52 protein-coding genes (1 of these 52 only partly in view) are annotated in these 57,671 nt (G+C 44.6%); 23 read left to right on the top strand and 29 right to left on the bottom strand.

Annotation, left to right across the window (positions count from 1 at the left end; genetic code table 11):
* From DK188_RS16890 to DK188_RS16875, 4 genes are all read right to left on the bottom strand, one after another.
* Positions 1–284, bottom strand: partial view of a DUF2147 domain-containing protein gene (locus tag DK188_RS16890; protein WP_111672018.1) — the 5' portion only. Its footprint begins 145 nt before the window's first position; the window shows 284 of its 429 coding nt (coding positions 1–284); the start codon lies at positions 282–284; the stop codon falls past the left edge of the window.
* A 397-nt stretch (positions 285–681) separates the two neighbouring features.
* Positions 682–1,455 carry a LytR/AlgR family response regulator transcription factor gene (locus DK188_RS16885; protein ID WP_111672017.1) on the bottom strand — a complete coding sequence of 258 codons (774 nt, stop codon included), beginning with the start codon at positions 1,453–1,455 and terminating at the stop codon, positions 682–684.
* Positions 1,452–2,453, bottom strand: coding sequence for a sensor histidine kinase (locus tag DK188_RS16880; RefSeq protein WP_157963264.1), 1,002 nt, complete (start codon positions 2,451–2,453; stop codon positions 1,452–1,454). Before DK188_RS16880 ends, DK188_RS16885 begins: the two co-directional genes overlap by 4 nt.
* A 208-nt stretch (positions 2,454–2,661) precedes the next feature.
* Positions 2,662–3,042 (bottom strand): PH domain-containing protein, encoded by a 381-nt coding sequence (locus DK188_RS16875; protein ID WP_111672015.1) that lies wholly within the window; start codon positions 3,040–3,042, stop codon positions 2,662–2,664.
* A 256-nt stretch (positions 3,043–3,298) separates the two neighbouring features.
* On the opposite strand from DK188_RS16875, the gene DK188_RS16870 reads away from it, so the two are divergent.
* A complete protein-coding gene (locus DK188_RS16870; protein WP_111672014.1) occupies positions 3,299–3,646 on the top strand; it encodes an MmcQ/YjbR family DNA-binding protein in 348 nt (115 codons plus the stop codon).
* 172 nt (positions 3,647–3,818) lie between these two features.
* Complete coding sequence (locus DK188_RS16865) at positions 3,819–4,778, top strand: ABC transporter ATP-binding protein (protein WP_111672013.1); 960 nt, start codon at positions 3,819–3,821, stop codon at positions 4,776–4,778.
* A gap of 271 nt (positions 4,779–5,049) precedes the next feature.
* Here DK188_RS16865 and DK188_RS16860 read toward each other — a convergent pair whose 3' ends face one another.
* From DK188_RS16860 to DK188_RS16850, 3 genes are read right to left on the bottom strand one after another with little or no spacing between them, the layout of a single operon-like run.
* Positions 5,050–5,574, bottom strand: a complete 525-nt coding sequence (locus DK188_RS16860; RefSeq protein WP_111672012.1) for an FKBP-type peptidyl-prolyl cis-trans isomerase — start codon at positions 5,572–5,574, stop codon at positions 5,050–5,052.
* Positions 5,575–5,578: 4 nt separating this feature from the next.
* Complete coding sequence (locus DK188_RS16855) at positions 5,579–6,310, bottom strand: class I SAM-dependent methyltransferase (RefSeq protein ID WP_111672011.1); 732 nt, start codon at positions 6,308–6,310, stop codon at positions 5,579–5,581.
* A complete protein-coding gene (locus tag DK188_RS16850) occupies positions 6,297–8,711 on the bottom strand; it encodes a YfhO family protein (RefSeq protein WP_111672010.1) in 2,415 nt (804 codons plus the stop codon). Before DK188_RS16850 ends, DK188_RS16855 begins: the two co-directional genes overlap by 14 nt.
* 286 nt (positions 8,712–8,997) lie before the next feature.
* On the opposite strand from DK188_RS16850, the gene ffh reads away from it, so the two are divergent.
* Positions 8,998–10,338, top strand: a complete 1,341-nt coding sequence (gene ffh / locus DK188_RS16845; RefSeq protein ID WP_111672009.1) for a signal recognition particle protein — start codon at positions 8,998–9,000, stop codon at positions 10,336–10,338.
* A 193-nt stretch (positions 10,339–10,531) separates the two neighbouring features.
* Here the strand turns inward: ffh and DK188_RS16840 are convergent, their stop codons facing one another.
* From DK188_RS16840 to DK188_RS16830, 3 genes are all read right to left on the bottom strand, one after another.
* Entirely contained in the window at positions 10,532–11,008 is a 477-nt protein-coding gene (locus DK188_RS16840) for a nucleoside deaminase (RefSeq protein ID WP_111672008.1), read from the bottom strand.
* 150 nt (positions 11,009–11,158) lie between these two features.
* Complete coding sequence (locus tag DK188_RS16835) at positions 11,159–11,902, bottom strand: LytR/AlgR family response regulator transcription factor (RefSeq protein WP_111672007.1); 744 nt, start codon at positions 11,900–11,902, stop codon at positions 11,159–11,161.
* A complete protein-coding gene (locus DK188_RS16830; protein WP_232825757.1) occupies positions 11,899–12,984 on the bottom strand; it encodes a sensor histidine kinase in 1,086 nt (361 codons plus the stop codon). Before DK188_RS16830 ends, DK188_RS16835 begins: the two co-directional genes overlap by 4 nt.
* 259 nt (positions 12,985–13,243) lie before the next feature.
* Here DK188_RS16830 and DK188_RS16825 point away from each other — a divergent pair, with 259 nt between their 5' ends.
* Positions 13,244–15,769 (top strand): TonB-dependent receptor domain-containing protein, encoded by a 2,526-nt coding sequence (locus tag DK188_RS16825; RefSeq protein WP_111672006.1) that lies wholly within the window; start codon positions 13,244–13,246, stop codon positions 15,767–15,769.
* Positions 15,770–16,003: 234 nt separating this feature from the next.
* Here DK188_RS16825 and DK188_RS16815 read toward each other — a convergent pair whose 3' ends face one another.
* The 3 genes from DK188_RS16815 to DK188_RS16805 all read right to left on the bottom strand — a co-directional run bounded on the left by DK188_RS16815 (position 16,004) and on the right by DK188_RS16805 (position 18,832).
* On the bottom strand, positions 16,004–16,984 hold the full coding sequence (locus DK188_RS16815; protein WP_111672004.1) for a pyruvate dehydrogenase complex E1 component subunit beta: 981 nt from the start codon (positions 16,982–16,984) through the stop codon (positions 16,004–16,006).
* An 85-nt stretch (positions 16,985–17,069) separates the two neighbouring features.
* Positions 17,070–18,440, bottom strand: a complete 1,371-nt coding sequence (locus DK188_RS16810; protein WP_111672003.1) for an NAD-dependent succinate-semialdehyde dehydrogenase — start codon at positions 18,438–18,440, stop codon at positions 17,070–17,072.
* Positions 18,437–18,832: a rhodanese-like domain-containing protein gene (locus DK188_RS16805; RefSeq protein ID WP_111672002.1), complete on the bottom strand. Its 396-nt coding sequence runs from the start codon at positions 18,830–18,832 to the stop codon at positions 18,437–18,439. The genes DK188_RS16810 and DK188_RS16805 overlap by 4 nt, the downstream gene beginning before the upstream one ends.
* Positions 18,833–18,901: 69 nt before the next feature.
* Between DK188_RS16805 and DK188_RS16800 the strand changes: the two genes are divergently transcribed.
* From DK188_RS16800 to DK188_RS16790, 3 genes are all read left to right on the top strand, one after another.
* The gene (locus tag DK188_RS16800) at positions 18,902–19,408 is read left to right on the top strand and encodes a metallophosphoesterase family protein (protein WP_111672089.1); all 507 of its coding nucleotides are present in this window, start codon (positions 18,902–18,904) and stop codon (positions 19,406–19,408) included.
* Between the two features lie 180 nt (positions 19,409–19,588).
* A complete protein-coding gene (locus DK188_RS16795; RefSeq protein ID WP_111672001.1) occupies positions 19,589–20,716 on the top strand; it encodes a Gfo/Idh/MocA family protein in 1,128 nt (375 codons plus the stop codon).
* A 51-nt stretch (positions 20,717–20,767) separates the two neighbouring features.
* Complete coding sequence (locus tag DK188_RS16790; RefSeq protein ID WP_111672000.1) at positions 20,768–22,504, top strand: family 43 glycosylhydrolase; 1,737 nt, start codon at positions 20,768–20,770, stop codon at positions 22,502–22,504.
* Positions 22,505–22,530: 26 nt separating this feature from the next.
* On the opposite strand, the gene DK188_RS16785 is transcribed toward DK188_RS16790, so the two are convergent.
* Positions 22,531–25,188: a carboxypeptidase regulatory-like domain-containing protein gene (locus DK188_RS16785; RefSeq protein WP_111671999.1), complete on the bottom strand. Its 2,658-nt coding sequence runs from the start codon at positions 25,186–25,188 to the stop codon at positions 22,531–22,533.
* 165 nt (positions 25,189–25,353) lie between these two features.
* Positions 25,354–25,581, bottom strand: coding sequence for a DUF3820 family protein (locus DK188_RS16780; RefSeq protein WP_111671998.1), 228 nt, complete (start codon positions 25,579–25,581; stop codon positions 25,354–25,356).
* A gap of 148 nt (positions 25,582–25,729) precedes the next feature.
* On the opposite strand from DK188_RS16780, the gene DK188_RS16775 reads away from it, so the two are divergent.
* Complete coding sequence (locus tag DK188_RS16775; protein WP_111671997.1) at positions 25,730–26,764, top strand: LLM class flavin-dependent oxidoreductase; 1,035 nt, start codon at positions 25,730–25,732, stop codon at positions 26,762–26,764.
* 31 nt (positions 26,765–26,795) lie between these two features.
* Here DK188_RS16775 and DK188_RS16770 read toward each other — a convergent pair whose 3' ends face one another.
* The 4 genes from DK188_RS16770 to DK188_RS16755 all read right to left on the bottom strand — a co-directional run bounded on the left by DK188_RS16770 (position 26,796) and on the right by DK188_RS16755 (position 30,634).
* Positions 26,796–27,218, bottom strand: a complete 423-nt coding sequence (locus DK188_RS16770) for a rhodanese-like domain-containing protein (protein ID WP_111671996.1) — start codon at positions 27,216–27,218, stop codon at positions 26,796–26,798.
* Between the two features lie 82 nt (positions 27,219–27,300).
* Positions 27,301–28,539 carry a glutamate-5-semialdehyde dehydrogenase gene (locus DK188_RS16765; RefSeq protein ID WP_111671995.1) on the bottom strand — a complete coding sequence of 413 codons (1,239 nt, stop codon included), beginning with the start codon at positions 28,537–28,539 and terminating at the stop codon, positions 27,301–27,303.
* A complete protein-coding gene (proB, locus tag DK188_RS16760) occupies positions 28,532–29,614 on the bottom strand; it encodes a glutamate 5-kinase (protein ID WP_111671994.1) in 1,083 nt (360 codons plus the stop codon). Before proB ends, DK188_RS16765 begins: the two co-directional genes overlap by 8 nt.
* Positions 29,615–29,761: 147 nt before the next feature.
* Positions 29,762–30,634, bottom strand: coding sequence for a geranylgeranylglycerol-phosphate geranylgeranyltransferase (locus DK188_RS16755; protein ID WP_198673037.1), 873 nt, complete (start codon positions 30,632–30,634; stop codon positions 29,762–29,764).
* A gap of 145 nt (positions 30,635–30,779) precedes the next feature.
* Here DK188_RS16755 and DK188_RS16750 point away from each other — a divergent pair, with 145 nt between their 5' ends.
* Positions 30,780–32,150 (top strand): Gfo/Idh/MocA family protein, encoded by a 1,371-nt coding sequence (locus DK188_RS16750; protein ID WP_111671992.1) that lies wholly within the window; start codon positions 30,780–30,782, stop codon positions 32,148–32,150.
* A gap of 147 nt (positions 32,151–32,297) precedes the next feature.
* Here DK188_RS16750 and DK188_RS16745 read toward each other — a convergent pair whose 3' ends face one another.
* The 6 genes from DK188_RS16745 to sucD all read right to left on the bottom strand — a co-directional run bounded on the left by DK188_RS16745 (position 32,298) and on the right by sucD (position 40,092).
* The gene (locus DK188_RS16745) at positions 32,298–32,912 is read right to left on the bottom strand and encodes a DUF4230 domain-containing protein (protein WP_111671991.1); all 615 of its coding nucleotides are present in this window, start codon (positions 32,910–32,912) and stop codon (positions 32,298–32,300) included.
* A 102-nt stretch (positions 32,913–33,014) separates the two neighbouring features.
* The gene (locus tag DK188_RS16740; RefSeq protein WP_111671990.1) at positions 33,015–33,965 is read right to left on the bottom strand and encodes a carbon-nitrogen hydrolase family protein; all 951 of its coding nucleotides are present in this window, start codon (positions 33,963–33,965) and stop codon (positions 33,015–33,017) included.
* A gap of 149 nt (positions 33,966–34,114) precedes the next feature.
* Positions 34,115–34,975, bottom strand: coding sequence for an ROK family protein (locus DK188_RS16735; protein ID WP_111671989.1), 861 nt, complete (start codon positions 34,973–34,975; stop codon positions 34,115–34,117).
* Between the two features lie 98 nt (positions 34,976–35,073).
* Complete coding sequence (locus tag DK188_RS16730) at positions 35,074–37,401, bottom strand: PIG-L family deacetylase (RefSeq protein WP_111671988.1); 2,328 nt, start codon at positions 37,399–37,401, stop codon at positions 35,074–35,076.
* Positions 37,402–37,645: 244 nt separating this feature from the next.
* Complete coding sequence (locus tag DK188_RS16725) at positions 37,646–39,100, bottom strand: DUF294 nucleotidyltransferase-like domain-containing protein (RefSeq protein ID WP_111671987.1); 1,455 nt, start codon at positions 39,098–39,100, stop codon at positions 37,646–37,648.
* 110 nt (positions 39,101–39,210) lie between these two features.
* Complete coding sequence (gene sucD / locus DK188_RS16720) at positions 39,211–40,092, bottom strand: succinate--CoA ligase subunit alpha (RefSeq protein ID WP_111671986.1); 882 nt, start codon at positions 40,090–40,092, stop codon at positions 39,211–39,213.
* 113 nt (positions 40,093–40,205) lie between these two features.
* On the opposite strand from sucD, the gene DK188_RS16715 reads away from it, so the two are divergent.
* The 5 genes from DK188_RS16715 to DK188_RS16695 are packed head-to-tail and all read left to right on the top strand — an operon-like array spanning position 40,206 to position 47,309.
* Positions 40,206–43,664, top strand: coding sequence for a sensor histidine kinase (locus DK188_RS16715; RefSeq protein WP_111671985.1), 3,459 nt, complete (start codon positions 40,206–40,208; stop codon positions 43,662–43,664).
* Between the two features lie 51 nt (positions 43,665–43,715).
* Positions 43,716–44,891, top strand: coding sequence for a hybrid sensor histidine kinase/response regulator (locus DK188_RS16710; RefSeq protein WP_111671984.1), 1,176 nt, complete (start codon positions 43,716–43,718; stop codon positions 44,889–44,891).
* 2 nt (positions 44,892–44,893) lie between these two features.
* Positions 44,894–45,526 (top strand): ATP-binding cassette domain-containing protein, encoded by a 633-nt coding sequence (locus DK188_RS16705; RefSeq protein ID WP_111671983.1) that lies wholly within the window; start codon positions 44,894–44,896, stop codon positions 45,524–45,526.
* Entirely contained in the window at positions 45,523–46,845 is a 1,323-nt protein-coding gene (locus DK188_RS16700; protein WP_111671982.1) for an ABC transporter permease, read from the top strand. Before DK188_RS16705 ends, DK188_RS16700 begins: the two co-directional genes overlap by 4 nt.
* Before the next feature lie 26 nt (positions 46,846–46,871).
* Positions 46,872–47,309, top strand: a complete 438-nt coding sequence (locus DK188_RS16695) for a hypothetical protein (protein ID WP_111671981.1) — start codon at positions 46,872–46,874, stop codon at positions 47,307–47,309.
* Between the two features lie 33 nt (positions 47,310–47,342).
* Here the strand turns inward: DK188_RS16695 and DK188_RS16690 are convergent, their stop codons facing one another.
* Complete coding sequence (locus DK188_RS16690; protein ID WP_111671980.1) at positions 47,343–48,164, bottom strand: aminotransferase class IV; 822 nt, start codon at positions 48,162–48,164, stop codon at positions 47,343–47,345.
* 166 nt (positions 48,165–48,330) lie between these two features.
* Between DK188_RS16690 and DK188_RS16685 the strand changes: the two genes are divergently transcribed.
* A complete protein-coding gene (locus DK188_RS16685; RefSeq protein ID WP_111671979.1) occupies positions 48,331–48,711 on the top strand; it encodes a hypothetical protein in 381 nt (126 codons plus the stop codon).
* On the opposite strand, the gene DK188_RS16680 is transcribed toward DK188_RS16685, so the two are convergent.
* From DK188_RS16680 to DK188_RS16670, 3 genes are read right to left on the bottom strand one after another with little or no spacing between them, the layout of a single operon-like run.
* On the bottom strand, positions 48,708–49,157 hold the full coding sequence (locus tag DK188_RS16680; protein WP_111671978.1) for a c-type cytochrome: 450 nt from the start codon (positions 49,155–49,157) through the stop codon (positions 48,708–48,710). The two genes, DK188_RS16685 and DK188_RS16680, sit on opposite strands and share 4 nt — an antisense overlap.
* A complete protein-coding gene (locus DK188_RS16675) occupies positions 49,154–49,783 on the bottom strand; it encodes an SCO family protein (protein ID WP_111671977.1) in 630 nt (209 codons plus the stop codon). Before DK188_RS16675 ends, DK188_RS16680 begins: the two co-directional genes overlap by 4 nt.
* Positions 49,780–50,322: a CopD family protein gene (locus DK188_RS16670; RefSeq protein WP_111671976.1), complete on the bottom strand. Its 543-nt coding sequence runs from the start codon at positions 50,320–50,322 to the stop codon at positions 49,780–49,782. Before DK188_RS16670 ends, DK188_RS16675 begins: the two co-directional genes overlap by 4 nt.
* A gap of 54 nt (positions 50,323–50,376) precedes the next feature.
* Between DK188_RS16670 and DK188_RS16665 the strand changes: the two genes are divergently transcribed.
* The 8 genes from DK188_RS16665 to DK188_RS16625 all read left to right on the top strand — a co-directional run bounded on the left by DK188_RS16665 (position 50,377) and on the right by DK188_RS16625 (position 57,670).
* A complete protein-coding gene (locus tag DK188_RS16665) occupies positions 50,377–50,781 on the top strand; it encodes a hypothetical protein (RefSeq protein WP_111671975.1) in 405 nt (134 codons plus the stop codon).
* Positions 50,778–51,764, top strand: a complete 987-nt coding sequence (gene meaB / locus DK188_RS16660; protein ID WP_111671974.1) for a methylmalonyl Co-A mutase-associated GTPase MeaB — start codon at positions 50,778–50,780, stop codon at positions 51,762–51,764. Before DK188_RS16665 ends, meaB begins: the two co-directional genes overlap by 4 nt.
* 3 nt (positions 51,765–51,767) lie before the next feature.
* Positions 51,768–52,523, top strand: coding sequence for a DUF3298 and DUF4163 domain-containing protein (locus tag DK188_RS16655; protein WP_111671973.1), 756 nt, complete (start codon positions 51,768–51,770; stop codon positions 52,521–52,523).
* A 62-nt stretch (positions 52,524–52,585) separates the two neighbouring features.
* Positions 52,586–53,689, top strand: a complete 1,104-nt coding sequence (locus DK188_RS16650; RefSeq protein ID WP_111671972.1) for an endo-1,4-beta-xylanase — start codon at positions 52,586–52,588, stop codon at positions 53,687–53,689.
* A 506-nt stretch (positions 53,690–54,195) separates the two neighbouring features.
* The gene (locus DK188_RS16645; RefSeq protein ID WP_111671971.1) at positions 54,196–54,924 is read left to right on the top strand and encodes a class I SAM-dependent methyltransferase; all 729 of its coding nucleotides are present in this window, start codon (positions 54,196–54,198) and stop codon (positions 54,922–54,924) included.
* Between the two features lie 328 nt (positions 54,925–55,252).
* A complete protein-coding gene (locus DK188_RS16635) occupies positions 55,253–55,831 on the top strand; it encodes a YceI family protein (protein ID WP_111672088.1) in 579 nt (192 codons plus the stop codon).
* Between the two features lie 11 nt (positions 55,832–55,842).
* Complete coding sequence (locus DK188_RS16630) at positions 55,843–57,132, top strand: hypothetical protein (RefSeq protein WP_111671969.1); 1,290 nt, start codon at positions 55,843–55,845, stop codon at positions 57,130–57,132.
* A gap of 13 nt (positions 57,133–57,145) precedes the next feature.
* Positions 57,146–57,670 carry a hypothetical protein gene (locus tag DK188_RS16625; protein ID WP_111671968.1) on the top strand — a complete coding sequence of 175 codons (525 nt, stop codon included), beginning with the start codon at positions 57,146–57,148 and terminating at the stop codon, positions 57,668–57,670.
* Position 57,671 lies beyond the last annotated feature (1 nt).

The raw sequence follows: 57,671 nt of genomic DNA, 5'->3' as shown, positions 1-57,671 counted from the left end.
CCGTTTTTGGCCTGGAGATCCGTCAACATATCAATTCCCAAAAGCTGACGATTTTTTAATTCCTTGTTTGAGTTGTAAAGGTCCTTTACAGGATTCCCATTTTTGTCTGTGGATTGCTCCAGCCAAACTATTTTTCCAAAGTAGTTGTCACCCTTTTGGTAGATTTCAACTTTACTATTTCCTTCCTCTGTCAGCCAGATTCCTTCAATAGATTCCTGTGCATGTGCCTGAAATCCAGCGATGATCAAAATGATGCTTACAAATACTTTAATCAGTTTTTCCATAGCTTTTTGATTTTTATTTAATCAAAATAACATGGGATACATTTTTTAAAGTAGGCAAAGGTTGCTGAAGCAGGAGAATCAAGGACTGAACCCTACTTAATCCTGTCGAACCATTTGGTATTTCAGCGTATTGATCCTGCTGTGGTTTTTTCTTTTTGGTTTTACCTCAAAATCAGCATCATTTACTGAATAAGGATTGTTGAAAAATATCGGAGAAATAAAATTCCGGCAGAAAAGGGAGGTAGAATGGAATAATGAGGATGCAGATTTATATCTGCTACGTGAAGATGAGGATACTCTTTATAGAATACGTAGAGAGGTGAAAATTCACAACATTAAAAAGAGTAAGCCAAGATCAGGGATTAGAAAAAATCAGCGGTGCCATTTGGGGTCAAAATCAGTAATCCGCCCAGCGTTTAAAATCAGTTGCTTTCTCTTTGCTGATAATAATCGGTGAAGGAGGTTCGGGTTGAACTTTTAGCAATAAACGTCCGGTGAAATAGGGTTCTATTTCCTCAATAGCTGATCTAGCTACTAAGTATTGGCGGTTGGCCCGATAGAACATTGCCGGATCCAATTGCTTCTCCAGTTCATCCAGAAAAAAATCAATGACATATTCCTTTTGGTCCTTCTTTCGAAGGAATAAACCTCTTTCTTTCACATAGATGAAGGCCACGTCGGATACATCCACTAGGTGCATTTTTTGCTTAAAATCGACAAGAAAGCTTGAGCGGTAACTGTCCGGTTTAAATTCTCTGGCTAGAGTCATCAATTGGTGCATGTAATTTTGCCGGTTGTAATCTTTGTATGACGCCAAATAATGGTGGATGGCTTTCTCCAGTTCTGCCGGATCTATGGGTTTAAGGAGGTAGTCCAATCCTTTCACTTTAAAAGCTTGCAAGGCATATTCATCGTATGCAGTCGTGAAGATCACTGGAATAGAAATCTCCAAGTGTTTGAAAACCTCAAAACTAAGTCCATCTGTCAGTTGGATATCCATAAAAATCAAATCCGCTTCCTGACCTGACCGCACCCACTCCAACACACCTTGCACACTATTTAGTGTACCAATAACTTCAAATTGTACAGCAAGCTTTTCCAGCTCTTTCAGAAGCCGTTTTACGGCGATATCTTCATCTTCCACGATGAGAATCTTTATGCTGAAGCTCATTGCTGGGTCTTTTTATATGGTAATATCACTCTAAACATATTCTCATTTTCTCCATACTCGATTGGGGCCAGTAGTAAAGAAAACCGCTTCTGTAAATTTACAAGACCTAGTCCCTCACTGTAGGATACAAATGGCTTGGGATTGATATTGTTTTGAATGACTAAAGTATCCTTGTTCTCAAATACCTCGATCCGGAGCGGATTTTCGTTGGTAGCTTGGTTGTGCTTTACAGCATTTTCGATCAAGAGTTGCAAAGAAAGCGGAGGAATGAGCACTTTTCGTAGTTCGACCGGGATATCCACTTGGAGATGAACCGCGCCATTAAACCTGATTTTCAGCAGCTCCCAATAGTCCTTTAAAAAGGAAAGCTCATCCTCCAGAAAAACAAAATCCCGCCTGCTACTTTGCAAAACCACACGGTACAAATTGGAAAAAACACGTACAAAACCAACAGCTTTTTTTTGATCCTCTTCAATCAAGTCAATTAATGTGTTAAGGCTGTTGAATAAAAAATGCGGGTTGATTTGCTGCTTCATTGATTCCAATTCAGCCTTCAGCTTCTCAGTCTGCAGTAGGAGGTTTTGGGAATAGAGGGAATCTTGTTGTTTGGTCATCTTTAGGGCTTGCTGAAAAACTGCAAAAATCAAAGCAGCCATTGTAAGTCTGGTGGCTACCACCCATATGGGGACGGTCGATGATAGGCTTATCCAGGAAGGGAAAATGAAAAAATCCAAAGCTAAGATTAAGCTTATGTATAGGAGATTGGTCAACACGAATACGGTTTTTAGCATTTTGGTTTCACCAACTCTCAAAATTAACCAATCTGGGTGCTTGAACTGGTAGTCGTTTAGTTGCCAGATAGAATAGAGAAAAAAGACACTTAGAAGGTATTTTGGAAATACCTCTATCGGATCAAGGTCGCCTTGGCTGCTAATGATGCTGAGTCCTGGCAGCAATAGGGAAAGAATGACTGGTACTATTTTCTCAATTCTATTCATGGCTCGGCAAGCATACGAACAATTCATTTATTTAGAAATGACTCGTTGTTCAAAACCTTCAAATTAACTGCTAGGGCCTTATTTTAAGGGTTTGAACCTTTAGCTTTACATATTGCAGCAGCAAAAAAAGGTAAAGTGCTAGGATAAAAAGGTGAACTATTGAAGCATACCATCCAATACTGCCCTATGCATTTCTGGTACTCACCACCTATTTCGCTACATAGTAGGCCAGTACTTTCTGCACCTGATAGACATTGACAGACTTCGTAAATTGCTTCACGATGCTAGGTTCCTGCTCGGAGGAGATCCAGATTTTCAGTTCTGCATCCAGCTCAAAAGTTCCGGCAGTCTCTACACTGAATCGACTGATGCTCTTGTAGGGTATGGATTTATATTCGGTTTTGCTGCCAGTGATCCCTTGCTTATTGACTAGGATGAGACGTCGGTTGGTAAATAGAAAAGTGTCCCGGATGAGTTTGAAGCCCATTTCGATATCTTCTCCTTCGATCAGCAGTGTGTCGTATTTTTTCTTCAGTTCATCGGCATTTACTTCGCCGGCATTTCCGATCAGTGCAGAAAAAAGTCCCATAGTCGTTTTGTTTTATGTTTGAGGAAAAATAAGGAGGAAAGGGGGATTTATTACTTTAGAACCTCATTTTAAAACCAAATGGAACCTGTGGAAGCAAAATAAATTCAATGCATCTCTTTTTTTAATCTTAGGAAAAGATAGCAATCGGTCAGTTGCTCGATTCTGTCTTTAGATGCTTACATCTACACTTGACTCTCGTATTTTTGGTTTTAGACCTCTATTTTTAGATTTCTGATTTACTCTTTCCCACTTTGCCATGACCTTGGGTTATTTCCGCGACTACTGCCTTTCTCTTCCCGGCGTGACCGAAGACACGCCATTTGACCCGACTACGATTTGCTTTCGGGTAGGAGGGAAGATCTTTGCCATCACCGACTTGGATGTTTTTGAATACATCAATCTGAAATGCGATCCAGAGCGGGCTGTGGAACTGCGGGAGCGCTTTTCCGGAATAACTCCGGGCTATCATATGAATAAAAAGCTATGGAACTCCGTCAGCGTCAGCGGAAGTGTGCCCGATCCGCTGATCTTTGAGCTCGCCCTACACAGTTATGAATTGATCAAAGCTTCTTTGCCGAAGAAGATGAGGGAAAGTTTGCAGTAATCAGTTATGAATTTACGAGGTATGAATTACGAGACCTACGGTAGAGTTAAGGCATTTGACTTTAGTTAATTTTACTATTTTACCACCTATAAACCTTTGTCAATCTTCCAATTTTTCAATTAATATCGAATATCGAATTTCAAACTTCGAATTCCGAACCTCAAATCGAAACATGTCCTTCTTCTCCATCCGTCAAATCTCTAAGACCTACGATTCACAAACTGCCCTACAGCCATTTTCTTTGGAACTGAAGCGGGGAGAGCTTATCGCCATCGTCGGAGAGAGCGGTTCGGGTAAAAGTACCCTGCTCCGCATCATGGCTGGACTGGAGATGCAAAGCTCTGGAGCAGTACTGCTCAATGGCCAGCCAATCGAAAACCCAGCCCAAAAACTGATTCCAGGCTATGACGAAATCAAGCTTATCCACCAGGACTTTCAACTCAATCCGAACTCTACCGTGACTGAAAATATTTCCAGGCCGCTGATTCAGTACGACAAGGGGTATTCTAAGGACAGGCTTGTGAGCTTGCTATTTGAATTTGGGCTGGAAGGACTGAAGGATCGATTTCCGCGTCAGTTGAGTGGAGGGCAACAGCAGAAGGTCGCAATTGCAGCGGCTCTGGCGGTGGAGCCTGAGGTGCTTTTGCTCGACGAGCCCTTTAGCAGTTTGGATCCGATTCAGAAACATAAATTGATTACTGAGCTCAAGGAATTGTTTTTGGAAATGGGCACGACGGTGGTCTTTGTCACCCATGACTTGGACGATGCACTACGTCTCACGGACAATTTGATTATCCTTCAAAAAGGCAAAGTAGTCCAAAAAGGTGGTTCACAGGAATTGTGTGAGCATCCCAAAACCCGCTATGTGGCCAGGCTTTTTTCTACGATCAATCTGATCCCGGATCGGTTCAATTCCTTTCTTAGGCCATCGGATGTACGACTTCGAAGCAAGGGCGAACTCCTTGGGCATGTGATCGATCAGCGCTTTTTGGTACACTATAATTCGCTGCAGGTAAGGTTGAAAAACGGAGGGCAAATTTGGGAAGTCGATGATCCCCTTCGAAAGTACAAGGTCGGTGACCGAGTTTACTTATGCTTTGATGAGGAAAAAGTGTTGGTTTTGAAGGGGTAGAATTTAAAATTGTAGGATCGAAAAATTGTGACTCAGGGTCGACTTCATCATTCGATGTTCGTAATTAGAATTGGAAAATTATAAGATTGAAAGATTGAAAAATTGCCTCAATGTCGGTCTCCACTCCCATTTCAAATAAAAAAAGTGTTCAGGGTCCCAACCCCAAACACCTTTTAAATTCCTCAATCCCGAATTTTCTAAACCAAGGACCAAGACATGGTCAAATTCTTTAATTTCTGGCGAGGCATCGTAAATCGTAATTCTTAAATCTTTACTCGTGTTCTCCATGCTCCCCATGCACATGGCCATGAGCGAGTTCTTCTTTGGTGGCTTCACGGACTTCGATGATTTTACCTTCGAAATGAAGCTCAAATCCAACCAGTGGATGATTGAAATCCAAAAGTAGGTTTTCGCCCAGATCCTTCATGACTTTGGCCTGCATGCTATAGCCGTTTTCATCCATAAGAGGAAGGAATTCGCCTTCCTTCAGCATCTCTGCAGAGAAGCCACGCTCACCTGAAAATTGTTCCTTTGGGAGTGTGATCAGCAGTTCTTCGTCTGGTTCGCCATAGGCTTCCTCTACGGATAGCACAAAAGAAAAATCTGTTCCTTCTTCTCTGCCGCTGAGCAGCTCCTCAAACTTCTCCGGTAGGCCACTTTGTCCACAGATGAAGTAGAATGGATCTTCTTCATCCCGGATCTCCACGCTGAATGGAGCAGATTCGATATCGTCTTCGTTTTTGCTCACTTTGAGTTCATAGGTGAGTCCGACTACAGTGTTTTCCTGGATTTGCATGAGATTATTTGGTTAGGCCATATTTCAGGCGGATTCGCAATCGTTCTTTTAAGACACTCCACTTACTGAGTGGGGTGGAGGTTTGAAGGGGTTTTGCTGCGCGAAAGACAAAGTACTGGTAATCTTTCTCGGCAAAGAAAAGGGAGTAAGTTTCCATCTTTTCGAGATAAAAACCCGCATGGGTGATGTTTTTGATCAGGTCACCTGAGTCCAATGGCTGGTCAATCACCTGGAGTTTTTCTGGTTCATTCTCAATCATCCATTGAAGGTAGCGAGGTGATGGAATGTGAATGAAAATCACTGAATCAGGAGTCGAGTGTTTTTGGATGTTCTGGAAAAGCCGAAAATGCTGATCGACAGGAATGTGCTCCAATACATCAGGAAAGACAAAGAAGTCAAAGCTTTGAGCCTTTTTGTCAAAATCTGACATGTCCGAAACTTCAAAACTCAGATTGCTTTGAGACTTCCAGAGGGTTTTGGCTTTTTCGATGCTTTCTGGCGATATGTCAACAGCCAGCACTTCACCTTTGGGCACCTGCGTAGCCAAAAGATGCGAAACTGTACCGATCCCACAACCCACTTCGAGGATGCGATGCGACGACTTCAATCCAGCTGCTTTGACTTTGTCTAGAATGCTCAAATGGCGGGAGTTGATCCCGGTCTTCTGCTGTTTCTCTGCAAACTGATCGTAGAAACTTACAACTTCCTCCTTTTGATCTGTTTTAGGCTTTTCCATTGGATTCTTTGTAAGTGAAAAAGACCCCAGCGATTAAAGTCAAAAGGATCAAATATTGAAAAATCACTGTCGGTGTCTTCGTGGCATAAAAGCTGGAAGGAGCGAAAGTAAATACTACTTCGTGCTCACCCGCGGGAATCTCCAATCCTCGAAGGAGGTAATTCACCCGCACGATGGGAGCTTCTTTTCCATCGATAGTAGCAGTCCATCCTTTTGGATAATGTACTTCTGAGAAAACAGCCAGACCTCCCTGACTCATCGAGGCTTGATAGGTAATTTTATCCGGGTTGGTCGATTTCAGGCTGATTTGCCCGGCACCGGCAGGAATTTGACCAAACTCTTCTGTATTTAAAGTTGCTTGAGTTTTGGTGTTGATTTCTCCCAACGTATCGATCTCCTCCTGATTGGAGCCAACAGAGACGATTTCTGTCGGTATCCAAGCCGCACCATTTGCCTCAGGATTCTCAAAAACAGCATTTGCTTCTGCGCCTGCAATCAGATATTTTGTGTTGAGCATATTGATCACTCCGGTACTTTCCCAATCAAAGTTTCCTTCCTGCGCCTTGGCAATGAAGGCCTCCAGCTCAGGCTGAATCTGGTGTTCCACCAGATCCTGATATCGACGGAGTTTTGCCCCATGATAGCCGCCAATACTATTGAATCGGTAACTGGTTCGCGCTCCTTGAGTGAGTCCTTCCGTTAAAGGCAAAACTCTGAAATAGCCTTCATCCGATGCGATGGATTTTTCGGCTGGAGTTTCAGCGAAAAACTGTCGCGAAGGATTTCCCTGAAAGGATTCAGCATTCAGGTAGCGTCGATTGATCGTCCAAACGTCAACCGATATCAAAGCGATCAAACCGATACCGAGCATCAAGTCGGAGACTTTTCCTTTAAGATGAAAATAGACTAATCCTACAGCCGAAGCGATAAACGCCAAGCTCTTCCAGGCAGAAGCTGAGAGCATGGCCTTACGGTCTGCTTGGATGGCCGTCGCCAGCCACTCTGGGAAGCTGGCATCTGCCGCCCCTTCAAATCGGAAAAATGCTCCAGAAGCCACCGCCAGAATCAATACCACACCTCCGACAATGCCTCCGGCAAGGAGCAGTGGCTTCAGTTCGCCTTTTTTCACCAATCGTTCTAGCGAGATCATCCCCAAAACAGGTATGGCAAATAGCGTCATTCCCAAGGCCATGGATACAGCCCTGAATTTGTTGTAACCCGGTAAAATGTCAAAGAGTGCATAGTTGAACCATGCCAGATTGCTGCCCCAGCTCAGCATCAGCGAGAGGATGATGATGGTGCCAAAGGTGATCAGACTTTCCTTTGGTGCAGCCCAAATCCCAAGCAAAGCCAGAAAAACCAAAATCACACTGCCATAAATCGGACCTCCTGTAAATGGCTGATCTCCCCAATAGGTCGGTGCTCCCTTGAGGAATCCGTTGATCTGGGCAGGGTCCATGCCTTGAGCGCGGAGTGCTTTCTCGGAGGCGGATCCTTCGCCAAGTGGGGTATTGCTTCCACCTCCGTAGAAGTCAGGGATCAGCAGGGTGAGTGTTTCCAGTTTGCCATTGGACCAGCCAAAAGCATAATCCTTGTCCAAGCCGGAAGATTTCGCTTCCAAAGTTGCATTTCCCCGGGTGGAGAAGGGGCTGTATTCGAGGGCGGTTGCCAGTCTGCCTATATTTCCTCCTACAGCCAAAGCGGCACCGAGGACAAGGAATCCTATTGTTTTAGAAAGTCCTGGAATACCTTCTTTTTTCCAGTCAAAAACCATCCGAACGACCACATAAATCACCGATATGATCAGGGTGTAGTAAGTGATTTGCAGGTGGTTGAATTTCAGTTGGAGCAAAAGTCCCAAGGCAAGTAGTGCCGCTCCCAAGATTCTTTTTCGCTCAAAAGCCAGATGGATTCCTGCCAAAATCAATGGAATCAGGCAAACAGCCCAAATCTTGGCATTATGACCCGCCTCGAGGGAAAGTAGATTGTAGGTGTTGAAAGAAAATGCAATCGCTCCGCCGATGGCAAAAACGGGCCTGACACCAAAGCTCAGGAGCAAAATGTACATCCCCACCATTCCAAAAAACAAACCACTGATCGGGTGGGGAAGTCCCAAGGTCAGTACAGAAATCAGCATATTGGTGATGTCGCCTGGAAACTCCATGCTTACAAAATAGGCTGGCATGCCGCTAAACATGCTGTTAGTCCAGAGCATTTGCTCTCCGGTAGCCTCCCGGTGATCCAGGATGGCTTTGGCCGAACCTTCCCATTGGAGGATGTCGCCTTGGAAAATGATTTTCCCATCGAATACCATCGGGGAGAAATACAGGACTACGATCGAATAAAAAAGGACAATGCCCAACAGGTGAGGCAGCAGGTCTTTTTGAAAGTTAATTTGCATGAAAAGGAATGATTTTTTCCGCGACAGAATTAAGCCTGCAAATTAGGGATTTAATGGGAAAGAGCGAGAAGATATGATTTTGGAGAAGCCCACACATTTACTGATTTTGTTCTTCATTAATGTTTCCCGCAGAAGCTTGCAGAAAAAGTCGCTGATAATCGCTGATTTTGGATGGATTTTATTGCTTCTGTCTTGAGTCTCCTGTCTTCCTTCTTATTTCGCATAAATTCACCTTCCCAGAAACCCTTAAATTCATTACTTTTGCACCAAATAGAAGCAAAACCGAATGTTTGATAATTTAAGTTTAAAGCTTGACCGGGCTTTCAAAACCCTGAAAGGAACCGGGAAAATAACCGAAATCAACGTCGCATCCACTGTAAAGGAAATCAGAAGAGCCCTGATCGATGCCGATGTTAACTATAAAGTAGCCAAAGAAGTCACCGATACGATCCGAAATGAAGCTTTGGGCCGTGATGTATTGATTTCTGTTTCTCCTGGCCAATTGCTTGTCAAAATCACCCAAGAAGAGCTCACCAAGCTCATGGGCGGTTCCAAAGTCGACATCAAACTCAGCGGTGATCCGGCTGTGATTTTGATCGCGGGTCTTCAGGGTTCGGGTAAGACGACCTTCACAGGAAAGCTTGGAAGCCTACTGAAAAGACAAGGAAGACAGGTTCTCTTGGTGGCTTGTGATATCTACCGACCTGCCGCGATTGATCAGCTGAAAGTCTTGGGTGAGCAGATCGGTGTGGAAGTATACGCTGAGCCTGAGAATAAAAATGCGCTTCAGATCGCTAACAATGCGATTGCATACGCAAAGAAAACCGGCAAAAAGACCGTAGTAGTCGATACCGCAGGTCGTCTGGCTGTGGATGAGCAGATGATGAAGGAAATCGAGGAACTGAAAAAGGCACTCAATCCTTCGGAGACACTTTTTGTAGTAGACTCAATGACAGGTCAGGATGCGGTGAATACCGCAAAGACCTTTGATGAGCGACTGAATTTTGACGGGGTCGTCCTGACCAAACTCGACGGTGATACCCGAGGTGGTGCGGCGATTTCGATTCGTCACGTAGTGAATAAGCCGATCAAGTTTATCTCTACCGGTGAAAAGATGGAAAATCTGGATGTCTTCCATCCGGACCGTATGGCTCAACGAATCCTCGGCATGGGTGACGTGATCTCCTTGGTTGAGCGTGCGCAGCAATCCTTTGACGAGGATGAAGCCAAGCGAATCAATGCCAAAATCCGTCAAAACAACTTCAATTTTGACGATTTCCTTTCTCAGCTGGAGCAAGTGAAAAAGATGGGAAATATCAAAGATTTGATGGGTATGATTCCCGGAATGGGCAAAGCCATGAAAGGGTTGGATATTGACGACGATAGTTTCAAGCCAATCGAAGCAATTATTCGCAGCATGACTCCAAAAGAGCGTCAGCAGCCCGACATCATCGATGGACGCAGAAGAAAGCGAATTGCTGATGGTTCGGGAAGGACAATTGTGGAGGTAAATAACCTGATGAAGCAGTTTGACGACATGCGCAAGCTGATGAAGCAGATGAACAAAATGGGCGGAGCCAAGCAAGCCATGAGCCGTATGATGCCTCCCGGTGGAGGAAGAAGATAAAATTAGTTACGAATTAAGGTTTACAAGGATTTCTTTCCGTTTTAACACTATTGCCCGATCAGAAATGGTCGGGTTTTTTGTTTTTTCCTTGAAAGTTTCGCTAGAAAGAATTTTAGCCAATAATACTCAGGTGATGCTCCCTTGCCGAATAGGCTGCCGCTGATATTCTTCTAGTTGGCTACTTTTCTTGATTCTAGTACAGGTCTTTATCTCCCTTTTCCTTCCAAAGCTCAAAGGCCTTCAAGCTTTCCTCCCGCATCAGAGAAACCATTGGAATCCGGCGGTTTTCAGGTTTCACTTCAATTTCCTGATAGATAAACTCATCGTCAAAACCAGCTTCTGCGGCATCTTCTTTCGTGCAAGCAAAAAACACTTTAGCAGGTCTTGCCCAAAAAATCGCTCCCAAACACATGGGGCAAGGTTCGCAGGAAGTGTAGACTTCGCAGCCTTCCAACTGAAAGTGATCCAGCGTTTTGCAGGCATCACGGATGGCTACTACCTCGGCATGGGCAGTGGGATCTTTGGTCTTTAAGACTAGGTTTGATCCTTGACCCACGACTTTACCATCTTTGACGATTACGCAGCCAAATGGGCCACCATTTCCGGCGAGCATTCCTGTTTTTGCAAGCTCGATGGCTTGGCGCATGTAGTTTTGTTGGAATTCGGTCATGCATTAAAGATACAAATTGTCAACGGTCCACTGTCGACAGTCAACGGCCTTTTCTAACAACCGAAAAAAATGAGGAATTGAATGCAAAATTGACTTAATTCTTTCAAAAAGCTGCTGTGGACAGTCGGCCGTCAACCGTTGACCAGAAAATCAACTCATCCACTTACTCAAAAACTCCAGAAACAGATCCTTATAATTCTCTCCAACTGCAATTTGGTGGTTACCGATTTGGATGACATTTTTCGCGACCGAATCGATATGATCCAGGGCCACAATGAAGGATCTATGTACGCGCATGAATTTTTCCGAAGGGAGCAATTCCTCCATATTTTTCATGCTGGTAAGTGACAAGAGCGGGTTTGCTTTGGACTTGAGGTGAACTTTGACGTAGTCCTTGTAGGCTTCGACATGGGTGATGTCTTTCAGCATCACTTTGACGAGTTGGTATTCTACTTTGAGAAAGATGAATTCCTGCTGGGCAGGGAGTTCGGTACTTTTGACCATAGGTGCATTTTGGATGCGGTCAAAATACTGATAAGCCTTAGTTGCGGCAGCGAGAAAATCCTCGTAGCTGTAGGGCTTGAGAAGATAGTCCAAGGCTTCTACCTTGTATCCCTCGATGGCGAACTGATTGTAAGCAGTGCAAAAAATTATGCGGGTTTTTTCGGTATTTTTTTTCCCATCCAGAATCCTGGCCAGCTCCATGCCGGAGAGATCGGGCATCTGGATATCCATAAAGATGAGATGGACTTCATTTTGGTTCAGGAAACTCAGGGCTTCGATTGCATTGGAAAATTTACCTTCCAGCTTCAGGAAGGCAGTCTGATTGACAAATTTACTTAGCAATTCGAGCGCTAATGGCTCGTCATCTATGGCGACACATTTGAGAATCATGAGAGATTGATGGTCAGGTTGACCCAATATTCCTGTTTCGCTTCGTCTTTGCCAAATTTCAGCCGGTGTTTTTCCGGGTAAATCAGACTGAGTCGACGTTGAGTATTGGTCAGTCCGATGCCATTTTCATGAGCTTCGGGACTATCGGGATTGACAGGGAAAATGTGGTTTCTCGTTTCGAAGAATACGGTATCTCCCATGACCTCCAGCTTGATTTTGATTTCGCTTTCCTGCTGGGAGCTCACTCCATGTTTGAAGCAGTTTTCCAGAAATGGCAAGAGTAGCATAGGAGCGATGACCAACTCTTCTTTTGGGCTTTCGATTTCGATTTTCAGCTTGACTTTCTCCGTCATCCGCATCTTCATCAGCTCGATGTAATCTTCGATAAACTTCACCTCTTTAGTCAAAAGCGTTTCATTCTTTTGGTTTTCATAGAGGACATACCGCATCATTCTAGAAAGTTTTAGAAGTGCTTCCTGTGCTTTCTTTACATCCAGATTGGTAAGCGCATAGATGTTGTTTAGCGTATTGAAGAAGAAATGTGGGTTAATCTGAGCCTTCAGATAGGAGAGTTCGGTATTGATCCGCTGTCGGTCAAGTTCTCGACGGAGGGTTTCATCCTTTTGCCACTTCTGCACCAATGCCAATGATGTACTTAATCCGATGGATACCATATAGAGCATCAACTGGAAAATATCTCCATAGATCCACCTTGGTCTGTTGGGGTCAAAGGGTTTGTCCGGATTGAAGACCTGGTGCATCTTTTCGGCATAAGAGGTGAACTGCTCAAAATAAATGATAATCCCATAGAAAAATACCGCTCCCAAAATGACAATCATGAGGTAGAGGTAGTTTTTGCCACGAAGCAAAACCGTGGGTACGACCAAGGATTGGTTGGTGTAGAAAATTGATATCAATAGTGAAACAAGAAACACCTGCTTCCACCAAAACTGCACCGGCAGCGTCATCTCTCCCATTCTCCAGGATAGTGGAGACAGCAATAATAGGACGATGCAGAGCATTAGCCAGCCGAGGATATGAACGAGTACCGAAAGCCGTTTTTTGGGGGTGAATAATAGCATAGGGTTGATTTTCAGTATCCAAACTAAATCAAATTACTTTTACCGCTCAAATTCAATCTACCAATACCGCATTTTGGCCCATGGAAACCTGATTTGGAGGGACAAATCCATCGATTGGGCTGTATTACAGATTCGTCTTGGATTTGGGGTGATTTGTCGATGAAGTGCTGATGCTGGTCTATTACATTTTTTGGGGCAAAACATTGCCTCCAACTTTGGGGTATCAAATGGCAGAAGTCCCATTTGGCAAAACGACACTATGAACAAATTACTCAATTTAATTATCGCAATCACATTTTTCGGAAGTACAGTTGCTTTTGCGCAGCAGACCGGAGAAGGCAAAGAGCCAGCCCGAATCATCGGAGTAGCAAAAGATCTTAAAACCGGCGAACCCGTAGGCTATGCTACTGCGGCACTTTATAAAGTAGGAGCAGACGTAAGCACCTCGGGAGCTGTGGCCGACGGAGATGGGGTATTCTTCATTACCGGCTTCGCAGTAGGTACGTATGAATTGCAAGTGAGCTTTTTGGGCTATGAGACAGTGAAGCGTACTGTCAATATCAATTCTGCTGATTCTGACATCAACCTTGGGGAAATCGGCATGACCGACGAGGGCGTTGCGCTCGAGGAAGTCACTGTACAGGGACAGCGTGAATTGATCGAGGAGCGAGTGGATCGTACGATCTACAAAGCAGAAAATGACAAAACTACTGCCGGTGGAGATGCTACGGATGTTTTGAGAAGGGTTCCGATGCTTTCGGTAGATCTGGACGGAAATGTCTCCATGAGAGGAAGTAGCAATATTTTGGTTTTGATTGATAACAGACCTTCCGCCATCGCGGCATCTTCTATTGCAGATGCGCTCAAGCAGATCCCCGCTGACGAAATCAAGGCAGTAGAGGTAATCACTTCACCATCTGCAAGATTTGATGCAGAGGGTACTTCCGGAGTGATAAACATTGTGACCAAAAAGAACAACCTGCAAGGCGTGACCCTAAACATCAACTCAGGCTTTGGATTAAGAGGTTCTAACTTGGGTCTTCAGGGTAGTGCCAGAAAGGGCAAACTTGGATTCAGTTTGGGTGGATTCGGAAGATCAGGATATAATTTGCTTGGCAGATTTGAAAATGAGCAACTTCTCACCAGTGAAAATGGCGATGTGCGAAAAGTAATTCAATCGGCTGATACCGAGCGAAGAGATATTTTTGGCAGATACAATTTCGGTATGGACTATGATATCAACCAATACAATTTCATCACAGGTGCGATCAACTTTGGCTTGAGAAACTCTAACAATGAGCAGAGAAACTTCCTGACAGAGAACTATCAAAATGATCAATTGCTCAGCAGCAGACTACGAAGTACCGATACCAAAGATCAAAGTAACTCGGTCGATGTCAGCTTGAATTACACTCGGACTTTTGAGAAAAAGGGGAGAGAATTGAGTTTTCTGACACTCTACAGCCGAAACAACCGAGAGAATTCATTTATCAATACGCTGTTTTCAGAGGATTTCACCACGATTGATTCCCGATTGAAAAATGATAACCCGAGCCGAAATGAGGAATTTACCGTGCAGGTGGATTACGTCACGCCAATGAATGACAAGGGAAATCAGATTCTCGAGTATGGTGCCAAAAACATTCTGAGAAAGGCGTATTCTGATTTCGCCTACTTCGAGGCAGATGGGTCAGATGGAGAATTTATCGAAAGTGAGAATCCAAGTTTGAATAATGAGTTTAGTTACGACCAAAATGTAACTGCAGGCTATGTGTCTTATACTTTCTCATTTCTGAAAAATTACACCCTGAAGCCAGGTGTGAGATACGAGTACACTACCATCAATGCGGATTTCAAAACCGAATTTGAGGCTGAGATTCCTTCTTATGGCACTTGGGTACCTAGTATCAATGCTTCCAGAAAGTTGAAAAACGGAAACATGATCAAGGCTGCCTACAACAGACGGATTCAAAGACCATCGCTTAGATTCCTGAATCCAAACATCGAGGCATCCAATCCACTTCAGATTTCACAGGGTAATCCGGAACTCGATCCAGAATTCACCGACAACTATGAATTGGGATACAGCACATTTATCAAAGGAACGACCCTAAACTTCACTACGTTCTACAGAAATACTACAGGGTCTATTCAGGCAATCAGAAACGTACTTGACGGTGGAATTATCTCCACTACTTATGATAACATCGGTCAGGAGCAGACTATTGGTACCAACTTATTTGCCAATGTGAACATCAATAACAAGCTTTCTTTGAATGGTGGTTTTGACCTGTACTATGCCATGCTGGATAATGGATTGAGTGATCCTGATTTTGCAGCAAGCAATGAAGGTTTTGTGATCAGTGGCCGAATCTTCGGTAACTACACCCTTCCTAAAAACTGGCAGGTTCAGCTGTTCTCCTTTGCTAGAGGAAGACAAGTGCAGCTTCAGGGTACATCCGGAGGATTTGCGGTGTACGGGTTGAGTATGAACAAGCAGTTTGCTGAGAAAAGAGGAAGCGTAGGTTTTGGAGTTGAAAACTTCCTGGCAAAGGAATTTATCGTCAGAAACGAAATCATCACACCGACCATTGTTCAGAATAGCTTGAATGCGACCCGAAACATGAACTTCAAAGTCAATTTCAGCTACCGAATCGGTAAACTCTCCATGGACCAACGCCCAAGAAGAAGAAAGTCTGTCAACAACGATGACTTGAAAGAAGGTGGAGATGGCGGCCAAAATGAAGGCCAACAGGGTGGTGGAGCACCTGTAAGGAATAGATAATCAAACCAAACCCTGACCTAAAAAATCAGGGTTTTTTTCCAAGCCAATTTCAGGCTTGGAGATCCAAAGAAAAATAAATAGATAGATTGGGTAACAAAAAACCCGGGCTTCATAGGTCTGGGCTTTTTTGTTTAAAATTATCCTGGCCGAAAATGGCTCATGCCTAAAGCAATACGATACCTTCTTTGAAAAAAAAAGGGCTCCTTTGTGGAGCCCTTTTCTATTCAATGAATATTAAGATTTGTAAGTCACCTTTTTGATTGCATCGATGGTTCGTGCCACATTGGGAAGGGTAGCCTCGATGTAGCTAGGTCCATAGCTCAATGGGATATCCATAGAGTTGACCCGGATTACTGGAGCGTCAAGGTAATCAAAAGCATACCGCTGGAAATGGTAAGTCATCTCAGAAGAAATGGCTGCGATTGGATTTGCTTCCTCTACGATTACTGCTCGGTTGGTCTTTTTGAGGGATTCAATACAGGTAGCATAATCGATTGGACGGACAGTTCTTAGGTCAATTACCTCACAATCTACCCCTTGCTTAGCCATTTCTTCAGCAGCCTCCAAAGCCACTTTCATCATTTTCCCAAAAGAGATCAAGGTTACGTCTTTTCCTTTGCGCTTGATATCGGCTACTCCGATTGGCAAGAGATATTCTTCCTCAGGCACTTCCCCTTTGTCAGAATACATCACCTCGGACTCCATGAAAATCACCGGATCAGGATCGCGAATGGCGGCTTTCAAGAGACCTTTTGCATCATACGGGTTAGAAGGGACGATCACTTTCAGCCCAGGAGTATTGGCAAACCAATTTTCGAAGTTGGAAGAGTGTGTAGCTCCAAGCTGACCGGCATTTCCAGTAGGACCTCTGAATACAATCGGCACTGAATAAGCTCCGCCTGACATGGAATACATCTTAGCGGCCGAATTGATGATCTGGTCAATTGCTACCAGAGAGAAGTTGAAGGTCATGAATTCGATGATTGGACGAAGACCACTCATGGCAGCACCGACTCCCAATCCTGCGAATCCCAATTCAGAGATCGGGGTATCGTAGATTCTTTCGGGACCGAATTCATCAAGCATACCTTGTGAAACTTTGTAGGCGCCGTTGTACTCAGCGACTTCCTCCCCCATCAAAAAAACGTTCTTATCACGTCTCATCTCCTCGGACATCGCTTCTCTCAAAGCTTCCCGAAATTGTATTTCTCTCATTTGTAATGACAAAATTTTGGCTCGTAAAAATAGAAAGGAATCGGGCAAAAGCAAAGGTTGAGCTGAGCTTTATCCCAGATGGCAATTAACCCAAATAAACGGTTTTGGAATTGACAAATTCCAAGATGCCCATCCTGCCCAGCTCCCTTCCGAATCCTGACTTTTTGATTCCTCCAAAGGGAAGCGCAGGTTGGGAAGCGACCATAGCGTTGAGAAAGACAGCTCCGCTTTCGATTTCTTCAGCGAGCTTTTCACCAGTATTCAGGTCAGTGGTCCAGATAGATGCTCCGAGACCAAACTCTGTCGAATTAGCTAATTCTATAGCTTCAGCACTGTTTTTTACTTTGAACACGGTAGCGACTGGGCCAAAAAGCTCTTCGGAATAGGCAGGGGATTTTTCAGGTATTTCAGTCAGGATAGTAGGGGTAAACTTGGCACTTCCTGCTTTAGGTTTGTCACCTCCAAGAAGAATTTTGGCCCCCATTTTCACTGATTTATCCACTTGTTCGTAGAGTTCCATAGCCAAATCCGGTCTTGCCATACAGGCAAAATCAACAGTCTCATCCATGGGGTCTCCTGATTTTAGGAGGTTTAAATTTTCTTTGAATTTTTCCAAAAAGTCATCGAATACAGATTCTTCGACAATAAACCGCTTTGCTGCGATGCAGCTTTGCCCAAAATTCACCATTCGTGCTTTTACCGCTGTTTCGGCGGCTTTTGGGATGTCTGCATCCGCCAAGACTACAAATGGATCGCTCCCCCCGAGTTCGAGGAGGGATTTTTTGATGTTTTGGGCTGCCGCTGCTGCCACGGCAGCACCTGCTTTTTCGCTTCCGGTAAGCGAGACAGCTTTGATTCGCTCATCTTCCAGAAGCCCAGATGTGACCTTGGAATCGATTAAAAAGCTTTGGAAGGCACCTTCGGGAAATCCCGCTTCGCGAAACACCGATTCAATCGCCAATGCACACTGAGGCACATTCGAGGCATGCTTTAAAATGCCCACATTCCCTGCCATCAAAGTCGGGGCTGCGAATCGGAAAACCTGCCAAAAGGGGAAATTCCATGGCATCACCGCCAAAATTGTTCCTAAAGGCTGATGGATAATTTTGGCCTTTTTTCCGTCAGGAAGGTCGATTTTTTCCGATGCGAGAAATCCGGCTGCGTGATCAGCATAGTAGTCACATGCCCAAGCGCATTTTTCGATTTCAGCGCGCGATTCTTTGATAATTTTTCCCATTTCCAGAGAGATCAGCCTAGCATAGTTCTCCTTGTTTTTTCGCAGGATTTGCCCTGCTTTTTTCATCAGGCTTGCCCTTTCTTGAATCTGAGTTTTTTTCCAAGAGGTGAAAGCTTTGGATGAAAGTTCCATTTTCACCTCCATTTCCCTCGGCGAAAGTGGAACCAACTCTTTGATCACTTCTCCATTCCAGGGGTTAATTGATTGGATTGTTTTCATTTTTCTATGGGTTTACCTGCTTCATTCCATGCGGTGATTCCCCCCTCTAGCATGTAGACTTTTTTGAAACCTGCTTTCTGCATCTGATCAGCGGCCTTTCTGGTTCGTGATCCTGATCGGCAATACAGGAGGTATGTTTTATTTTTGTTGAGAGTTTGGATTTCCTCAGAGAAATTTTCCCCAAGAAAATTAATGTTCAATGCGCCCGGCAGATGACCCTCAGCTACTTCTTCAGGGGTTCGGACATCGATCAGCATGTTCTTTTTTTTGGTCGTCAATTTCTCAAATTGGTCGATAGAAACTACGTTGATGGAGTCTTTAGGGGTAGTTTGTGCAAGGGACAGCGTCCCTAAAAGGAGGAAGGCAAATAGAAACAGGATTTTGGTTTGCATAGGTTTTTGTTGAATTAGTGAATAAGGTCTCCCATATTGAACCGAAAATTTACCCGCTTTCGTTTCAAGATGCGCATAAAAATAGGTTTGATTTCAGATTCGCACAGTTACATAGATCACAAAACACTTGCTTATCTTCAGGATGTGGATGAAATCTGGCATGCAGGGGATATTGGATCGCTGGACGTGATGGAAGTTTTGCCCAGGGATAAGCCTGTTCGCGCGGTCTTTGGCAATATTGATGATCAGGTCATTCAGGAGAACTACCCCGAGTGGCAGGAATTCGAACTTGCAGGGGTGAAAGTACTGATGACTCACATCGGTGGCAAACCTCCGCGATATGCCAAAGGAATCAAGCAAAAAATCAAAGATGCCGGGGCGCAGCTGTTTATCTGCGGCCATTCACACATCTGCAAGGTGGAATTTGATGCGTCGATCCAATGCCTCTACATGAATCCCGGAGCGATGGGGAGACATGGATTCCACATCATGCGGACGATGCTGCTATTTGAGTTGGAAGCTGGAAAAATCCAAAATTTGCGGGTCGTGGAATTGGGTAAAAGGGGAGGGATATAGAATTGTCCACTGACTACGGTCAACAGTCCACAGTCAGTAAAAATGTACATCAAACCTTATTTTAATTAATTCTTTGAGAGAAAGTGAATGTTTGGAAGCTGAAAAATTGATTAATTTCCCAATATACAGACATTCAAAAAAGTCAAAGCCCAACTAACAATTTTAGCTACATTCTCCACTATGAAGCCCATCCTCCTCCTCTTCTTTTTTTTAGTCATAAATCAACTAAACGCCCAAGATCAACCGCTGAAAATTGGAGTTGCTGGACTAAACCACGGCCATGTGGGGTGGGTTTTCGCAGCAGACAAGCGGCCCGATATTGAAATTGTCGGTATTGCTGAACCCAATCGGGAATTGGCAGCGCGATACATGAAGCAGCATGGACTGTCGATGGATTTGGTGTTTGATACCTTGGAAGAAATGCTGGAAAAGACCAAGCCTGAAGCTGTGACAGGATTTGGGACGACATATGCCCACTTGGAAATCGTGCAGAAATGTGCTCCAAAAGGAATTCACGTAATGGTGGAAAAACCGCTGGCTGTAAGTCTGGAACATGCCTTGGAAATGAAAGCGCTGGCAGAAAAACACAACATCCACTTGCTGACCAACTACGAGACCACTTGGTATGCGAGCAATGAAAAAGCCTACCAAATCCTGCATTCCGGACAAATCGGAGAAGCGCGAAAAATCGTAGTCAGAGACGGTCACCGCGGCCCAAAAAAGATCGGTGTCGGGCCTGAGTTTTTGGAATGGCTCACCGACCCACAACTGAATGGGGCAGGTGCGCTGATGGATTTTGGATGCTATGGAGCCAATCTGAGCACTTGGCTGATGCAGGGAGAACGACCAATCTCGGTCACCGCTGTGACGCAGCAGCTGAATCCCGAAGACAATCCAAAAGTGGAAGACGAAGCCACGATTATCCTGACCTATCCTACTTCGCAAACGATCATTGAAGCTTCCTGGAATTGGCCAATAGGGAGAAAAGATATGGAGATCTATGGACTCACCGGAGCAGTCATTGCGGATAACGGTCGCCAACTTCGGCTCAGAATTGCTGAAGGATACGATGGATTCAGCGAGGAAAAGTTTGATTTGGAGCCAAGAAAGTCTCCGTTTGATGATCCTTTTACGATGTTGATGGCAGTGGTCAGGGGAAAAGTGGAATTGGGTCGCTTCGATCTGAGCGGTTTGGAAAATAACATGCTGGTGATGGAAATCCTGCAAGCAGCGAAAGAAAGTGCGGAAATTAGGGAGACGGTTTACCTTGATCCAGCCAAAAAAATCCAATTTAAGAGTGTGGAATAAGTTTTACCATTCTTAAAAGAGTACTAAAAACCCATTAAACCCAAGATTAAAATGCAGATCAAACTAGTCCTTGGCTTTTTGTTTTTTCTGGCCTTTTCACCAGTTTTTTCCCAGCAACAGACCTATTGCAATCCGATCAATCTGGACTATGGCTACACGCCGATCCCAAACTTTTCGGAATGGGGAAGACATCGGGCTACAGCTGATCCGGTTCTGGTGAATTTCAAGGGGACTTTCATCCTTTTCTCCACCAATCAATGGGGCTACTGGACCAGTGAGGACATGTACAATTGGGAGTTTCATTCCCGGCTTTTTCTCCAACCTTGGAACAAAGTCTATGATGAACTTTGTGCTCCGGCCGTTGGGATAGTTGGGGACACCGTGCTAGTAATGGGTTCAACCTATGAGAAAGATTTCACCATGTGGATGAGCACCGACCCCAAAGCCAACGAATGGAAGCCTTTGGTCGAGAAGTTTGAAATCGGCGGTTGGGATCCGGACTTTTTTACTGACGAGGATGGGCGACTGTACATGTACAATGGAAGTTCCAATCGCTATCCCCTATACGGAGTTGAATTGAATCGCAAGACCTTAGAACCCATCGGGACCAGAAAGGAAATGTACCTTCTCGAACCGGATAAATACGGATGGCAGCGGTTTGGTGAGCACATGGACAACACCTTCTTGGATCCCTTCATGGAAGGTGCTCATATGACCAAACACAACGGAAAATACTACCTGCAATATGGAGCTCCGGGTACTGAGTTTAGCGGCTACTCGGATGGAGTAGTGGTAGGCCCGACTCCGCTTGGTCCTTTCATCCCGCAGTCTGATCCACTGAGCATGAAGCTGGGAGGCTTTGCCAGAGGAGCGGGACATGGCAGTACATTTCAAGACAATCAGGGCAACTACTGGCACATCAGTACGATCATGATTTCTGTGAAAAATACATTTGAGCGGAGATTGGGGATCTGGCCGGCAGGTTTTGATCAGGACGATGTCATGTGGAGCAATTTGGCATTTGGAGACTATCCGCATTTCTTACCGGGCACAGCCAAAGCCGGGCAATTCACAGGCTGGATGCTGCTGAATTATGATAAACCCATTGCAGTATCCTCGACCTTGGGAGGCTTTTCTCCCAACAAAGCCAACGACGAAGATCTCAAAACCTACTGGAGTGCGGCATCTGGCGAAAAGGGAGAATGGATTCAGACCGACTTAGGCCAAGTAAGTACGGTGAATGCAGTGCAGATCAACTATGCAGATCAGGATGTGGCAGATGATCGACTGGGCAAACGTACCGATCAATACCATCAATACATTCTTTACCATTCCCTTGACGGGAAAAATTGGGAAGTCTTGGTGGACAAAAGCAAAAACACCACGGACATTCCGCATGAGTATGTCGAGCTCGATAATCCGGTAAAAACCCGATTCCTCAAGCTGGAAAATGTCCACATGCCTACAGGTAAATTCGCCATCAGTGGATTTCGCGTTTTTGGGAATGGTGGTGGAGCAAAGCCCGAAAAAGTGAAGCAGTTTATGGTTTTTCGTACTGAAAAAGATAAACGCAGTGCCTTTATCAAATGGTCCCCGATGCAGGATGCCTATGCATATCACATTTCATACGGAGTGGCTCCAGACAAGCTTTACAACACCATCATGGTCCTCGGGAATAATGAATATTGGCTGAAAACCATGGACCGAACCAAATCTTACTATTTCACCATTGAGGCAATCAGCGAAAATGGGGTAAGCGAAAAGTATGAGATTCAGCGGGTGGAATAAAGTAGACTACTTTCACCTAGTTGATTTTATTGGTCTTCTGAGTTTCTGTTCTCGCTGATGGGAGAAGTCCTTAAGAAAAACTTCCCGGATACCGGATCACCTTTTTCAGTTATTCCATTGACAACTACCCAAAAAGCCTCGGCATTTTTGGGAAGAGCGAATTCCGTAGATCCGGAGGTTTTGCCTTCTGGAATAGTGACAGATGGCTCCCAATGGTAGACAGGAGAAATGGCACCTTCATCCAAGAATTCAAACGGTTTTGGATTTGAAAAACCAGTCAATTTGAATTCCTTGAAAGAGTTACGGTCATTCATGATATCTCTTTTATAATCCTCTCCGGTTTTCATAATTATGTTAATCACTCCATATTGACCCGCCTCTCCGAAAATAGAAGTCATACTTCGGATGATTTCTATTCTTTCTATATTAAATACATTTATATCGCTCAGTCGGGCAAATTGCGGGTTACCTGTCGAATAGCTCATGTTAGCCTCAGGAAGGGTAGGTCCACTAAAGGTGGCTCCTGATGGACCGGAAATAGGAATATTATCGATCATTATTAAAGGTAGACCACCTCTGCTGCTTAATATAGGAGGGCTTCCTGAAATAATAAATCCAGACTTGGCTCCTAACGCTCGAACAAATTGATCCGTAAGACCAGTTAGATTTAGGTCTTTCGCTAGATGCACTTGCTGTGCTTTTCCATAAATCGCTGGACCCGAGGCATCATATTTTTTTGATACCACATTTGCTTCATCCAAAAGAATCTCCCCGTCAAGAAGTGGGGGAAGTGCTGCCAAAGAATCTAGTCTAGGGCTTGATGTTCCTGTGTATCTGGGTAGAGGAAATTCAAATTTTCTATTCATTATGGAGTGGGGAGAAGATTTTATTTCCAGATCTACTTTTTCTATTTTGGCTGCACTATGTGCAATGGCCTTGATTGCCAGGGTGTAATCTTCTTCAAAATTTAAACTCTGCAGCTCAAAATTTCCCTTTTCATCCGTTTTAGTTTCTATTTTTTCAAAAAGACCATTGACCAAAATCTCTAAATTAGATTTGATAGGTCTATCGTCTGGGCCTATGGTTTTTCCGATCAGGTTAAACCCAAACTCCTTGGGTTGGGAGAAGTTTTCCAGCTCTGGATAGGGGCTGGTTCGAGTTTTGGCAAAGAATTCTCCAATGTCTGAGGGGCTTTTATTCAGTTGAATCGCTTCAAGGTCATCCAATACAGAGACTGAAAGATGTGCTGGAGTTAGATTCCCTTCCAGATCTCGGACCATAAAGCTCAATTTCACAGAGTCTCCTGGGGTGGGCAGAATGTTTTCTGTAAAGAGGGTGATCCCATTACTATATTCTTTGAGACTGGTTCCTTGGGGCACATATCCGGGCAAAAGAACCTGAATTGGCTTGACAAATTCATTTTCAGGGCCATAATTCGTTGACCAAAGCGTGTATGCTCTGAGGAAAAAGTCCTGTGAACGAAGGTGATAAGGCAGTGAAAGTTGCCCTTTGGCAATGCCTCCTTCTATCTTGAATAGTTGGTGCTCAAGCTGAGTGCCTGCGGTATCCAGAAGCTCCACGTGTAGTACCTTGCTGGATTCTTCCGAAAAAATAGGATTCCCGTAGTCGACATACGCTTTGAAATAAATCTGATCTCCAATTCGATAGACATCCCGATCGGTGTGCAAGAATACCTTTTCTTCCAAAACGCGGGCGTTTTTCTCGATTTTTACCAAGGCCAGAAGCTTCTCCCCATTAAAGTTTTGTGGGAGTAATGCTAAGGGAGAGGTTTTGATGCTTTTGGTGACTTGAAGCGTGTTGTTTGATACCGGTACTCCATTCTCTTTAAGCGCAATTTTTTCACCTTCAAAACTGAAGCGAACCGTGTTACCGGAATCGGATGTCAGTGTAAATGGACTTTTTATCTCCAAATTAAACTCCCCTTCAAATTCTCCAAAACTTAGCTTAACCGTATCGCTGGAGCTCGTCAGGAGATTTCGGAGTAAATATTCCGGTGTTTCTTTATAGATAGCCAATCTATTGGCATCGGTTTTTGTTTTTTCATCAAGCTCCAAATCCGGTGAAGAAAAATAAGCCCAGTACATGGATTCAAAATCCATCGGCTTGTTTAAATCTATCGGTTCATTTAACCAGACTGTAATCAGATAGCCTGTTTCGGAATTTTTGAAAATCAGCGCATCCTTAGCATAAGCAAATAACAAATTCGATTTTTTATCAACTTCAAAACTAATTGCATCTGGATTTGCCAATACAAGGTTTTCTTCGTCATTGGGATCTAAAAAACCATCAAGGAGTTTTTCGAGATATTTCTTGGAGTTGCCTTTGATTTTTGAGGCGAAACTAAGGGCGGAATTCTGTTCCAAGGCAAATGAGATTTCATTGGATTCTCCTCTGAAAGATCTCTTGGCGAGTATCTCTGTTTCTTGAGGCAAGTATCCTTCTTTTGCAGAGACCAAAGTCCACCTGCCCGGAACTACACCCGATATGGCAAAATTCCCTAAAGAATCCGTGAATGTCTGGATGCTTGTTTTCGGAATAAATACATGGGATTGGGCAATGGGTTGGCCAGAATTGGCATCCACCACTCTGCCAGAAATAACTGTAGTTTGGGCGTTTGCGCCAAAGCAAAATAAAAACGAAAGAAAAATTATTTGGAGCCTCATGGGGTTGACTTTTAGACTGTTAATATCTTGATAACGCAGTTTAATTAAAATTAGTTAACGAAAGATTTTTCAATAGATCTAATAATTAATTTTTATGCAATTTCAAGGTTTCATCTACCTAGATTTTTTTAAGTAAAATATTGAAAAGCTAAAGGAGAATAAGGCCTATCTCCTGACCGGATGCGTGCGTTTTAATTCTGCTAATATCCCTTCAAGTCCATTGAGTCGAATTTCATAAAGGGTACTCAGCCACATCCCGAGTTTTCCATCAGGGAAGCCTTTTCGGTTCATCCAGACTAGGTAATCTTCAGGGAGATTGCAGAGCAGCCTGCCTTTGTACTTGCCAAAAGGCATTGTTTTGGTGACGAGGTCGATGAGGATTTCTTTATCCATAAGGTAAAATAAGTGCTTCCCAAGGGTGAAACTTGGGTGGAAAACTCCTCAATCCAAAAGTTTCATTACGTAAATATTGGGTAAATCAATTCTGAATTTTTCGGAGAAGCTTTCGGTTTACAAGTAAATCAAAAGAAAGGATTACTCCATGGAAATTGGAATAGACAGCTTTGCCGCATTCCCTACAGACGGAAATGGGACCATTAAAGGCACAGCTCAGGAAGCAATAACCGCTTTACTCGCCAGAATCAAACTTGCCGATGAAGTCGGTCTGGATGTCTTTGGCATTGGAGAGCATCACCGCAAGGAATTCTTGGACTCAGCTACGGCCATTATTTTGGCTGCAGCGGCAGCGCAAACCAAGAAAATAACACTAACCAGTGCCGTCACGGTCCTCAGTGCAGCCGATCCAGTGCGGGTTTTTCAGGAATTTGCCACCTTGGATCTGGTCTCAAATGGACGGGCTGAATTGGTGGTCGGAAGAGGTTCATTTACTGAGGCTTTTCCACTATTCGGCCTCAGATTGGAGGATTATGACAAGCTCTTTGCTGAGAAATTGGGCCTGCTGCTGCAAATTAATCAGCAGGAAATTATTAATTGGTCGGGGAAATTCAGACCCGCGCTCAATAATCAACCGATCTATCCAAGACCACTTCAAAAGCAACTTCCCATTTGGCTCGGCGTGGGTGGCACACCAGGATCATTTGTCAGAGCAGGGTCGCTTGGACTTCCACTGATGGTCGCGGTGATTGGAGGGGAGACGCATCGTTTTCGTTCGTTGATCGATCTGTATCGTGAAGCAGGTGAAAAGGCAGGACATCCAAAAGAAAAGCTAAAAGTGGGCCTTCATTCCCTAGGCTTCGTTGGCAAATCGCATGAGGAGGCGGTAGAAACATACTATCCCGGCTATGCTGAAACCTTCACACGAATCGGAAAAGAGCGGGGATGGCCGCCTGTAACCCGTGGACACTTTGAGGCTCAGAACTCGAGAAGAGGGGCCTATCTGGTGGGCGAACCTGAGGAAGTGGCGGAAAAAATCCTTCGACACAGTGAAGCTTTGGGAGGAATCGACCGATTTACTTTCCAAATGGACAATGCCGGCCTAAGCCATGAGCAACTCAGTGACTCGATTGAATTGATTGGGAATGCTGTAGCACCTTTAGTGAAACGGGCTCTACACTAAATCAGATTCTGGGCAAATGCCGCTCGTCGGATTATTCTCTGACGACCGGCATTCCAGCTCTAGCCCAGCCTTGGATACCCCCGCTAAGATGGTAGACTTTGGTAAAACCCTGTTGCAGCAGCATGTCGGCGGCTTCTTTGCTTCTCGATCCCACAGCGCAATAGATATAGATTTCTTTTTCCTTGGGTAGTTGGTCTACTTGAGATTGAAAGCTGGGTAAGAAGTAGTCCATTTCCAGTGCACCTTCAATTTTTCCTTCGGCAATTTCCTCAGGTGTACGCACATCGATGATGATCCCGGCTGAGCTTTTGGCCTGAAATTCTGCGGGATTCAAATTCACAACCGCCGCAGTTGCCAGTGCCTGAGTCGAGGATAAATCAGAATTAGGCTTTTTTGATTCACAGGCTGATAAAGACAATATGCCTGCAGTAAGGGTGATGAGGTACTTATTCATTGCGCTTGGGTTTAATGCAAAAATGAGAAATCACTAGCGGTGGAAATGTGAGTTTTGATACCAAGTGAATTTTGGCCCAGTGTTAACGTATCTGCCCTTTTCCTCGGACCACCCACTTGTAGCTCGTGAGTTCGCGGAGTGCCATAGGGCCTCGCGCATGGAGTTTTTGGGTGCTGATGCCGATTTCTGCACCCAAGCCAAATTGATTTCCGTCGGTGAACGCAGTAGAAGCATTGGCATATACAGCTGCCGCGTCGACTTCCAGAAGGAATCGCTCAATGTTTTCAAGATTTTCGGAAATGATGGCTTCCGAATGTTTGGAGGAATAGGTTGCGATGTGATCCAGCGCTTCATCCAAGTTTTTCACGGTTTTGATGGCCATTTTCAGGCTTAGAAATTCCGTTCCAAAGTGGCTTTCATCCGCTTTCTGAATCAATTCATGCCGCTGCAGGTGAGCAAAAGATTTTTCATCCGCAAAGATTTTTACATTGTCCAGCATCAGCGGGTGGACAAGTTCTCCTAGCTCGTCAAGCAATTCTTCGTGAATAATCAGGCAGTCCAACGAATTGCAGACACTGGGACGACGGGTTTTAGCGTTGTGAATGATTTTTTTGGCTTTTTCCAGATCTGCGAATTCGTCGACATACGTATGGACGATTCCAGCTCCTGTCTCTATGACTGGTACTTTGGCATTTTCGCGCACAAAATTGATCAAACCCTGGGAGCCGCGGGGGATTATCACGTCCACATATCCCACTGCTTCCAATAGGGCTTTGGTTGCGCTTCGATCAGGAGGTAAAAGCTGGAAAGCTGAAGTCGGTAATCCATGCTTGGTCAAAACCTGATGGATTAGGCTGAGAATAGCCCGATTGGAAAAATCCGCATCCGAACCACCCTTTAACACCAGTCCGTTTCCGGATTTGATGGCGAGGGAAAAGACATCAAAGGTCACATTTGGGCGGGCTTCGTAGATGATCCCAATGACACCCAATGGCACTGTGATTTTGGTTAGGAGCAATCCATTTTCCAGTTTTTTCGCTTCCAAGCTATGGTGCAGCGGACTAGGAAGAGACTTTACCTGTCGGATTTCTGCAGCAATTCCTTCGATTCTGGACTCATTTAGAAGCAGTCGGTCATACATCGGATGAGATGGTTCCATCCGCTTCAGGTCTTTTTGGTTTTCCTCCAAAAGAAAAGTTATCTCACGCTCAGCCAGCGTAGCAAGGTCTTCCAAGACCAGATTGACCAAGCCGTCACTGATCCCTGTCAGCCTCCGGCTGCTTCGTTGAACTTGCTCAAAAATGGGAGTGAAGTCATTCATGATCGAAAAGGTACAAGTAATCGTAATGAATCAATGGCTTTTGATTCTTTTGTCCCATCCGCTCCAAAGCATATTTGGAAGCGTATTCAGCTCTTCCAAGCCCGATTTTTTTTCCTTTTTCGTCGCAGAGGAGGAGAATGTCTCCTTTGGAAAACTCGCCTTCGATTCGCGTGATCCCGATCGGCAAAAGACTGCGGATTACTGACGAAGTCAGGGAAATCTTTGCACCTTCATTGATGGTGATTTCACCTTTATAGTATTGTGCACCATGAGCCAGCCATTTCTTAGGAGCATTCTTGACCTTTTGGGGCTCAAACCAAGTGCATCGCAAAGTTTTTGCGGTGAATTCATCCAGCACTCCGACTCGCTTACCATTGGCAATGATCACTTGGATGCCAAGGTCTGCAGACTTTTTGGCCATGGTGTATTTGGTCAGCATGCCTCCCCGGCCGAAAGACGATTTGGTCGCTGAGATGTATGCGGAAACTTCAGGCATGGAGTAGGCGACTTTTTCGATCAGTTGCGAACCGGGTTCATGGGGATTTCCTGTGAAAATTCCGTCCACATTGGTCAGCAGCATGAGCGTGTCCGCATTGACCATGGCAGCGGTGAGGCTTGCCAATTCGTCATTGTCTGTAAACATCAACTCGGTGATCGTGACCGTGTCATTTTCATTGATGATGGGGAGGATACCCTGCTGAAGCAAAGCCTCAATGCAGTTTTTCATATTGAGGTAATGCTTTCGATCCCGGAAATCTTCCTTTGTCACCAAAATCTGGGCGATGGGTTGATTTAGATTTTCAAAAAGCTGTTGGTATTGATTGATCAAGCGGATCTGGCCTGTGGAAGCCCAAATCTGCTTCTTTATGACAGGATTGAGTTTTTCTGCAAGGGAAATGGATTGTCTGCCAAAAGCCACGGCTCCCGAACTGACAAGGACCACTTTCTTTCCTGAGGAAATGAGTCCTTGGATTTGAGCCACCAAATGCTGCATTCGATCCAAATCCGGCATCCCATTGGATTGGGTGAGGACATTTGAACCGATCTTGATGACGATTACCTTACTTTCCAGCATTCTTTAGAAAATTTGCATGAAATTAAGGAAGATGTTAGGGAATTGCTAATAGAGGGGCTAGACAGAAGTTCTTTGGCCTTCTATTCAGTATTCGATATCGAAAGCTGAACGTTGAATGTTCGAGGTTTTCCCAACGTAAACCTTAAATCATAAAAACCCCATACTTAGGGTTCCGACGAGCATCAAGATTTTGGCTATGGTGCTTAGTTTGGTGAAATGGGTCTTGCGATCTGCTTGGTAGATTTTTCGCATAAACCAAAGAAAAACTGCCCCCAAAATCCCAAAATAAATAAATAGGACAGGATTGTTGATTTTAAACGTGACAAGCAGAATCGAACAGACAAACGCGAATGCGATAACAAAAATCACCTGTTTGGTCTTACGAAAACCAATGACGATCGGGAGCGTTCTGCATCCGTGCTTTCGGTCCCCGGGACGGTCCTCGATGTCTTTGATGATCTCCCGGATCAGATTCAGGAAGAAGGCAAAGATGGAATACGTTAAGACCAGCAATTCAGATTTTTGGTAATAATATGCGATCATGTAGATCGAAAGCCCCGTGAGAAATGCCACTGTCAAATTCCCGATGAATGGCTCCCGTTTCAGCCGGTTGCTGTAAAGCCAAAGTAAAAATGCTGCAAAAAAGTTAATCAAAGCTATTCTGGGAGAGACTAGATAGCCCAAGCCAATGGCTGAGAAATTCAAAACAGTATGAAGGAATATCACCATTCTCCGTTTGATGCCTTTGCCCACGACTACCTCATGAGGGCGGTTGACATAGTCAATTTTGACGTCATAGTAATCGTTGATCATGTAGCCTGCAGCCGTGATCATGACTGTCGAAAGGATCAAAAGATATAACCTGAAATCCTGCAAGACAGGAAGGCCCAGAGGTGTCGTTTCTACCAAAAAGTAAGCGGTCATTCCCTGCGCAAAAGCGACCAGCAATAGATTGATAGGTCTACTGATCCTGAAAAGCCCCCTGATCGAAATGCTGCGCTCCATCGTCCTCGAATTCATGATTTAAAAATAGGGGAATTCAAACTCCTTTCCAGAGCTTATTTTACCTTCCTGTAGAATATAAATCGATTCCGTAATTTCTGAGGTGCATTTTTTAAGTTTTCCCTAACTTCCTAGCTGTGAATACGAATCAACCCATAATACCATGAACAAAGCAAGAAATCAGTCCAGAAGGGATTTTATTGCCAAGACCGGGGGGCTACTAGCCGGATCACTACTGATTCATCCTGTGGCTGAAGCCCTGTCGATTTTCAACAAACCTGGCGAAAAAATGAAGCTAGCGATGGTAGGCACAGGAGTCAGAGGCCTAGCCATGTGGGGTCGGGATGTAATCCGAGCCTACTCTGAACAAGTCGAGTTTGTTGGGCTTTCAGATAAAAATGAAGGTCGACTCCAATACGGCCAAACTTACATGGGTTTGGAATGTCCACTTTTCCTGAATGCAGATGAAATGCTGGCCAAAACTAAGCCGGATGTGCTGATCGTCACTACCATGGACAGTACCCATCACGAATTCATCGTCAAAGGACTCATGGCAGGCATGAATGTCATTTCCGAAAAGCCGATGACCACTGATGAGGTGAAAATGCAGGCTATTTTGGAAGCTGAGCGAAAGTCAGGCAAAAAACTCATTGTGACATTCAACTACCGATACTCCCCTCACCGGCAGAAATTGTATGAGTTGCTCCGGGCAGGAGAAATAGGCACGATCACTTCGGTGGATTTTCACTGGTACCTCGACACTTCCCACGGAGCCGATTACTTCCGTAGATGGCATGGAAGGAAAGAATTTGGGGGCACATTGTTGGTCCATAAGTCTACGCATCACTTCGACTTATTGAATTGGTGGCTGGATTCCGATCCGGAGGAAGTTTATGCCTATGGCGCATTGGAATTTTATGGCAAAAATGGACCTTTTCGCTCTACTACCTGTCGGGGATGCCCTCATGCCAGCTCATGTGATTTCCACTGGGACATCACCAAGAGCGATCACTTGACCAAGCTCTACGTGGATAATGAAAAGTACGACGGCTATCATCGGGACGGCTGTGTTTTCCGTGAGGAAATTGATATCTATGATAAGATGGCTGTGCAGATCCGCTACAAGAATAAGGTCCAAGTCAGCTACTCATTGACTACCTATTCGCCCTACGAAGGATACCGAATTGCATTCAATGGAACCAAAGGGAGGCTGGAAGCTTGGATCAAGGAAAGCCAGCCTTGGGATGAGAAAAGTGAGGATGAAATCGTGTTGGTGAAAAACTTCGGGGAGCGTCATGTCATCACAGTGCCTCAGGGCGGTGGTGGACATGGAGGAGGAGATACCCGTTTGAAAAACAAACTTTTCCTCGATACCAACGCGCCCGATCCCTGGAGACAATCTGCCGGAAGCCGAGATGGTGCGATGTCCTGTTTGATCGGTATTGCTGCCCGAAATTCCATAGAGCAGGGAAAACCAATCAAAATTCAGGATCTGACAGATATTCCCCTGCAAGTAAGCGGACGAGGGGCATAGCGAAGTATGAAGATTGGAAATACGAAGTACGAAACGTGAAATTCGAAATCCCGCATGGTATTGGCAATGCGGGATTTTTGTTTTTTAGGTGGTGATGAAAAGTAAAGCTCTATTTAATGCTTTGTTATTTCCAGATAGGAACCACTCTTACTTTTTGATTAAGCTAAGTTCTTCCTCACTTCCAATTACTTTTTCCTCATACATCAGCGTCCAACCCAACGATTTGGTCAGGACATAAAAATTAGTCAGCTCGGCGAGAAGTCGGTCTTGGGCATTGACCATGAGCTCTGACTTCTCGATCTGAGAGCGAATCTGTGCTGTGACTGAGCTTTTGATTTTATTGTAATCTTTTGCTTCAAATGAATTGAAATAATCCTGGGTGACATCGTAGTATTCGATATCCGGATAGATATTCAGGACAGGTTTTGGGATTTTTTTGAGAATCAAGGTTTTGTTTTCTGCGTCAATCTGAGTTTCCAAAAGCCTCAGATCATATTCGACGGTTGCCTTGGTGTTGACTACGACTAGGGCTTTTTTATCTGAGGTCCAAAGATTGAGAAATAGGCTTTGAGAGTTTTTGAAGGTGAAAACTTTGGAATAGAAGCCCTCGGTGACGATGAGTTTACCGACCTGGTTGATCTGAGTTTGGATCAATTCGGAGCTAGCGCGTAGCTCTTCCCGTTCTTGCTTTCCGGTGTAGAAAAACCAAAACCCGCCAAAAAATACCAAAGCGATGAGAAATCCGAACCCAAATCTATTCATAAGATGACTTGAAAAACTGAACTTGAAATTGAAGAAAATCTAAGCCTGATCCAATGGAGAGGCTGGATTGATTGAAAATTTATTAAAATACCAGAGCGCCTTTTATTCATATCTGACGCTGCGCTGTCTTTCCCGATTCACCGTCAATTGAAGGACGTCGGGTCGGGAATAATGTCCCACGGAATCGAAGTTTTGCCGCTCTTCCAGGATTCGATTGAAGTCCAGCGTTTGGTAGAAAATACCTTCCTGATCTGCTATGGGCTCCAAAATCCACTTGCCATTCGGTCCGGCGATGCAGCTGCCGCCATTACCGAGTACGTCTGGGCAGTTTTCCAGAATCACGTCCAAATGGGGGGTGTCCGATGGAAAATCGTTTTTACGCATCAAACTAGAAACAGAAATGACAAAAGAGCGGCCCTCTTGAGCGATCATGCGGGTGATATTTTCGGTGTTCCGAACAGATCCCGGCCAAACGGCAATGTGGAGGTTTTCTCCCAATCCATACAAGGCAGTTCTTGCCAGAGGCATCCAGTTTTCCCAGCAATTCAGTCCACCGACAGTGAATGCCTTGAGCGGATGAACTTGAAGTCCGTTTCCATCTCCGGGAGACCAAGTCAATCGCTCTTCATAAGTTGGCTGGAGTTTACGGTGAACAGAGCAGATTTCACCTGATGGATTAATGTAGACTAGAGAACAGTACAGACTGTGACCACCTCGATCCTGAGCACGCTCGATGATGCCTAGGTAAATGGCGATTTGATGTTTTTTGGCTAAGTCTTGGATTTCTTTCAAGTCACCTGATTCGATCTGAACCGCATTTCGAAGATAGTGGGCATGGATTTCCTTTTGGATTTTAGTATCCCAAGCTGAAGCATGGGTGATCGAAAGCCACCAGGGATAACCAGGCACAAGCCCTTCTCCAAATACGATCAACTCCGCTTTATTTTCTGAGGCTTCGGTGATGGCACATTTGACTTTTTCCAGAGTAGCGACTTTATCGAGCCAGATGGGAGAGATTTGAGCGAGGGCGACCGTGAGAGTAGAGGCAGGCATTCGGATTGTTTTTTTGAAATCAGGTACTTCAAGAATAGGTCAATAAATCGAAAATCCTTGTGGCTAATTTTTCTTTGAAAATTAGATCAAAAAAAAGCGATTTCTAAGAAATCGCCATTTTTAACTAACAAAACCAACTTATACTATTTTCACGCAGTGACCATATCTTCTTCGACATCGACCAGCGCTACAGCGCCGTGAATGGCGGTCTCATCCAGTTCGGAAATGAGGATTTTGAGACTAGCTAAGACAGAGGGATAGCTGAACGTTTCCAAAGACTTGAATAGGGATTTTTTGAATAGCGGATATGTTTTGCGAATAGATCCTCCCAAGACGATGGCCTCAGGAGCAAATGAATACATGATCATCTTGAATAGCTCACCGAGGTGGCTGCCAAATTCCTCGTATGCTCGAATGGCTACTGGATCACCTGCCAAGGCAAGCTTTGCCAATGCTTTGGGCTTGGAATGGTAGAAGTTTTGGAAAAATTTTCCAGAGCAGTAATACTCATAGTTGTGGTCCAAATAAGGTGCGCTGCACCATTCGCCTGCCGCAGAAAAAAGGCCAGAATACAAATGACCATTGATCACGATTCCCCCGCCGGTACCCGTGCCAAGGGTAATCCCCACCAAGTTTTTGAAAGGCCTGCCGACCCCGTATTTGTGGACTCCGATAGCAAAACAGTTTGCGTCATTGTTGATGAAAACAGGCTTTGAAAATCGTTCGGTCAGAAATTTCCGAAGTTCCACATGCTGAAAGGAAGGAATATTAGCCAGACCAAGTACAATACCTTCCTGGGTATCTACCAGTCCCGGAATCCCTATACCGATTCCTACAAATTCATAATGACTATAGGTGGCTATAAAATCTGCAATTGTCTCAAGAATAAAGGCCTTGCTTTCCAAAGCAGGGGTGGGAATGGAACGAATGTCCTCGAGGTGTCCTTTGATCAGGATACCTCCCTTGATGCCGGTGCCTCCGATATCTAATCCTAAGATGGCTTTTTCCATTCGATTTGGGCAATTGTTTTGGTTGATCGGATAAATGCAGAAAGCCGCCAAGACAATCCTGACCGCTTTCTGAGGTTTTTCTAGTTTAGAAAGAAGGCTTAAAGCATTCCTTCGATGGATTTTTCAAGTTCACGAGCAGTGGCCAAAAACTCTTCCACATTCATGTCACGGAAGAAAATAAGACCGTGACTTGCTCTTACTTTGGCTCGTTCGTGGAGGTAGAAGTAATTTTTCCCAAGCAAAAGCTGTATGTCGTTCAATTGTCCTACCCAAGTCCGTTTTGCAACAGTACTGAATTTCCCGTTGTGAGAATAGCTTGGGAAAGAGGCATTGACCTGGCTCAGGTAACAATTGGAGAAAGAATCTTCCATGACTGACATGTCTCCTAGCGACACTGGCACAATCACATTGGCTTCATGCGGTTCAAATTTGAACCAAACATTACGATAACCAAGTATCCTTAGATTGCTCGTGTCATGCTCTTCGCCCCATTTTTTTACAGCCTCTGCAGTTGCCTGAAGTACTTTGTAATGGGTGTCAGGACCTGAACCTTCCGGATCGAGCGTTAAACTAATCTTCGTTGGTTTGATTTTTCTGAACATTTCTACGATCGGTTCTACGTCACGTGTCTTGTCCGGCTGCTCAGTGAAGATATCCCCTGTGTAAAAACCAAGGCGAAGGTGATGTACATTTTTGACCTGTACTCCGAAGTGAGCCCATACCAACTCCTCCTCAAACTCACGGATCATGCCTTTGAGTTTTTGAATTTTGGAAGGGTTTTTCTCCCCGTCGTACGAATTCTTCAAGATGCTGATGACATCATTGATCGTCTCTCGGAGTTGTGTTTTGTTTTTGACTCCATAGACGATGACTAGGGCTCTGACTACGCGGTGGCAAAGTCCTCGCTTGCGTGCATCGGGATTTTCGGAGGCTACATTGGTTAGGAAGTGGTAGACATCTTTATCAGTTTTCAGGCTGTATCCCACCTCAAAGAAGTCTTCGAAGTTGACCATTTGAATCTTGCCTTCATCCAGGAGCTTTTTGGTGTGCTGCAGGGTATCAATGACGAATGAGTTGGTCACCGCTGTAAATCCCGAGGTGAGTACCGAGAAGTGTGCCTCATTGGTTGGCTCGCTCAGCTGATTGGTGATGTGAGGAAGAATGCCCAAGGAAATGTCATCGTGGTGCGGTCCGGTGTGGAGCAATACTTCATTGCTCTCCTGCTCCAGTCCTTTGGCCAACTTCGCCTCGGTACTTTTCATCACTTGATTGACGGTGTCCTCAGAGAGCCCCGGAATGAGCTTGGTATATTTGTCAGCTTTGAGGTCTTCGATTTTGATCCGGTGACCGTATTTGTTGAGTTTTTTACAAAGCTCTATGACTGCGCGCTCAGTCTTTTCAAAGGTCCATTCGCCTTTTTGATAATAGGCGTCCATGGAGTCTGTGAGCTTGACAGCTGCACCTTTGGTCAGATAGAATCGACCGTTTTTAAGCTTCTGTAGGACAGTAGCAGGATAGACATTGTTCATTTTGGTCTCCAGGGAATCTTTTACGATTCCGGCTTTCGCCTCTCCTGCTGCAATGATGATTCCGACCGCTTCTGGATTGTAAACTATTGTTTCCAGACCGATGGTGATCACGAGACGGTTAGAGGAAACTTCGATTCCACCCAAATCACCTGCTGCTACAGCCTGTGTTTCAAAGTTGGTGTCCGTCAGTCGAGTCACAGAGAACAAGTGTGAGCCTCGGGTATTGAAGGCAATGTGTCCGTCAGGTCCGATGCCTCCCAAGAAAAATCCGATCCCACCACGATCTCTGATGCGCTGCTCATATTCTCCGCACCATTGGTCAATCATGTAGATCGATTGCTGTTGAAGCTTCTCCAGGTCATTGATTGGGTCACGGAATCTAAGCGAAAGATCAACTTTCAAATCAGGAAATACTTGCTTGAAATGAAGGCCGTTGGCTAAAGGGATTTCATCCGAATTGATCAGAATTGCTTTTTCCTTGGAAAGCCCAAAGCCATTGATGTAAAATTTATTGACGTAGTCGAAAAAGCTGTTGTGCTGTGAAGACGAAATAGGGTAAAATTCATCAATCTGTACAAAAGTGAGATCCTTTAGTACCGGTTTTTTGGTAGCGCCCAATCCGTATTTTTCCCGTACTTCTTTGCCTTTTTTAGAGTCCCAGTTTTCGAGTAAAAATTGAGTCCACTTGATGAAAAATTCCGGTGTTTTTCCGGTCGGTAGGCTGATGACTCCCTCAGGATTGGCAGCGGCCCATTCCAAGAATCGGCAGGCGGTAAGCAATCCTAGCTTGGGGAAATTGTCTACGGTAAGATAAGGGATCAGGGTCGAGATCTTGTCAACTCCGGATTCCGCCAAGAAGGCTTTTTCAACTTCGGAGAGTGGGTACTTACTGAGCATACTGAAGAGACAGATTAGGTTGTGTAAGATTTATTGTTTTGAAACAGACATAAATCCAAGTTTTGGAAGGATAGAAATTGAATTTGGCCAAATAAAAATTCGAAAATAAGATTTTTACTTAGCGAATATCAAATTTTAATCTCCCTCAACCGCAATTTATTTGTTTGAACAAAATTAAAAAACTTTAATTAATAAAAAACAACTTTTATAAAAAATTTATAAAAGTATTTCAAAAATCAGAAAATTATAAGCTGCGAGTAAAGGATAACTTGATTCTGGATTGGAATTCTTCAATAACTTTAAAAATTTCAATCAGGGTGACTTGTTGTACTTTGGTCAGTGAGTTTACCTTGAGGTAATTTTTGGGTTTTTGATTTTTTTCCATGATATAGGCTGCCTGATTTTCCAGCCTCATACTCATTAGATATTCAAATGCGTGAATGAGCTCTACGGCTTCTTTTTCCGAAAAAACCCCTTTTTCCCGCAATTGATTGATTCGTTCATTGGTATTGGTTTGGAAAATTTTATGCTTCAGTGCATACACTCGAGCCAAATCCACAATTGGCCTCATGGTTTGTTTGAGGTTCAGTTGCTTCTCTCCGTCGATTTCTTCGGTTTTGATTCTCCTGAAAAAAGTCAGAGGGGGCTCGTATTGGAGCGCATTGTATCCCAGGTTGATGAAAAACCGTTCCGGGGCCTCTTCCACTAATTGGCCCATGTAATCTTTAAGCTCATCCAAAAGTGAAAATTCGCCATAGATCGCCCTGCAATCAAAAAAAGTAGAGTAGTTCATCGCAGTCTCCTGAGAAGCATCCGAAATCCAGGTATCGTAGTTCCGCTTCCAATGGGAAAGGGAATGGGTCCATTTGGGATTCATTGCCATGAGTTCACCGGAGCAAAACACAATTCCGATCTGATCCAGAGCAGTAGAGACCCGGGTGGCAAAGTCTAAAAAGTAGGTGCGTACTTCTTCTCGGTGTTCATTCGCCTTGTCTTCATAGATGAGGGCATTATCTTGATCGGTTTTGAGGGTAAGTTCCCCTCTGCCTTCGCTTCCCAAAACAAAAAAAACAAACTTGGCAGGTGCAGGTCCCAAATCCTTCATCACTCGCTCAATGACACGCTGAGTAATGGTGTCAGCGACGGTAGTTATGATCTGATTGATCAATCCTGCTTTCATCCCCCTAGTGCTCAGGATGTGGATGATCTCTGGCATTCTTGCCCATTTCTGTTGCAATTCAGGAATTTGTCTGGCTTCCTTGACTGATTGGATAAACATAAATGGTCCCTGACTTTGCTCAGTAAGGATCTTGGTCCGGCTGATCCATCCTACAAATGCATCATTTTCCTTTACCAGTAGGTACCTGGATTTGGTCTGAAACATTAATATCAAGGCTTCGGTCAGGCTAGTGTCAGGATGGATGCTCACCATGTCAAATTCCATGATCTGGGATACTGGAAGTTCGGAAGGGAGTCTCTCCGCTAGCAGTCGGTCTCTTAAGGTGATGTCGGTGATGTATCCGGAGATTTCCTGAGGAGAATTGCCGATGAATAGGCAACTGACTTTTTCCTTTTTCATCAGTGCAGCACATTCGTGGACTGGATCACTGTGCCGGGCCATTCTCAAATGCCGGAAATGAAGATCACGCACACTTTTGGTGTAAAATTGATCCGAAAGGAAGGTGCCTGAGGTCTCCATGATTTTAAATTACAAAAACTGGGTTGCTTTACTGCAGTCCCAAAACAAACCTGCCCCGAATTTTCATTCGAGGCAGGTTATTGAATTATTGCAAAAGCTTGAAGTGGAATTTATACCGACACGCCAAGTACTCTAGCCATCACAGCTCCGATCTCAGCCGGAGATTCTGCTACATGGATTCCGTTTTCTTTCATGATTCTGATTTTGGCAGCTGCTGTATCATCAGCTCCACCGATGATAGCTCCAGCATGGCCCATCCTACGGCCAGGAGGTGCTGTCTGTCCCGCGATGAATCCTACCACAGGCTTTTTATTGCCGTTTTCGCGAATCCATTTAGCTGCTTCAGCTTCATAGTTACCGCCGATTTCGCCGATCATGACGATAGCATCTGTTTCTGGATCATTCATCAGCATTTCTACAGCTTGCTTGGTAGAAGTACCAATGATTGGGTCACCGCCGATTCCGATTGCAGTAGATACGCCTAAGCCTGCTTTTGCAACTTGATCTGCAGCTTCATAGGTTAAGGTTCCCGACTTAGATACGATACCAATTCTTCCTGGTCTGAAAACAAAGCCCGGCATGATTCCCACTTTGGCCTCGCCTGGAGTGATGACACCTGGACAGTTTGGACCGATGAGCACACAGCCTCTTTCTTTGATATAAGGCTTAGCCGTCATCATGTCCGCTACCGGAATACCTTCCGTGATGGTAATGATGACTTTGATTCCGGCGTCCGCAGCTTCCATGATGGCATCCGCAGCGAATGCAGGTGGTACAAAAATAATGGAAACATCAGCTCCTGTCACTTGAACCGCTTCTTCGACAGAATTGAAAACAGGTCTTTCCAAATGGGAGGAGCCGCCTTTGCCTGGGGTTACACCACCCACGACGTTGGTTCCGTATTCGATCATTTGCTGGGCGTGAAAAGAGCCCTCAGACCCTGTGAATCCCTGTACGATCACTTTGGAATTTTTATTGACTAGTACACTCATGCTTCGATTTTTTAAGTTTGGCACAAAAATAAGAGAAACCGCCCGCTGACAAAAGAAAAGCGAAACAATCTCCATGGAATTTGGTGACCGGAATCTTTTCCTATTTTCGAGCTATGCTTTGGCGTCATCCACTTGGTATCATTTTGCTGTCGGGTCTTTTTTTGATCTGTAGTGGAGTCACTGCCCAGAATTTCAAGTTCAATACTCAACCTAAAGGAGTAAAACTCAAGGTCCAAAATGTAATTCAGATAGAGCAGGACACCTTAGGGCGAATGTGGTTTTCGACCAGTCAGGGAGTACAATATTCTGATGGAATAGAGACCCATGAATTGCCCGACACCCTCACAAGAAGGTTTGTTTACCGAATCGCTATGCTAAAGGATGAGGATGGCTTACTCTGGATATACAATGCCAATGGGATACCCACCGTGTTAGAGCAACAGGAAGATACCTGGGCTGAGCTCCAGTTTCCTGATAGTTTGAAAACTTATTTTTCTTCGAAAATCCAATTATTCAGTATCGGCAAATCTCCCAATAAATTTTTCTTCCTAGAAACTGGGAAAGACCTGGTATTCTGGAAATATGGGGAGTCAAAGAAAGTGAAAATCAATCGAGAAGAAATGGATGCCGGACCTCTGATTGCTGTATTAGAGGTGGCGGGGAAGGCCTTGTTGATTTTCAATACTGGAACCTTTGAACTGAAGGATGACCAGCTGATCCCATATAAGTTCAGGGGGATTCCTCTGCCATCTTCCCCGGTTCTGGTGAAGCAGGCTCCGAGTGGTGAATATTATTTTTTGGGAAAGGGGTATTTAGCTACCGGTCCGGCGGCCGAATTTCCTTTGAAGATTATAGATCAAGGCTTTTCATATGAAAATTTTGGAGAGGGCAATTACTTCTCGTTAGTTTTTAGTGGTCAGAATGTCTTCTACCATTACAATTCTCACCTCAAAAAATTAAATCCTTCCAGACCCAATTCGGTTCTAATTGATCTCTATACACTTTTCCATTCGGTTTATATTCAGACTGCTTTTGTAGATCGGGAGGGGCTACTATGGGTAGGGACCAGCAGGGGATTTGGGGTCAATAATTCCCAGGTTTTTCAGAACTATGGCATGGAGATGCAGGCGTTTCTCTCCGAGGAAGTCACCGCTGCAGTAGAAGTGGACGAGGGGCAATTTTATTTGGGTTTCAATAATGGGATCCAAAAAATGACCCGCTTTGATGTCAAGACCATTCATCGGGGTAAGACTGATTCCAGAGAACCTGCCGAGCGGATTATTAATTTCTCAAAAGATAAAAATGGGCGAATCTGGGCTTCCGCAAATTTCAAAGGTATCGGCAAAATCCAAATCGGATCCGATAGAATAGAATTCATTACACCGCCTGACGGGATCAATGTGTCTGCCGTAAAGGCAGTAGAAGATAGTCTATTAATTACCACACCAAGTCGAATTTTCATTGCTTCACTTGACTCAGGTCCTTCAGCCTTTTTTGAAAAAGAGCTCACTTCAGAAATAGTCGGATTATTGGGGGAAGTCAAACCTTATTTTAGAAAATCAGGTAAGTTGTCCAACGGCAAGCTAGCTGTCATTAGAGCAAGTAGATTAGAAAATCAATATCCGGTCATAGAAACCTCTCGCTACCTTCTGGCTGAAGGATTTGATTTCCTCGAACTCGAAGACGGACGCATCCTCTTGGGTACTGAGTATGGTCTGAAGGTCTACAGCGGGGATTCTGTTGCCTATTACCAATTTGATGGAAGATCGATTACCCGGCCGGTTTATTCCCTGATGCGGGACAGAGAAGGAAGCATCTGGGCGGGCACTGATCAGGGGGTTTTTGTGATTAAAAACGGAAAAGCCATTCAATTTAATGAATCGAATGGGTTGATAGGTAACGAAATAAACCGTGGCGCGCTGATGGAGGCTTCATCAGGACGCATACTGATCGGTACGATCAAGGGCCTTTCGATTTATTTTCCAGAAGAGACATTTTTTGCCGCTGGGGCACCCAAGGCCTATGTTAGGTCTATGAAGATCGGAAACAGGGAGATTTTGAATTCAGAAGAAGTCAGTGTACCCTACAATGAGAATTCGCTGCAGGTGGAATTTTTCGCACCTGGATTCAATGAATCCAAAGAACTTTGGATTCATTATCGACTCATCAAGGAGGGTGAAGACGGGGAATGGGAAGTGATCAGGGATCCCCAATCTACCCAGTTGTTTTTCTCCAACCTTCCCTCTGGCAGATTTCGGCTGGAACTGAAGACGTCCTATGACGGACAGGAGTACTCTCCTTTGTTTCAGTCTACCGAATTTGAGATTTTGAGGCCCTTTTACCTGCGGCCGTGGTTCATTATTTTCTCCGTGGTTTTTCTTCTGGCTCTGGGAATTTTGATCAACGTGTTTTTTAGACAATTGCAGAATCTTGGTATCCTTCAATCAGCCGTGGCTCAGGAAAACAAAAACAAGGTTATTGCTGAGCAGCAATTCAAAAATGTATGGAAGAGCTCACAGGATGGAATGCTACTCACGCTTGAAGGTGAAAAAATCCTCACGGTCAACCCGGCTTTTGCCCAAATGATGCAATGCCCAATCAGTAAGCTGGAAAATCAGCCCCTTTCAGTTCTTTTCAACTCTGAAACAACCGAGCGATTCTATCTCAATACCTTGCTAAACCGCGTTCGAAAGTCTCCAGGACAGGGAATATCCATAGAAACCAAAATCGAATGGAAGACTGGGCCTCTGGAGATGGAGGTCTACTCAGTGATGTTGGACCAAGATGCGCAGGGCAAAAGTTTGGTGCTGTCAGTATTCAAGGATATCTCTGCACAGAAAAATGTCCAAAACACACTGAAAGAAGCCAAAGAAAAAGCCGAACAGGCCAATCGGTTCAAATCCAGTCTGCTGTCCAATCTCAGTCATGAGATCAGGACTCCGCTGAATGGCATCATCGGAGGTGCGGAACACATCATCATGAACCATAAGGAGGATGAGCAACTCGTCTCCCAATTGGACATCATCCTTCAAAGCGGGGAAAGACTGCTTAGTACCATCACTTCCCTTTTGAATCTGGCTAAAATTGAAGCCAACAAAATGCCCGTGGAATATTTGGATACTCCTGTCAAAAGTTTCCTCGAGACGATCATAAAGCCGCTGGCTTCTGCAGCAGAGCGGAAAGGGCTGGTATTGGTTTTTAGATTTTTGGCGCCTGACTTTCATGCCAGGATTGATCGGAGATTTGTGGAAATGATCGTCAATAACATCGTGAGCAATTCGATAAAATATACCGAGAAAGGGCTCGTCACAGTTACCTGTGATAGGGTTGCAAACCAACTTATCCTAGAAGTGACAGACAGCGGAGTGGGTATGTCGGATAGTTTTCAAGAGATTATGTTTGAGCCCTTTGAGCAGGAAAGTAAAGGGAATGACCGGCTTTTCGAAGGCACCGGTCTTGGCTTGAGTATCACCAGAAATTTGATTCAGCTTCTTGATGGGAAAATAGAGGTGCAAAGCACCAAAAACTCAGGAACCCGGGTTATAGTCGAAATCCCATTACCCAACCAGTAATTTTTGTAATTTCAAAATTCCAAACTACAACCCCCAACCCAGATTCAGCTCATGTTTACACTGAAAATTCTCATAGTCGAGGACGATTCCGTTTCGGCGCTTTTGCTACAGCGGGCGCTTGAAAAAAACGCACATCATATCATCGGAATTGCCGACACTGGAGAGAAAGCCATTGAGATTTTGGCTGAAAATATGGCTGATATCGTGATGATGGACATCAACCTGGCCGGGGAACTTGATGGGATTAAAACCACCGAGATCATCAATGAAAAATATGATATTCCAGTAGTCTACCTCAGCGCCAGTTCAGATGCAGAGACGCTCAACAAAGTCGTCGGAACCAATCCAAGTGCCTATGTGATCAAGCCCTTCAATATCAGGGAATTGAATATGGTGATTGAACTGGCCATATTCAAAGACAGGAAAGAAAAAGAACTCCAAAAGCTCAATAATGAACTAGAAGAAAAGGTGAAGCAACGGACCGCTGAACTGTACGAGGCTAATAAAGAACTCACCAAAGCGCTGGAAAAGGAGCGAGAAATCAATGAGTTGAAATCCCGAATCGTACTCAATGTCTCCCATGGCTTCAAAACCCCGCTGACCTCTATCCTGAGCTCTGCCCAACTGCTGCAGATCTATGCAGAAAAAGATCATCCTTTCAAGCAGAAGATCACCAAGCACGCCTTCAAAATCGAAAATTCGGTCAGAGCATTGAATAACCTGCTCACCAGCGTGCTCTTTTTTGGGAAATCCGATGAAAACAAGCTGGAGTTCAAACCCAAGAAGATTTTCTCAGGCGCTTTCGTCAAAGAAGTACTCGATACAGTCAATGCGGGAATCGAAAACGACGTCGTCATCAAATCTGAAATCGGAGACCTTCCCAAAACCATCACTTCTGACCCAGAGCTTCTCTATCAGGTTTTTGAAAATCTACTTTCCAACGCAGTGAAATACTCCAAAGAGGGCAAGCAAGTAGGATTTAAATTGACCTATGCGGATAATAGTCTTCACGCAGTGATTTCAGACAAAGGAATCGGGATCCCAAAGTCCGAACAAAGCAAACTTTTTGACCGGTTTTTTCGTGCCAAAAACGTGGGAATTATCGAAGGGTCCGGACTCGGGCTATCGATTGTAAAAAAATGTTTGGAAGTGCTCAAAGGTGATATTTCATTTGAAAGTGAAGTGGATAAAGGAACCGTATTCCACGTGACCATTCCGGTAAAATAAGCATGTTAGTTGAAGTAAAATCACTGCAATACGCACATCCTGGGCAGCGTTCGATTGTTTTTCCAGACTTCAGCCTTGACTCAGGAGAATCTTTATTGATTCTGGGCAAGTCAGGTAGTGGCAAAACCACGCTATTGAATCTTTTGGCAGGATTGCTCAGGCCCAATCAAGGTGGGGTAGTCCTCGATGGCGTCCGCCTTTCTACTATTTCAGGTCAGAAAATGGACCTTTTCCGAGGGAAAAATATTGGGATAGTATTCCAAAAACCACACTTGATCGCAGCGCTGAATGTGCAGCAAAATTTAGAATTGGCACATTTTTTCAGCAAAAAGAAGGGCCAGGATATTCCTCAATTACTTCTTGATCTGGGTATCAGCTCCAAAGCAAAAGCAGCGGTGATGACGCTCAGCGAGGGGGAGGCCCAGCGCGTGTCCATCGCCAGAGCCTTAGCCAACAGCCCTAAACTAATCCTGGCCGATGAACCTACTTCGAGTTTGGATGATGAAAACACCGAGAACGTGATTGCTTTGCTGAAATCTCAAGCAGCTAAAATTGGCGCAGCGCTTATCATCGTCACCCATGACCAGCGGGTAAAGAATCAGGTATCAAATTTTATTGAAGTTAAAGCCTCATGAACTTATTCAAGATCAGCTGGAAATACCTGACTTTTAGACCACTTTCGACGGGCTTGAATGTCTTTTTGCTTGCCTTGGGTTTGGCGATTATTACGGTGTTGCTTTTGATTCAGGATCAATTTGAGAAAAAGATGAATCAGGATGCGGCTGGGATTGATCTGGTCGTCGGAGCCAAAGGCAGTCCCCTGCAATTGATTCTTTCATCCGTCTATCATGTGGATTTTCCTACGGGAAATATCAAAATGGAAGACGCCCAGAAACTGACCCGAAACAGACTGGTCAAAAAAGTAATCCCACTAGCTTTGGGCGATAATTACCAAGGCTTTCGCATCGTGGGTACCAATCACGATTACTTGGAATTATACGAAGTTGGATTTGCCGAAGGGAAAGCCTGGGACGTTCCATTTGAAGTGGTTTTGGGCGCTGAGATTGCGGGTAAACTCAAGCTAAAGCTTGGAGATGAATTCGTTTCCAGCCATGGAATCAGCGAAGGAAGTCATGATCACGATGATCATAATTTTGTGGTAGCGGGGATTTTGGAACCAAGAGGGAATGTCGTTGATCGCTTGATTTTGACGAGCATTGAGTCAGTTTGGTATTCACATGATGAAGAAGGAGAGGAGGAAGAAGTTGCCTCCGCGCCAGATTCTGTGGCGGTATCCTCAGAGGATCCGATAGCCGAAACACATGCCGATCATGCCGAAGAAGGACATGACGATCACGCGAAATTCCATGCACCTGTGGCAAAAACCGGTTTTCCGGTTACTGAGCAGGACCGAGAAGTGACGACGCTACTTTTGCAATATCGAAATCCCATCGCTGCTGTTCAACTGCCCCGAATGATCAATTCAGGCACTTCCATGCAGGCAGCATCGCCTTCTTTTGAGATGTCCAGACTATTTGAATTGTTGGGAGTAGGCATTAGCCTGCTTCAGGGTTTGGCTTTGGTGTTGATTGGTATTGCAGGCTTGGGCATCTTCATCGCGCTGTATAATTCACTGAAGGAGCGAAAATATGATTTGGCCATCCTTAGGGCAATTGGTGCTTCTCGAGGCCAGTTACTGGTCTTGATTTTTCTGGAAGGAGTGATGCTGACGTTTCTTGGCGCAGTTTTGGGAATCGCACTCGGGCATGTTTTTCTTTGGTTGTTGGTGACTTCAGGTGACCAAAATATAGTTTCTGCCATCCAGCCATGGATTTTTCTCAAAGAAGAACTTTGGATCATAGGATATGCGTTAGGGGTAGGAGTGATGGCTTCGATCATTCCTGCATGGTCTGCTTATCAAACAAGCATTGCAAAGCAGCTGACAAAGGCTTAATTAGCGGTTCAAATTGAATAGTGATTATGAAAAAATACAGTGTAATTCTGATTGCGATCTTTTCTCTGAGTATTCTGACTACGGCTGCCAAAGCCCAGGGAGTTTGGAAAAGTCTGGCTGAGGTATCCTATAAAATCAGCGAAGATCAGTTTGGAGAATTGTATGTGCCGGTTTTCTCCGACCAGATCAAGAAGCTAGAGGGCAAAGAAGTGGAAGCCGATGGGTATATCATTCCTTTCGAGGGGATGTTTAAGCCCGAGCATATTATTCTGTCCAGTTTGCCTTTGGCTGAATGTTTTTTCTGCGGTTCAGGAGGTCCTGAGACGGTGATGGAGGTGATGATGGCCAGTCCGATCAAGTACACCTCCAAGCGGGTGAAAGTAAGGGGAAAGCTCACCTTGAATGCAACTGACCCCGAGAAGCTGATGTACATTCTCAAGGATGCCAGATTGATTCTGGAATAAATAGAAAAAGCTCCGAATGGAGCTTTTTTCAGTTTATGCTACGGTTTCTTTTTCCAAAACTCTGAATCTTTCCAAAATATCCATCGTCACGGGACCCGGTATGCCATTTCCTATTTTTCGATCATCCAGTTGAGTAACGGGAAGCAGGACTTTGGTCGTGCTGCTGATAAATGCCTCATCGGCGTCCCATACCTCCTCCAGTGAAATCGGCCGGATCACCGCGTTGGGCACCAGTTCCAAGATATGTTTTCGGGTAATGCCCAAAAGAATATGCTGATCCGGAGAATGAAGTACCCCGTTTTTAACCATGAAAAAATTACTTCGCGAGCTTTCACTCACCCAGCCATTCCAGTGGTAGAGGACATCTTCAGCACCCAGTTTTTTCCAGTTTACACTGTGCCAGACAGGTAGTGTGTAGTTGGTAGTTTTGATTTCAGCGATAGGTCGGACATATTCCAAGGTGAGAAGCTTGATGCCTTGTCGGTACTTTTCTTCGGAAGGCAGTGAAAGCGATTCTGCGAAAATGAACAGTTTTCCTTCTGCTGGGGAAAAGTGGTTTTCAGACACGCCTCCGCTCAAAACCATTCTCAATCCACCACTTTTCAGATCATTTTTTTCTATCAATACCGAAATGATTTCACTCAGTTGGGCTCGGGAGTAAGGCAAAGGCAAAAAGGTCCTTTCAGCCGAAGCGATGAATCTATCAAGGTAATGCTCCAAGAAAAGTGGCGTATAATCCACAGTCCGAAAAAAATCAAAAATTCCATAGCCTCGGATCAATCCCAGGTCCATAGGATGAAGTGTGGCGGATTCAGTAGGAACAATGGTCCCGTCAGCAAAGCAGAATGGTTTCATAATAATTGAATTATCTCCTAAAATTAGCACCAATTCCTATAATTTTGCATTAGTCTATTTTTAGTCTGTTTATTTAATTATCCCAAGAAAAAATTGAACCATTAATTTGTTTGAAATGAAATTGATAAAAATAGTACGTATTTGTTTGATTTTTAACCTTGTCCTAATGCTCAAAGGATGCGGTCCCAACCAAAAAGATCTGAATGACGCAAGCCGAACTGAGATCATTGCAGTCCATGATGAAGTGATGCCCAAAATGGGTCAATTAAAATCCTTTGAGAAAAAGGCATTGCAAAAAGCGGAGGAATTTGAAGCGATGGATTCTACGAATACCGCCAAGGTTGAAGAAATGAAAGCCCTGGCCATGGAGTTGGATCAAGCCTATGAAGCGATGTTTGTCTGGATGCGTCAGTATGAAACCGAGGACGGCGAGCGGAATCCTGAGGAAGTGAAGGCCTATTTGGAGGAGCAGATGGTGTCCGTCACAGAAGTGAATCAACAGATGAAATCAGCCCTCAGCAAAGCTGATTCGCTACTTAAAGATTAATAATTTTCTGGAGCAGTTCTCAGGTATTCTTCTACTGTGGAGGAGGTGATCACTCCTTCATTCATTCCCCAGATATTGTATAGATAAGTGGAGATTTGAGCGATTTCCAGAGGCTTTAGATTTGGGTTGGCAGGCATGGCTTGGTTGTATTTTTCGCCATTCACGGTTATTTCGCCTTTTTGCCCATGTCGGATAATCCAGACCGTACGATGGACACTTTCCTTGAAATAATCCGCGTCCCGAAGTGGAGGAATCAGCTTGCCGAGACCCTTCCCGTCTGACTGATGGCAATTTCCGCAGTAGTTTTCGTACAGTGTTTTGCCAGCTATTGCAAACTTCATCACCTCAGGATCGCTGATTTGCGAGAGGGTATTTTCTTCATTTGATGATTTGGGAGCGCAGGAAAAAATCAATAAACCCAGCACTGCTAAGGTGAATTTTCTCATGGATTAAGCAATTTGGGTATGTCTGCCAGAAGCCGGTCTACCTGATCTGACTTGGTGCCGTCGTATACCCCACGAATTCTACCCTTACCATCTACCAAGACAAATGCACCGCTGTGCAAAAATCCTCCGGGTTCCATTTGATCTGCCATCGCCGTGGTCAGGTAGCTCGTCTGGCCTATTTCGAAGATTTTTTCCTGATCCCCGGTAAGGAAATTCCAAGTCGAAGCATCCACTACGCCGAGCTTTTCAGCGTAGTCTTTCAACACTTCCTGCGTGTCGTGAGTCGGATCGATGGAGTGGCTGAGAATCTTGAAGTTTGGCTGGTCCTGGTATTTTTCATAGACACGCAGCATCTCTTTTTTCATGATCGGGCAGATCGTGGGGCAGCTGGTAAAGAAAAAATCCGCCACGTAGATTTTACCTTCTACATCAGCATCCGTGATGGTATCACCGATTTGATTGACGAATGCAAAATCCGCGATTTCATGGTAGACGGTGTCCTGATTGTCATCGACATACCGTTCACCTAAAATCGGCAATTCAGCTGAGGAAGTGTTTTCAGATTCGGTTTTGCAAGAAATTCCAATCAGCAAAGCAAGAATAACTATTAAGTTGGTAATCTTCATTTTTCTTTTTTGAGTCTATATTTTTTGTAAAGCCGTATTCCGAGCATCAGGGTGACTGATAAGCCTATCAATCCCAATACTCCCCAAGCCATGCTCAATGTGCTTTTCAAAACGATGAGGAATACTATAGCAAAAAGCAAAATAGTGGAGGCTTCGTTCCAAATTCGGAGCTGAGTTGATGTCCAGCGGCTTTTTCCGGCTTGCAGTTCTTTGAAAAGAACATGGCAAAAGCCGTGATAGATGTAAAGCAAAAACACAAACCCAAGCTTGGCATGCATGAACCCCAATTCCATATATCCCCATCGATAGCTGAGAACCCAAGTTCCGAAAATCAAAGTCAGAACCGCAGACGGCCAAGTGATGATGTACCATAGTCGGCTGGCCATGAGATCAAGCTGAGGCTTGAGAATGCTTCGTTCCAATTCTGGTTTTTGGAGCGCCTCAGTTTGGTAGATGAATAATCGGACGATATAGAAAAGCCCTGCAAACCAAGTGACTACGAAAATGATGTGAAGTGCCTTGACGTACTCGAAAGTCATTGTCAGAATTTTAGGCTAAATTAAGGTCTAAACCTCGTAAACCCGCCAAAGTTTTTGAAAAGGAATAAACTGATTATCTATTTGATCGGAGTGATCGTACTGGTGGTGCTGTTTCAGATCGTAAATTCCAGCTTTTCTCAGCCCGGATTGGAGCGATTTGAGGGCAAGTACGAAGAGATCGGATTTTACAGAAATGAAAACAATACCGGACCTGTTCTTAGGATTTACGCGGTGCGGGTTTTGGATACGGAATCTGATTGGATGAAGGAATATGCGGATGCGCTGCCTCACACCAAATACGGCAAGACCTTGGTGTTCTTTTTCTCCGAAAAGCTTTCCCAACCGATTGAACTTTCTCCGACTGAGCCCTACTTTTCCACTGAATATGGGGAATTTCTCATGGCAGAATACGAAAAGACACCCATGGGAGAAAGCCGATTCCACTATTTGAACCGATGAAAAAGAGACTTGATTTGGCAGAATTCAAAGAAGGAATCCGCTCGGGAAACCGAGTGGTTTTGAGTCAGGCGATCACTTTGGTGGAAAGTACGCTGGAGTCTGATCAGGATTTGGCCTCCGAACTTGTCCAGTCTTTGATCACCGAAACTGGAAAATCCATCCGAATCGGAATCACCGGGGTGCCGGGAGTTGGCAAAAGCACATTCATCGAGGCTTTTGGAAAATTGCTCCTGGATCAGGGGAAGAAGGTAGCTGTCCTAGCGATTGACCCGAGCAGTCAACTGACCAAAGGAAGTATTTTGGGCGACAAGACCCGAATGGAAACCCTCTCCGCGGATAAGCGAGCCTTTATCCGGCCTAGTCCATCGGGTGCAGCGCTAGGTGGAGTAAGTGGCAGAACCCGGGAAGCGATGCTTCTCTGTGAGGCGGCTGGATTCGATGTGATTTTGGTCGAAACTGTCGGTGTAGGCCAAAGTGAAACTGCAGTCAAAAATATGGTGGACTTCTTCCTCCTCCTGATGCTGGCAGGTGCGGGAGATGAGCTTCAGGGGATCAAAAAGGGAATCATGGAAATGGCAGATGCATTGGTCATCACCAAAGCCGATGGTGAAAATATTGAACCTGCCAAAAAAGCAAAAGTCGCCTATGAGAATGCCCTTCATCTTTTTCCCTTAGGAGAAAAACACTGGTCCCCAAAAGTGCAACTGGCATCCTCGACATCTGGATCGGGACTGCGGGAGATTTGGCAAAGGATTGAGAACTACGAGTCTCAGATGAAAGGTAACGGTTTTTGGGAATCAAATCGGGCCGCACAACGGTTAAACTGGCTGGATGACCAGATTCAGTTTCTGTTGGGTCAGGCTTTTCTCAAGGATTCTTTGGTACAAAAGATGCTACTGGACAGAAGGGCGAAAGTTCAAAAAGGCGAACTCAATCCGAGTAAATTAGCCAAGACCTTATTGCAGCTTTTCTTTCAAAAATAATCTATGCGAAATCTAGCCATTTTTCTCTTTGTCCTTTCTTTAAGTTCATGCGCCACCAAGCCTGATAATTTGGCTGAGGAGGAAGAAACAGTACTTTCTTTCCGTACAGAAACCTTGGAAAGAGAAACCTGCGTGGGGGAGAATTGTGCTAAGCTGAAGCTTTCCTGGCCAGTAGCCTCGGGAGCTAGGACTGCAGACAAAATCAATGAGGCAATCGATGAGCAGATGAGCTTCCTGATGCAGACAGGGGAAGATATTGCTCCTTTGGATACCATGATTGCCCAGTATTTCAGATCCTTTGAGGAGTTCAAGAGAGAATTTCCAGATTCATATGGAGGATGGGAAATAGAGGCCACGGGAGAACTCGCTTACCAGTCAGACAGCACGCTCAGCATCTATTTTACCCAGTTTAATTTCATGGGTGGTGCACATCCCAACAGCATGGTGAACTTTTTGAATTTTGACCCCATGACTGGGGAAGCATTGAGTACAGATCGAGTGATTTTAGACCAAAAGGGCGTATCTAGCCTCGCGGAGCAAAAATTCGCGCAATTTCATGAAGTCGAAGAAGGGGTGAGTTTGGCCGAGGATGGTCGCTTTTTCCTTCCGGAAACCGGTTTTTTCTTGGCCAATGCAATAGGGTTCAAGGATGATAAATTCTGGGTAATCTATGTCCCCTACGAAATTGGACCCTATGCGATGGGATATACCGAGCTAGCGTTTACCAAAGCAGAACTTGGAAAAATGGTCCGCTGGTGATAATCAACGAATTTTGATCCAGGCGTACTTCTGATTCCGGTCAAAAGGAGGTAGTTTGGGACATGAAAAAACTGACTTTCTTATCCCTGCTTTTCCCATTTTATCTCGGATTCCAACAAGAGACACCCAGTGGTCTCAAGGATACATTTCAAAAATATTTTTTCATCGGTGCTGCAGTCAATCCCGCACAGGTGATGGGAACAGAAGCAGGTGCTGATTCCCTCTTGAATTTACATTTCAGTTCGATCAGTCCTGAAAATGGCCTGAAATGGGGGCCTATCCATCCTAAGGAAGGGGAGTACCGATTTGAGTTCGGAGATGCATATGTTGCTTTGGGAGAAAAGATGGGGGCATTCACGATTGGACATACCTTGGTCTGGCATCAGCAGACCCCGGCTTGGGTATTTCAGGATGCATCGGGTGAGCCACTGGGCGCTGTAGCTTTGATAGCACGAATGGAAGATCATATTTCTACCGTGGTAGGCCGATACAAAGGCAAGATAGATGGATGGGATGTGGTCAATGAGGCATTCGAGGATGACGGTACTTGGAGAAAGACGAAATGGTATTCCACCATTGGCCCAGACTTCATCAAAGCTGCATTTCGCAAAGCCCACGAGGCAGATCCTGAGGCTGCGTTGTACTACAATGATTACAACGTCTGGATTCCCGAAAAACGCAAGGCGATCTTAACCCTTGCGAAGGAACTTCGAGCCGAAGGAATCCGAATCGATGGCATCGGAATGCAGGGGCATTATCGGCTCAATTCCCCGGGCTTGGAAATGATAGAGCAGGCAATTGTGGACATTCATGCCGCAGGATTTGAGGTGCACGTGACGGAATTGGATGTGGATGTTTTGCCCCGGCCAAACAATTCTCAAGGAGCAGATCTAAATATCAATTTTGCAGAATCAGCCGAATGGAATCCTTACAAAAACGGAATCCCAACAGAAGTAGAGGAGGAGCTTGTAGCCCGTTATGTTTCGATTTTTCAACTGTTCAGAAAGCATTCGGATAAGATCACCCGAGTCACTTTTTGGGGGCTTCACGATGGCAGAAGTTGGCTAAACAACTGGCCGGTCAGAGGTCGGAAAAACTACGCGCTGCTATTCGATCGGGAGATGAAATTGAAGCCTGGATTCCTAGAGGGAATGGAGAAAAACTAGGGAATTTTGAATTTTAGATTAATCTAAAAATTTTCTTTTTTAGCGGTTTTGCCCTGATTTTTCTGCCTCATGATTTGGATTGATCTGCCTAATCATTCCAAGGGTCAACTCATAAAAATTTTAGCAAACCAAATAATATTCTGAGTTTCAAAAAATGAAAAATATTGAAATGATAAATTGAATTGAAAAGTTATAACATCTTTAAAAATCAGGGGTTTATCGGAGTTTTTTTTTCCAAAAGAATTGATTGAAATTAGGTGCTTTCTCAGCCCAAGATGATCAAAAAACTATACCGGGCATCGATTCGAAAAAGTGAAGAATTGAACGTTAAACAAAATCGAAAAGGCTCTGATTCTCCTCCATACGTTGTCAAATAGCGTACCATCATTTGGGGCCAAATTGACTTAGGTTTTTGTGAGTTGGATGTAGCCGATCGCTAGTGGTTTCCTGAGCGAAAAAAAATAAAACAACCCCCGATTTCTCCTGTTTAACTCTAAAAGATTCCGATGAAAAACCCTTCGATCCTGCTGCTGATTTGTTTGAGTTTTCTTCTTGCCAGTGCTTGTCAAGCGCAGACCAGATCCAAAACCACCGACTCTCCCTACGAATATAAAACGCCTTCCCTGGACGGAATCGGTAAGGTCTATATGGGTCGGGAGATTTCCTTTGTGATGGGATTTCAGGGTAAGGATTGGCTGGAGCGCCGGAGTCGTGAGCAGGAGGAAAGCGTCTCTTTGGCCATCGAAAATCTTCCCATTACTAAGTCAAGTGTGGTGGCAGATTTAGGTGCCGGGTCGGGCTATTACACCTTCCGGATTGCTCCAAAAGTTCCCGACGGAAAAGTCTATGCGGTGGAGATCCAAGATGAGGCGATCCAATTTTTGCAAGCCCGAAGTGAGCAACTGGGCTTCGAAAATGTCAGTGCAGTAAAAGGAACCGAGACCACTCCTAACCTTCCTGACAATTCCATAGATCTCGTGATCATGGTCGATGTGTACCATGAATTGGAATACCCTGTGGAAATGCTTGCAGCCATACGAAAATCACTCAAGCCTGGTGGAAAGCTTCTCCTTATTGAATACCGAGGGGAGGATCCTGCTGTCGCGATCAAACCGCTCCATAAGATGACCGTGAAGCAGGTGGAAAAGGAACTTTCAGCCAATGGATTTGAACTCGTACAGAATGGTCAGTTTATGAAAATCCAGCATTATTTGGTTTTCGGTAAGAAGGATTGAGTACCAAAGCTCAGCTAAAGTCCAGAAAAACAATTCCATTAGTCATTAACCTGAGCCAGATTTGCCTAGTTTTTTATGTAGCTCAGGGCAGGGTTTTAGGTAGCTTAGAATTTTTAGTTTGCCAGATTTCTATTTTCGATATATTATTTTTTTTAAAACAATATTATATAATAAAATATTCTGAAATAGTGATTGAATTCAGTGTTTTCAGTACAAAGTTTCAAAAAGTCATTTTTTCATCTGCTATCAATCATCCTATTTCCTGATTTTGGTCAGCTTAATAGCGCCCAGGTATGCGGAGCTTAGTATCATCAAATCAAACAAAAAGATGATACGATTTACTGATTTCCGACTCTTTTTCTCCCTAGTAGCGGTGCTCTTGTTTGGCTCTGTGACCGGGAATGCACAGACCAATTATGTCCTTTCAGGTTCTCCCATGTTCAAGGTTTCGGGAGGCTCGACCCTCCATGACTGGGAAATGATCTCAGCTACAGGCAAGGGTGAGGGCGTTTTTGTCCTGGAAAACGGACAATTCAAAACCGTCAAAACTTTAAATGTGAGTCTGGCTGCCGAGACACTCAAAAGCGGTACCAAAGGATTGGATTCCAATGCCTATAAGGCGCTGAATACAGATAAAAATAAGGAAATCCGATTTGTGCTGCGGGAATTGACCGGTCAAGGAACCAGCCTGTCAGCCAAAGGCGATCTGACTATCGCCGGCGTGACCAAACCCGTGAGCTTTCCGGTGAAAATGAGTTCGGCCGGCAATAAGATCACTTTCGAAGGCAGTCTTGATACGCGCTTGACCACTTTCTCTGTGACACCGCCCACTGCACTTTTGGGCACCGTCAAAACCGAAGATGAGATTACACTTTCTTTCAAATCAACATTTCAACCCACCCTATAATCCAAATTTCTATGAAAAAGTACCTAATGTCCGCAGTACTGGCTGCGGGAATCTCTGCCACAGGCTTGGCTCAGGGATTACAGCGAGATGTTCAATATTGGAGATCTTACGATAAGCGAGGCGTCAATATTTTTGAAACCGGAAAAGCAGACACCGTAGCATTCGAAGGGGTAAAGGTCAGAATCGGGGGACACTTCACCCAGCAACTTCAGAGTTTGAGCCATGAGAATACCGCCTCCGAAGTCCTAAACGCAAACGGCGTCAATGTCAATGAATTGATCGAGATTGGATCTGGAAGTAACCTGGCTACTGCCAACCTGAATATTGACGTGGAACTGATGGATGGGGTCCGATTGAATCTGATTACCTATTTGTCATCCAGACACCATCCGGAATCTTGGGTAAAGGGCGGCTACCTGCAGTTTGACAAGCTTCCATTTTTGGGCAATCCGGAGTGGTTTTCCAAGTACCTGACGCTCCGTGTAGGTCACATGGAGATCAACTACGGGGATTCACACTTCCGCAGAACTGACAATGGCAACGCGATGTACAATCCTTTTGTTGGCAATTACATCATGGATGCTTTTGCTACCGAGGTTGGTGGAGACTTGACTTTCCAGAGTAATGGATTCCTGATCGTAGGTGGTTTGACCGGAGGAGAAATCCAAGGTGGTGTCACCAGCCCCGATAAGCGAAAAATATCGCTTTTGGGTAAAGTAGGCTACGACAAGCAGCTGTCTGATGACTTTAGAGTGCGTTTGACCGGATCTATCTATACCACTTCGGGATCCGCCAGAAACACCCTCTACGGAGGAGACCGTGCAGGTTCCAGATATTACTTGGTGATGGAGAATACCTTGGCGAGCACCTCTGCCAATTTCACCTCAGGCAGAATCAATCCGGGCCAAACCGACAATATCACCGCTACAGTCATCAATCCTTTCATCAAGTTCAAAGGACTGGAGCTATTTGGTACCATTGAGCAATCCAAAGGAAAAGCAGCGAATGAAACCGAAGACCGTAAGTGGAACCAACTGGGTGCTGATCTGGTCTATAGATTTGGCTCAGATGAAAAATTCTACATCGCCGGCCGATACAATCAGGTGGAAGGCAAACTGGCCGGCAGCGGACTGGACATCACCATCGACAGAACACAGATCGGCGGAGGCTGGTTTATCTCCAGAAATATCCTAGCCAAGCTGGAGTATGTCACCCAGAATTACAAAGGCTTTGCAGCATCGGATATCCGAAATGGCGGCAAGTTCAATGGCTTGATGATCGAAGGTGTGATCGGGTTCTAATCCAAAAAAGGCCATGCAAGTCATCCTCCTCATGATCCTGTTTTTCTTCTCCTCGATCCCTCAGGAAAAGAGCGAAGTGATCATCACCGATCAGAGAGTTCAGGTAAGTGGATATACTTCACTGGGCAAGTTCAACTGTGATTTCACCCGGGTAGGCATGATGGATACGCTGAAGTTAAACGGCGGAGGAAGTAATAAAAAATTGGTCTTCAAGATCCCGGTGAAAAGCTTTTCCTGCGGAAATTTCCTACTCAATAATGACTTCAGATCCACACTCAAAGCCAATGAATATCCAAATGCTTTGGTGACTGTGTCAAACTTCAGACTAAAATCAGGCAAAATGTATTGCAGTATGGTTTTAGACTTGGTTGGTCAAAAATTGGAATTCCCAGATCTGCTGCTGGAAAAAAACAAAGAAGGCATGAGTGCCAATCTGATTCTCAACTTTGAACTGCTGAAGCTGGAGCCTCCCAGCAAATTTGGAGGGCTGATCAAGGTCGAAAACCAATTGGATTTGGAACTTCACCTGGGGACCTAAA

The sequence above is a fragment of the Algoriphagus litoralis genome, from assembly GCF_003259255.1.
Classification (GTDB): Bacteria; Bacteroidota; Bacteroidia; order Cytophagales; family Cyclobacteriaceae; genus Algoriphagus; species Algoriphagus litoralis.
The sequence above is the reverse complement of the archived record's forward strand: the minus strand, read 5'-3'. Positions and strand labels throughout refer to the sequence as shown.

Coding starts and splice junctions, on each gene's coding strand:
- DK188_RS16885 (WP_111672017.1), bottom strand. CDS start 1,455: ATGAGCTTCAGCATAAAGATTCTCATCGTGGAAGATGAAGATATCGCC.
- DK188_RS16880 (WP_157963264.1), bottom strand. CDS start 2,453: ATGAATAGAATTGAGAAAATAGTACCAGTCATTCTTTCCCTATTGCTG.
- DK188_RS16875 (WP_111672015.1), bottom strand. CDS start 3,042: ATGGGACTTTTTTCTGCACTGATCGGAAATGCCGGCGAAGTAAATGCC.
- DK188_RS16870 (WP_111672014.1), top strand. CDS start 3,299: ATGACCTTGGGTTATTTCCGCGACTACTGCCTTTCTCTTCCCGGCGTG.
- DK188_RS16865 (WP_111672013.1), top strand. CDS start 3,819: ATGTCCTTCTTCTCCATCCGTCAAATCTCTAAGACCTACGATTCACAA.
- DK188_RS16860 (WP_111672012.1), bottom strand. CDS start 5,574: ATGCAAATCCAGGAAAACACTGTAGTCGGACTCACCTATGAACTCAAA.
- DK188_RS16855 (WP_111672011.1), bottom strand. CDS start 6,310: ATGGAAAAGCCTAAAACAGATCAAAAGGAGGAAGTTGTAAGTTTCTAC.
- DK188_RS16850 (WP_111672010.1), bottom strand. CDS start 8,711: ATGCAAATTAACTTTCAAAAAGACCTGCTGCCTCACCTGTTGGGCATT.
- ffh (WP_111672009.1), top strand. CDS start 8,998: ATGTTTGATAATTTAAGTTTAAAGCTTGACCGGGCTTTCAAAACCCTG.
- DK188_RS16840 (WP_111672008.1), bottom strand. CDS start 11,008: ATGACCGAATTCCAACAAAACTACATGCGCCAAGCCATCGAGCTTGCA.
- DK188_RS16835 (WP_111672007.1), bottom strand. CDS start 11,902: ATGATTCTCAAATGTGTCGCCATAGATGACGAGCCATTAGCGCTCGAA.
- DK188_RS16830 (WP_232825757.1), bottom strand. CDS start 12,984: ATGCTATTATTCACCCCCAAAAAACGGCTTTCGGTACTCGTTCATATC.
- DK188_RS16825 (WP_111672006.1), top strand. CDS start 13,244: ATGAACAAATTACTCAATTTAATTATCGCAATCACATTTTTCGGAAGT.
- DK188_RS16815 (WP_111672004.1), bottom strand. CDS start 16,984: ATGAGAGAAATACAATTTCGGGAAGCTTTGAGAGAAGCGATGTCCGAG.
- DK188_RS16810 (WP_111672003.1), bottom strand. CDS start 18,440: ATGAAAACAATCCAATCAATTAACCCCTGGAATGGAGAAGTGATCAAA.
- DK188_RS16805 (WP_111672002.1), bottom strand. CDS start 18,832: ATGCAAACCAAAATCCTGTTTCTATTTGCCTTCCTCCTTTTAGGGACG.
- DK188_RS16800 (WP_111672089.1), top strand. CDS start 18,902: ATGCGCATAAAAATAGGTTTGATTTCAGATTCGCACAGTTACATAGAT.
- DK188_RS16795 (WP_111672001.1), top strand. CDS start 19,589: ATGAAGCCCATCCTCCTCCTCTTCTTTTTTTTAGTCATAAATCAACTA.
- DK188_RS16790 (WP_111672000.1), top strand. CDS start 20,768: ATGCAGATCAAACTAGTCCTTGGCTTTTTGTTTTTTCTGGCCTTTTCA.
- DK188_RS16785 (WP_111671999.1), bottom strand. CDS start 25,188: ATGAGGCTCCAAATAATTTTTCTTTCGTTTTTATTTTGCTTTGGCGCA.
- DK188_RS16780 (WP_111671998.1), bottom strand. CDS start 25,581: ATGGATAAAGAAATCCTCATCGACCTCGTCACCAAAACAATGCCTTTT.
- DK188_RS16775 (WP_111671997.1), top strand. CDS start 25,730: ATGGAAATTGGAATAGACAGCTTTGCCGCATTCCCTACAGACGGAAAT.
- DK188_RS16770 (WP_111671996.1), bottom strand. CDS start 27,218: ATGAATAAGTACCTCATCACCCTTACTGCAGGCATATTGTCTTTATCA.
- DK188_RS16765 (WP_111671995.1), bottom strand. CDS start 28,539: ATGAATGACTTCACTCCCATTTTTGAGCAAGTTCAACGAAGCAGCCGG.
- proB (WP_111671994.1), bottom strand. CDS start 29,614: ATGCTGGAAAGTAAGGTAATCGTCATCAAGATCGGTTCAAATGTCCTC.
- DK188_RS16755 (WP_198673037.1), bottom strand. CDS start 30,634: ATGAATTCGAGGACGATGGAGCGCAGCATTTCGATCAGGGGGCTTTTC.
- DK188_RS16750 (WP_111671992.1), top strand. CDS start 30,780: ATGAACAAAGCAAGAAATCAGTCCAGAAGGGATTTTATTGCCAAGACC.
- DK188_RS16745 (WP_111671991.1), bottom strand. CDS start 32,912: ATGAATAGATTTGGGTTCGGATTTCTCATCGCTTTGGTATTTTTTGGC.
- DK188_RS16740 (WP_111671990.1), bottom strand. CDS start 33,965: ATGCCTGCCTCTACTCTCACGGTCGCCCTCGCTCAAATCTCTCCCATC.
- DK188_RS16735 (WP_111671989.1), bottom strand. CDS start 34,975: ATGGAAAAAGCCATCTTAGGATTAGATATCGGAGGCACCGGCATCAAG.
- DK188_RS16730 (WP_111671988.1), bottom strand. CDS start 37,401: ATGCTCAGTAAGTACCCACTCTCCGAAGTTGAAAAAGCCTTCTTGGCG.
- DK188_RS16725 (WP_111671987.1), bottom strand. CDS start 39,100: ATGGAGACCTCAGGCACCTTCCTTTCGGATCAATTTTACACCAAAAGT.
- sucD (WP_111671986.1), bottom strand. CDS start 40,092: ATGAGTGTACTAGTCAATAAAAATTCCAAAGTGATCGTACAGGGATTC.
- DK188_RS16715 (WP_111671985.1), top strand. CDS start 40,206: ATGCTTTGGCGTCATCCACTTGGTATCATTTTGCTGTCGGGTCTTTTT.
- DK188_RS16710 (WP_111671984.1), top strand. CDS start 43,716: ATGTTTACACTGAAAATTCTCATAGTCGAGGACGATTCCGTTTCGGCG.
- DK188_RS16705 (WP_111671983.1), top strand. CDS start 44,894: ATGTTAGTTGAAGTAAAATCACTGCAATACGCACATCCTGGGCAGCGT.
- DK188_RS16700 (WP_111671982.1), top strand. CDS start 45,523: ATGAACTTATTCAAGATCAGCTGGAAATACCTGACTTTTAGACCACTT.
- DK188_RS16695 (WP_111671981.1), top strand. CDS start 46,872: ATGAAAAAATACAGTGTAATTCTGATTGCGATCTTTTCTCTGAGTATT.
- DK188_RS16690 (WP_111671980.1), bottom strand. CDS start 48,164: ATGAAACCATTCTGCTTTGCTGACGGGACCATTGTTCCTACTGAATCC.
- DK188_RS16685 (WP_111671979.1), top strand. CDS start 48,331: ATGCTCAAAGGATGCGGTCCCAACCAAAAAGATCTGAATGACGCAAGC.
- DK188_RS16680 (WP_111671978.1), bottom strand. CDS start 49,157: ATGAGAAAATTCACCTTAGCAGTGCTGGGTTTATTGATTTTTTCCTGC.
- DK188_RS16675 (WP_111671977.1), bottom strand. CDS start 49,783: ATGAAGATTACCAACTTAATAGTTATTCTTGCTTTGCTGATTGGAATT.
- DK188_RS16670 (WP_111671976.1), bottom strand. CDS start 50,322: ATGACTTTCGAGTACGTCAAGGCACTTCACATCATTTTCGTAGTCACT.
- meaB (WP_111671974.1), top strand. CDS start 50,778: ATGAAAAAGAGACTTGATTTGGCAGAATTCAAAGAAGGAATCCGCTCG.
- DK188_RS16655 (WP_111671973.1), top strand. CDS start 51,768: ATGCGAAATCTAGCCATTTTTCTCTTTGTCCTTTCTTTAAGTTCATGC.
- DK188_RS16650 (WP_111671972.1), top strand. CDS start 52,586: ATGAAAAAACTGACTTTCTTATCCCTGCTTTTCCCATTTTATCTCGGA.
- DK188_RS16645 (WP_111671971.1), top strand. CDS start 54,196: ATGAAAAACCCTTCGATCCTGCTGCTGATTTGTTTGAGTTTTCTTCTT.
- DK188_RS16635 (WP_111672088.1), top strand. CDS start 55,253: ATGATACGATTTACTGATTTCCGACTCTTTTTCTCCCTAGTAGCGGTG.
- DK188_RS16630 (WP_111671969.1), top strand. CDS start 55,843: ATGAAAAAGTACCTAATGTCCGCAGTACTGGCTGCGGGAATCTCTGCC.
- DK188_RS16625 (WP_111671968.1), top strand. CDS start 57,146: ATGCAAGTCATCCTCCTCATGATCCTGTTTTTCTTCTCCTCGATCCCT.